Genomic DNA, 54,928 nt, shown 5'->3' with positions numbered 1-54,928 from the left:
GTGTAAAACACTAATCTCCACTCTGGTCTCCAATGTCATCATTGGCAGTGCCTTAAAACTGCCATTTTTACCCTAGGTGGGTCAGATTTACATCGGCAGGTGGGCCAGTTTTACATCGGTAGCGACAGAGTACACCCTATTGCTACAGGTAAGCCTGTTCAAAAAACAGGCTTACCGTACAATAATTCTCTATATCCAAACTGACCCCTGGAGCAACTGGCAGCGTCCGGTATACGCGTGCACTGCCTCGCACTGGGCGGCGTGGACCTCACCAGTGCGGCAGGAAAGATGACCATGCAGGTTATTTCGGCGGTGGCTGAGTTTGAGAAGGACCTGCTTATTGAGCGCACACATTCAGGCCTGGCAAGGGCACGGGCGGCAGGAAAACGTTTTGGCCGTCCTCCGGCGCTGAGTCAGGAGCAGCGACAGACCGCACTTGAACACCTGAAAGCAGGTAACAGCGTCAGCGCGGTGGCAAGGGAATTCAATACGTCCCGGCAGACCATTATGCGGCTGCGTGATCACGCAGTGAGGCCAGGAACGAAAAAATAGCAGGGAAGAGGGGCCGGTTTCTCCCGCAGCTGTCCCCTGAGGGAGTGGCAGGTCCGTTCACCCTCAGTACTGGCGGCTCTCTGCCTGTGGTATCATTCGACGGTTATTTTTCAGAGCCAGGGCTGATGAAGAAGAAAAGCACCACACCCACACCTCACGATGCCACGTTCCGGCAGTTTCTGACGCAACCGGATATTGCCCGGGACTTCATGGAAATCCACCTGCCCGCAGAGCTGCGCGCACTCTGCGACCTCAGTACGCTGAAGCTGGAATCCGGCTCCTTCGTCGAGGATGACCTCCGCCAGTATTTCAGCGACGTGCTTTACAGCCTGAAAACCACCGCCGGCGAGGGATATATTCATGTTCTGGTCGAGCACCAGTCAACGCCGGACAAACATATGGCTTTCCGCCTGGTGCGCTATGCCGTGGCCGCCATGCAGCGGCACCTGGAAGCGGGGTATAAAAAGTTGCCACTGGTGATACCGGTGCTGTTCTATACGGGCAAACGCAGCCCGTATCCGTACTCCACCCGGTGGCTGGATGAGTTTGACGACCCGGAGCTGGCAGGCAGGCTCTACAGCCAGGCTTTCCCGCTGGTTGACGTTACCGTCATTCCGGATGATGAAATCGCCGGCCATCGCAGCATGGCCGCACTAACTTTGCTGCAAAAGCATATTCACCAGCGTGACCTGGCAGAACTGGTTGACCGGCTGGCGCCCATCTTGCTGGCCGGATATCTGTCTTCATCGCAGGTCATATCGCTGGTACACTATATAGTGCAGGCAGGCGAAACATCCGACGCCGAAGCCTTTGTACGCGAACTGGCACAGCGTGTGCCGCAACACGGAGACGCACTTATGACCATCGCACAACAGCTCGAACAGAAGGGTATTGAGAAGGGTATTGAGAAGGGCATCCAACTGGGTGAACAGCGTGGTATTGAAAAAGGCAAACTTGAAGTTGCCCGTACCATGCTGCAGAACGGCATTGACCGCAATACCGTCATGAAAATGACCGGTCTGATGGAAGACGACCTAGCGCGGATCCGCCACTAATCATTCTTTCCTGACACTCCCTGTCAGGCTCTGCTTGCCATATCTTACTTAAGCGGCTGGGGAGAAATTTACCAGTCCAGATTTTTATGACGTCGTTCCCGCCTTTTAGGGAAGGGGAAGAAAATTTATGTATATCGCCCCGAAGTCATCGTTATTGAACTGGAGAATAATAATTCAATTTTTTTAAAGTGTTCTTTGTTATGCTAATAATAAAATCAAGGGGGCCTTTTTGAAAGATAACTTCATCATTCTGGAAATACAATGTCCCACTACTGAGTGAGGTAAGACTGTTTAACTTATCTTTATCATTTGTAATGATAGCATTATTATGTATACATGCATTCCTTAACTTGGCAAGTTGGTTTAATAATTTCATATTTTCGGAATGAACCATTCTGAAGATTTTTTTAGAATAATGTTGCACCTTTCAATTCCAGTATCGTTTATATCTTTATAGCTCAATGGAAATTTCATCGCATCCATTTTGGTGATGACTCCAATTAGTAGAACATGTATTTTTCGATAAAAGCTCCGATTACTTTCTCATGTAATTCTACGGAACGTGAGAAGCAGATGGTTTTACGGGCCAGCCTTTTGATTCGGGGCCTCAGCGTCAGGTTGTTTCGCTCAATGCGCTGAGTAAAAATCTTGCCGGTCAGATGTTTGTCTTTCGGCACTTTTCTGGCATAACTGCCCCACTCGTCGTTGGTAATCATGCCGATGCTAAAGGGCTTGAGAAGGGCCAGTAATTCACGGCAGGTTTCATCGGTACGTGGCCCAAAGGTGTAGGCCAGTACGCCCCCGTTTCGTGTTGTACGCGTACCAGGGCCAGTGCTGACGGGCCTTGTTGCCGACAAAGCTCCATTGTTCATCGAGTTCACAGATAAGCGCTACATCAGAACGAGCCACCGGAGATGACGTTATTCGTCGTGGTGAGAGTTTTTTAAAGTCCGGATGACGGTGTTGATACCAGCTTTCAGTGTCCTGGCTGTATCGCGAACCCCGGCCCCACTGAAAGCCACTTCGGTGATCTGTTCTTTAACTCCCGGCTTACGCGCCTCGTATGAGTAATGTTGAAACAACCATAAAGAGCAGTTTCACCAATCATCTAAAAGTTCTATTTATTTTAAATAATTCCTATTTAGATATAATACATCCAAATGCCTTTCTCGAGATTTTTAATTTTATTTCTGAATTCTTCATCATGATTTGAACCTAAGTATTTTACTTTTTCCAGAGTCACATCTTCGTGGTAGATATGTGCTTCATCTAAAAATACAGCGCCATTTGTTTCATATCCCCAGTCAATATCATCTCCTTTTTTAGAAGAAACCTCCAAAAACCTTTTCACTCCCTCCTTATTTATTTTAATATTTTCATTAATAGAAACCCCCCTGATGTCATCAGAGGTTATTTCGTATATATGATAAAGTTCACCTTGGCGACTTATATATCTAAGCGCCCCTTCAAGACTCTCAGAAACAATAAGAGCATGACCATCATCTCGCATTTTATTAATTGCACCAAAATCTTCTGAACTTCGAAAACCCCCATTATCGTTCAATTCGTTCGGACTTGTTCTATCAGCACGATAAAGTTTGCCAGGGAAACCCTTTTGTCCCAGTAACCCCAGAGAATTTACGCTATCACTTATGATGCAGGGAGAGCGTTTAATCCTATGAAGATTAATTTCACAGACTGAATTTTCATATGAATAAGTTTTTTTATATCTATTTATTTCTTTTTTAACTAATTTATAAGGGATTAGTCTATTTTTATTTTTAGACAAAATATAACTTTTTCCGAACACCCTTCCTGAATCAGGCTCAACGCGCTTGTAAATATCCCACCCGTTTTTTTTATGCGTAAGAGTTACAGGGCATAAGCCTTTATTGCCAGAAAGAATAGCTAAAGTCGATATGCCTCTTACTCTGAACCATTTGTTATCTGTCGGTGAGTAAGATACTTCTCTATGTCTGCCATTGTAATTCGCCATTATTTTATCATTCTTATATGTAACCTCTCGATTAATCCCATTTATTATAACGGAAAGTTTTTTATTTTTAAAACTTACACCCTCCGGAATTTTCAGTTGCTCTGTAATGAATTTTCCTTTCTTATCTCTTGGGGATGTTTTTACAATCATTCTACCCAAAGCAAGAATTTGTTCATTTACTTCAGATAACTCACCCATATTTATCTGTTTTTTATCAATGCTGTCAGCTATCATTATTAATAATGGACCACTCAACCCTTGTAAAATTATTAATGGCTGACTACCAGGAAGCAATCCGCTAATCTCAGATATTGTTTTATCTACAAAAGAAGTTAGGGATACAAGTTTATTTACTTCTTCCGGAGTTGGGCATCTATTATAATTATTAACATAATGAATCACTTGTGATTCTTTTGCCAGTTCACTTATCGGATTTTTGAAGGTTTTACCAATCTGTCTGAATATGTCTGTTATAGATAAATTACTTCGTTCCTCAATGCACGAAAAATCCATTTTTTCTATTTTAACATCATCACGAACAGGGGGAAGTGTAGTGGTTTCCTTTTGCTTTTGAAATACAGGATGTCTTGGAAAACGGCCGACACCTGTGTATTTCCTGTCCTGTCCTCCTCTCATTGGTGCTGCATCTGCCACTGGAAATTTCAGCGGGTCATGCCGGGATATAAATTTCCCGGTTTCATACATTGCATTTACTATCGGGATCATAAGGGAGCTGAGGCCAGTGTTATTGTTATCTGGATAAACTGTCTTTCCGTCAACCGAAGGTGATAAATCTCTGACAGACACGAATGCAGGGATGTCAGATATTGCTGAAGCCGGATTATGAGAAAGTCTGACCTGACTCAGCATTATTAACAGTGGGGCGACCATACCCCGCAGCGGAACTGTGTTCTGATACGATGTTTTTTCCAGTTTTATTTGAGAATTGACTACCCGATTAATAGCACTTCCGAAGCGACGCATTTCATAGGGGGTGACTGAACTGTTTTGGCTTATGTCCTGCGTCTGTGAGTAATTTTCCCTAATATTGTCGTAACGCTTATTCTGGTATAGGCCGCTGGAAAATCTGTGTTGTAAAGCTGATACTGGCATTATCAGATATCCTTTTAATATAAGAGGATATTATTGAATAATTTTCTCCCACCTGGCTACCAAAAAATGATTATTCTGGTTTTACGGTTGTCTTATGCAGGTACTGGCGGCCAGCTGATGTCACTCTGAAAATTTCGGCCTTTGAATGGCTTTGTTGAATAAATCAGCTTCAGGACGAGTGACTCTGTAGCTGACCGGGTTTTCAGGCAATACGCACGCTTTCTGGCATACCAGCCTTCGTTATTTTATTCAGCGCACGCACCATGCCCAAAGCCTCTGCTACCTGACCATCGTAATCACGCAGCGTCAGTGAACCTCCGAACAGTTGCTTTACCCTGTACATGGCCGTCTCCGCTATCGAGCGACGGTTGTAATCTGTTGTCCATTTCCACCGGGCATTACTCCCGGTCAGCCGCTGATTCGCTACTGCACGGTTACGGTCTGCGTACTCTACGGGCCAGTAACCCGCTCCTTTTCGGGGCGGGATGAGGGCACTGATTTTCTTGCGCCGCAGTTCATCGTGACAGAGTCGGGTGTCGTAAGCGCCGTCTGCTGCGGCTGCCCTGATTTTTCTGTGTGTCTGCCGGATAAGACCCGGGAAAGCTTCTGAGTCCGTGACGTTGTTCAGAGACAGGTCCGCGCAGATGACTTCATGTGTTCTGCTGTCAACGGCCAGATGCAGCTTCCGCCAGGTACGACGGCGCTCTTTGCCGTGATTTTTGACTTTCCATTCGCCTTCACCAAAAACCTTCAGCCCGGTGGAATCAATCACCAGGTGTGCGATTTCACCCCGGGTGGGTGTTTTGAAACAGACATTAACCGACTTTGCCCGCTTGCTGACACTGCTGTAATCCGGGCAGCGCAACGGAACGTTCATCAGGGCAAAAATGGAATCAATAAAACCCTGCGCAGCCCGCAGGGTCAGCCGGAACAGGCGTTTAATCATCAGGACGGTGGTGATGGCAAGGTCAGAATAGCGCTGAGGTCTTCCCCGTGATGAAGGCGTTGCCGACTCATACCAGGCATGAGTCGCTTCATCGTCCAGCCAGAAAGTGAGGGAGCCACGGTTGATGAGGGCTTTGTTGTAGGTGGGCCAGTTGGTGATTTTGAACTTTTGCTTTGCCACGGAACGGTCTGTGTTGTCGGGAGGATGCGTGATCTGATCCTTCAACTCAGCAAAAGTTCGATTTATTCAACAAAGCCGGTAGAAAAAGTAGTGGCGGTGGAAGACCAAAAGGAAGCGTTATTTTTTCTTCTTTTGAGTCATTAAAACCGTGGGTTGATGTTGGGGTTAGTCGTTCGACATGGTACAGAAGAATAAAACAGCGAAATATTTAATTATTAGCGCTGTTTTATTTTGAATTTAGAATCTATCTATTCTAAATGCTTTGGGATCAATGATAGGCTTCTCCCCTAGTATTAGGGATGATGCAATTGACGCGGATACAGGACTTTCAGTCATTCCCCAACTTGTTGCTGTATTCACGACCAGTCCTGGGAATTTATCTATTAGTGATATTATTGGTGACTCATCTGGAGCTACAGCCATTGCACCACTCCATCTGTCTATGATGCTAGAATTTTTGAATGCAGGAAATTCCTCTTTTAGTTTAACAAGCGAAGACTCCAAATCGACTACATCAGCAACGGCGACCATATCTCTATTACTTTCAAATGGTGAAGGCTCATCTAGTTTCCAGTGTGTGTTTTGTGTGAAGGAGTTAAGTAATTGCTCATTAATCGAAATATGAATTGCTGCATCAGGAGATGATAACAAAGGGAGATATTGATAACCATATATAAAGGAATCTTTAACTATAGGAATTACTTCAATTCTTGGTGATGTTGCATAAGAACCATCAGCTTGCTCTCTAAAGAAAATGTTCCCAGGTAACGCAACGTTAGCTCCTGGAAGTCCTTGTCCGCCAGTTATTAATTGTTGAGATTGATATGCAGGTAAAGTTTTCAAATCAACATTCAGATTTTGCATGAATAGTCTAGACCACGCGCCACCACAAAGTATAGCTCTTGATGTTTTTATTGAACCTCTTTCAAAAACAACATCGGATACAACACCTCCATGGGTTTCTATCCCTCTTGCTGCACACTGGGTATATATTTTTATGCCTATTTTTTTTGCATATTCTGCCATTCTAAACGTTGCTATTTCAGGGTCTAGGCTCCCAGAATCCTCCTCGAACCCTGCGATCTTCCAGTCTGATTTTGCACCCTTTAGTCTGGATTTAAGCTCTTCGCCATGGATTATTCTTGTGTTTAAAGGAGTTTCTATTTCAACTTCATTTTTCTTTGTGTTGATCCATTTTTTTACATTTTCTAAATCTTCATCATCAAACGGTACTTCGACCCTTCCTTGAGTTCTGTAGCTAGTATCCATTCCTATCTTTTCATTCATTCCTCTCCAGTGTTTTTTTCCTAAATGGTGGAGCATAAATGTCTCTCCTTCCATCTTATATGTTATTAACTGGCCATAGAAGCGAGATGACTGCTCACCTGCTATATTACCTTTTTCTAAAATAACGACAGACAATCCTTTTTCTGCAAGATTTATTGCTGTCATTATTCCAAGAATACCCGCACCAACAACTACAGCATCTGCGCTTTTGGGGATATCACCCTCTGTACCTTTGACAAAGCCATACCGGGGTTTCCCAGGTACGAGACTACCTTCCCTCTTAAACATTGGAGTTAATACTCCAGCACCTACAGCTATAATACCCAAAGAAACCCCACCTGTTATGAACTTTCTTCTGCTTATACTCATAAATGCATTCCCTTGTATGTTAATGTGAATTTAAAAATAGATTAATGATGTGTTTTTAAATTGTAACTAACGGCGCGTGGTTTTTCTATGCATTCTGGCTAGTTTTAGCGTGAGACAGAAAACAAGCCTATATCAGATAACAGCCCTGCATTAGCGGGGGGTTGGGTTTTGCAGCCAGCACTGAATACCCTACACTGTACATTATCTTAAGCCAGTACACACAGCGTCCCCTCTATAGAGGTGCCTCCGTGACTGGTTCAGGGGGCTAGCCGCCCCCCGAAACCCCTGGCATCCACTGCGAAAAATTCTCACGGTGGTGCTAATTTTTTCTCAGCGGAGCCTATGGAAAAGCGAACGAAAGAGATCAAAATCCGGCTCACTGAAACCGAGCATCAGCGACTGCTTGATCGCTGTGACCGGACTCACCTTGCCGAGTGGCTGCGTCAGCTCGGTCTGGGTGAACACACCTCACGTAAGCGCCGTGTGCCTGACGTGGCGCCCGAACTGCTTCGACAGGTCAGCGGGATTGGCAACAACCTGAACCAGATTGCCCGCCGCCTGAACCAGACTGATTCCCTGACGCCTTCTGAACGTGCCTCGCTGCTCGTCGTACTGACCAGCCTTGACCGTCAGCTTGGCGACCTGCTGGAGCAGAACCGTGATCGTTAAAATTCACTCACGCGGTGCAGGGTCCGGCAGTGGTCCTGTGGATTACCTGCTTGGAAAAGACCGGCAGCGCGAACAGGCCAGCGTACTGCGTGGTAATCCTGAGCACGTCCGCGAGCTGATAGACGGTTGCGACTTTGCCCGCGCCTATACCTCCGGCGTGCTGTCATTTCAGGAGCCGGACATTGCAGATGCCGAGAAATCACGCCTGATGGACGAATGGGAGCACACGCTGCTGACCGGCCTCGACCGTGACCAGTACGTCTGCCTGTGGGTGGAGCACCGCGACAAGGGACGGCTTGAGCTGAATTTTGTCATCCCGAACATCGAATTACAGAGCGGCAAGCGCCTGCAACCCTACTTTGACCGCGCCGACCGCCCCCGCGTCAATGCCTGGCAGACTTTGACCAACGACCGGCTGGGGCTGCGCGATCCGAACGATCCGATTTACCGCCGCCCGCTGACGCAGGCCAGCGATCTGCCCCGCGACAAACAGCAGGCGGCAGAGAAAATCACCGCCGGCCTGATGAACCTGATGCAGCAGGGCGTGATCCGCAGCCGGCAGGACGTAGTGACGCAGCTGGAAAGCTACGGCCTGACCGTGGCGCGGGAAACGAAAAGCAGCATCAGTATTGCCGATCTGTCAACGCCACGATCTTTGACCGTTTTTCACCATTTTTAATGTCCGCTATTCATCAACCAGGTTGACCGCTTTTCTCCAGCGATACCTCGTTGCTTTCTGGCGCCAGATTCTTGCTCAGTACGCCTGCCTTCCGTTTCTCTCTTAGCCGGTAGCTCTCCCCCTTGATATTCAGCGTCGTTGAGTGATGCAGCAACCTGTCCAGGATCGCCGTTGCCAGCACGTTGTCGCCGAACATTTCTCCCCAGTCCGCGAACCCCTTGTTCGACGTCAGGATGATGCTGGCCTTCTCGTAACGCCGATTCAGCAGCCTGAAGAACAGGCTTGCCTCCTCACGGTTCATCGGCAGGTAGCCGATTTCATCGAGGATCAGCACGCGCGCATAACTCAGCTGCTGCAGCTGGCGCTCCAGACGGTTTTCCTGGCGCGCCTTCATCAGCGTCGCTATCAGCCTGTCCAGCGGCATGAACAGCACCCGATGCCCTGCATCCGCCGCTTTCACGCCCAGCGCCACCGCCAGATGCGTTTTGCCCACGCCCGGTGGACCCAGCAGGATCACGTTTTCACTTCGTTCTACGAACGCCAGGCCGGCAAGCTCTCTCACCACCTTACGGTCGATGCCCGGCTGGAAGCTGAAGTCGAACTGCTCCAGCGTTTTCACCCAGGGGAGCCGGGCTTGCCTCAGCCGAGACTCCATGCCGCGTTGATGGCGCCCGCTCCATTCCTGTTGCAGCGCTCGGCATAGGAACTCGCGGTAGTTGAGTTCTTCCTTCGCCGCCTGCTCCAGCAGGTTTTCCACCTGGTACCCCAGATGCTCCATTTTTAGGCGGCCCAGCAGCGTCACCAGTTCATGCATCACAGCAGCTCCTCATAAGCACTCAGCGGACGGTGTTCTACCATGCTCACCTGTTGCCACAGTGATGCATGGTGCTCCGGAACGGTCTGCCACCCGGTACCACGGTTGTTCAGGCGATGAGTGGCCACAAGCTGCTCATTGCCGTAGATCCTCAACTCATCATCCAGCGTGATCCGGATTGAGACCGGGCGGCCACACCAGGCCTCCGGCACGGAGTAACGATTACCCCGCACCTCGATATAGCCGTCCCAGGCCACATGACGGATGTCGAAGTAGCTGGTATCGAAGTCCGTTGCCGGCAACGCCTGCAGGTGCCCTTTTTCTTCCTCGAAGCGGGTCGCCGGCGTTTGCCGGAACTGGCGAAGCTCACGCTGATCCGCGACCTCGGCAAGCCATTGCTCCAGCAACTGGTTAAGGGTGACCGCAAGGATTCGTTAATTTTTGGCAATAAGCCTAAAGGTTATATTAAAAATAGTGGTTATAACGCTTTAATGACCATTCCGTTTGCTCCGCCCGTAGAGCGAGGGCAAAAATGATTAACTCAATGCTTCAAATATCGTATCCATCGTATATCCCTTGTACTGAAGATGCCTGATTTGTTTATTTTTTTCCTTCGGTTCGGTAGGTAAAGCGTCACCAAACTTTCTGACCCGGGCTTCTTTTGCCAGCTCATACCAGTCAACGTCGCTCTGCTCTATTTCCTGTTCTATCAGCGCAGGCGGAAACCCTTTTTGCCGGAGCTCTTGTTTTATTCGTGTGGGACCGTGAAATTTTTTGATCTGTTTATCAATAAGATAGTTAATTGACTGGATATCATTGAGGTAATGGTTCTCTGTCAGACGACGTAAAACGTGCTCTACATCATCCATTTTTTCTGTGACTCTGGCCAACTGCCGGTGCATATCACCAGATGAATAATTCTTTTTTGCCAACATAGATATCGCATAATCATACAATTCCTGTTCAGTCATGCCTGACTCCTTTCGTAGCGGATCCCGTCTTTTCCCACGGATAATCCCTGAATTTTCTCTGCCATCACCGACCAGAGTGCGGTTTTACGCTTGTGTTTTTCGTAAAGGGTTCTGAAGTAAGTTTCTGTTCCCGGGAGCTGCGGACTCTCTTCCAGATCTTCGCTGTAATCGATGGCTTTTTTCATGTCTGATGCGGCATAGCTGTAATATTTGCTTTTTGCCTGGTGAATCGCATCTTCCACCAGAATACGACGTAACCGCGTGGCTGTAATGGCATAGCCGTGTTTATACAATGTGCTGGATAATGTTCGGATAAATGAGTTTGTCAGATAGGCAAGAGAACTGATGAGTTCTTCTTTAGGAGTGGCTGTAATACAATTGTCGATTAAATCAAATCGTGCTATATCTGAGGCGAAACATATATAGGGGTCTAACCCTTTTTCTTTTGCAATGTTCAGGAATGACTGAACGTTATCGTTTCCTTTCCCACAGGCTTTTGTATACAACCGATAGAAACGGGTATCACATCGAAAAGAAAAGGCTGCCATAGATTTCTCCATTGCCTCATCACTTTTTCCGTCTTCAATAAGAGCAGTAATAAATAACTCATCCCATGTGGTCTTGTCTGAGTATTTTTTATCACCTTGCTTATCCATATATAATAACAGCTCAATGGCTTCTCCGGGACGAATTTCATCCATGAGCAGCCTTGCATAATCAAAATAATGCTCAGGTCGACAGAACTCTCCTTTTTTTAAGGATTCTGACAAGGAATCGATATCCCTTATTAGTATGCTGATATCTAATGCTTCCCGGTGGCGTTTTTTTTGATAATACATATCCCGGACTGCGCGTAATACATCCGAACCAAGTAAAGCGCGATACGTTCTGAAAATTCCAGATCCAAAATAAATTTCGTTGGCAACAAAATCAAATATCTTTTTTGCAATGAATACGGGGTCACTGTTTTTTTGTGCGGCCAGTGATTTCATCCATGCATCCAGCACAACGGAGTAGTAGTCCATCCAGCTTCCACTGGGCCATGTTCGAGACTACTTCACAGGCGCTGACGCACAGCGACCGGGTGTGTCAGCACTTGAGCAGTCAGGTAGAGAGCTTGCGCGCGCAGGTCGAGAGCTTGAGCAGGAACGTCAGCCGCTTGATGCGTTGATCAGGCAGCACGACCGCGCCCGTGCGGAGAAGCTGCGTGAGCAGCAGCCGGAGCCGCAGAAAAAGCCGACCCGCTACTATGGCCCCTCGATGTGACCGCTTTTCCGAAATCAGAATTAAGTGTACTATGTACTCCATTGAAAACAGGAGACAGCCGTGAGTCACGCGATTGAGTTTATCGAGACCCCGATGTTTACCCGTCAGATAAAACAGATCGCCACGGATGAAGAGCTCAGGGAACTGCAAAAGACGCTGATTGAGTCGCCGGACAAAGGCGATCTCATCCAGAAAACCGGCGGGCTGCGAAAAGTCAGGATGGCGACGGGCAACCAGGGAAAAAGCGGCAGTGCGAGGGTGATTTATTTTCTGGCCACCGCCGAGGTGATTTATCTGGTGATGGCCTACCCGAAAAGCACCAAAGACAGCCTGACGGACGCGGAGAAAGCAGCGCTGAAGACGCTGACCCAACAACTGAAAGACGAGGTGTGACATGAGTTTTTTTGACGAGCTGAAAGCATCGCTGGAAGAAGCCGTTGAAATCAAAAACGGCGTCAGAGAGCCTGCCCGCGTCACCCGTTACGAGCTGGCAGACGTGAAGGCCATCAGGGCACAGCTGAACGTTTCACAGAGCGAGATGGCGAAAGTGCTGGGAACCAGCCTCGACACCATCAAGAGCTGGGAAACCGGACGCCGTAACCCGACCGGACTGGCGGCGAAGGTGCTGGCAACCATCCAGGCGAACCCGAAATTCTTCCAGGAGCTGGCGGCGCACTAAGCCGTTGTGACAGAAGGATTCGACAGGCGAGGCCGTTCGCGTGTAATTTAACGGCAACAGAAAAAACAAAGCCCCGGTAATCATGTCATATCTTGGCGGATCGCATGATAACCAGGGCTAGGTCGAAACCTTGAAAGGATATTAGCACATGCACCGTGCCAGACAACAGCCCGCCATAAGCGCAGGGCGCATTGCATAACGCCGCACTCGCACTCTTCAACGAACGCTTACCGCACAAGCCGTACTTTTCGGACGATCTGCACTTTGGTGTACGCATTGCCGGTAAGGAACGCGCCATTCTGGCGAAATACATTCAGTTCAATCAGCCTCACGCCATGTTCTGGCTGGGATTCGACGTCGATCGCGCCGGTGCCGCCATCGACTGGAGCGACCGCAACGCCCCCGCACCCACGCTGACCATTACCAACCCCGACAACGGACACGCGCATCTGCTGTACGCCCTCAAAACCTCTATTCGCACCGCACCGGACGGAAAAATGAAGCCGCTTCGCTACGCCGCTGCCGTGGAGAACGCGCTACGTAAAAAATTAGAGGCTGACGCGGGGTATTCGGGGCTAATCTGCAAAAACCCGAACCACGGCCACTGGAAAGTTGCCGTATGGCAGCCGGAACTCTACACGCTGGACTGGTTGGCTGATTTTCTTGATTTGAACGCCGCGAACGACAAAGAAATCGTCGCCGATTACGGCTTAGGCCGTAACTGCACCCTGTTCGACAAAACCCGCAAATGGGCATACCGAGCCATCCGACAGGGCTGGCCTGAGTATGAGCAGTGGCTACAAGCCTGCTACGAACGAGCCAGTGCCTACAACCTGCAATTAGCAGCTCCTCTTGATGAAAATGAGGTGAGTGGGATAGCAAAAAGCATTGCGAAATGGACTTTTAGTAAATTCACTAGCGATAGCTTTAATGAATATGTTGAAAAAACGCACTCGAAAGATATTCAGTCTATTCGAGGAGGCATTGGTGGTAGAAAAGGCTTTGTTGAATAAATCAGCTTCAGGACGAGTGACTCTGTAGCTGACCGGGTTTTCAGGCAATACGCACGCTTTCTGGCATACCAGCCTTCGTTATTTTATTCAGCGCACGCACCATGCCCAAAGCCTCTGCTACCTGACCATCGTAATCACGCAGCGTCAGTGAACCTCCGAACAGTTGCTTTACCCTGTACATGGCCGTCTCCGCTATCGAGCGACGGTTGTAATCTGTTGTCCATTTCCACCGGGCATTACTCCCGGTCAGCCGCTGATTCGCTACTGCACGGTTACGGTCTGCGTACTCTACGGGCCAGTAACCCGCTCCTTTTCGGGGCGGGATGAGGGCACTGATTTTCTTGCGCCGCAGTTCATCGTGACAGAGTCGGGTGTCGTAAGCGCCGTCTGCTGCGGCTGCCCTGATTTTTCTGTGTGTCTGCCGGATAAGACCCGGGAAAGCTTCTGAGTCCGTGACGTTGTTCAGAGACAGGTCCGCGCAGATGACTTCATGTGTTCTGCTGTCAACGGCCAGATGCAGCTTCCGCCAGGTACGACGGCGCTCTTTGCCGTGATTTTTGACTTTCCATTCGCCTTCACCAAAAACCTTCAGCCCGGTGGAATCAATCACCAGGTGTGCGATTTCACCCCGGGTGGGTGTTTTGAAACAGACATTAACCGACTTTGCCCGCTTGCTGACACTGCTGTAATCCGGGCAGCGCAACGGAACGTTCATCAGGGCAAAAATGGAATCAATAAAACCCTGCGCAGCCCGCAGGGTCAGCCGGAACAGGCGTTTAATCATCAGGACGGTGGTGATGGCAAGGTCAGAATAGCGCTGAGGTCTTCCCCGTGATGAAGGCGTTGCCGACTCATACCAGGCATGAGTCGCTTCATCGTCCAGCCAGAAAGTGAGGGAGCCACGGTTGATGAGGGCTTTGTTGTAGGTGGGCCAGTTGGTGATTTTGAACTTTTGCTTTGCCACGGAACGGTCTGTGTTGTCGGGAGGATGCGTGATCTGATCCTTCAACTCAGCAAAAGTTCGATTTATTCAACAAAGCCCCTCTGAGTGAAAAAATCCAGGGGGCTGGAGAGACGACAATGAACATCTATTCACCTTGTAGTGGTCAACTAATACTGGCCACCATATAATTTGTCGATAAGCGAGGTTGTCCGGCAGGAAGGTATTCCAGCCGGTTCTGTTTTTGCCCCGGATGATTTGTCTACAAAAATGGCGGCGGTGTCACAGCCAGCCTGTTGCAGGGCATCCAGCTGCAGGCTGAGATCCTGCTCTCCCGTACTGACCCGTGCATAGCGAGCCACAGTTCAATATGTCGTGGAAACAGTCAGTTACTATAGCTCAGGTGATTAAGTGACATGACCTTAGTTTTAGACTATACAACTGGATGCAGTTTACATATGAATAATATTGGAATTACTAGAAGTTATTCAGTCGGGCGAGTGTTATCTGACCGGGAAGTACCAAACTCTCTGCAGTTACCTGTGGCAAGAGTAAGCAACAGCTGTTTAACGTTGGAGTCCGTTGGTAAATCACATAGCGAAATCACATCCTCAATTCAAGAGCGATATGATGGTTTATATGCAGTTAAAAAAGATTCTATTTCTTTGTCAGAGGATATAAAGGGGATAACCAAAAGAGATGTTATATCCTTACTTGAATCTGTAAGAGATATCCCATCTTTAAAAGAACAGTCTCGTTCACTGTCGCGAAGAAGTGATCTTTTTGATAAGTTAATACTAGCCAAAGGTCCAGGTGGGCAAGAGGGAACAAACTGGGTCTTAAGATTACATTTGTTTCCAGTGCAACACAAAGGTGAGCATGTTTTAAGTAATCTGGGTCAGAAGGTGGAAGATGGTGATGCAAATATTCATTTTCATCGATGGGATCTTTCATCTCGTTTTTTACAGGGAGGGTTTGTCAATAGGCAGTATGCTGTTGCTAGTTCTGGCCAAGAGAAAGACAAACTATCAGAATTTGGGTTAGTGGCAACCAGAGACAATACATCACATAATACTAGAGCAGCGGAATACAAAGGGTATAAATATGTAACTCAGACAGCTAGTGAGTTATATAGAAAAGGTGACCTTATTCACTATCCAATAGAAACAGCGCATAGTGTTGACGTTTCAGGAGCTCCATTCTTAGGAATTACAATGACACTAGCTCACACTGGCGAAGATTTAAAAGATACATCAAGTTTCTTTAAAAAAAGACTGACAGATACAGTGGCACAAATAGAATATTCTGATGAAGAGCATACGATAGCGATAAATAAGGCTATAACTCTACTTAAACTCATCGAGCTTACTGATGAATTATCAAAGCTTGGCCCTGGATTTGAAAGGTACTCACATCCAAACTCTTTAGAGTCCGAGGTTATTCCAACAATTGCAATGAAGATATTGCAAGAGGAGCAGGGGGGGGCATTTTCTGAAGGGCGTATGGATGACGTCGCCAAAAAAACATCTGAGGTTATAGATAGTTGGATACAAAGTGGCAGTATAGATAAAAACTCTTTAGCATCATTAATAAAAAGCTCTCAAAATAATTTATTTAATAAGGACTTTGTGGTTTCAATAGATGAGTTGACCGATGTATCTAGAGAGGAAATAGATAGAAGAAATTATACAAAGCCAAGAGATGTTTTGTCTGAATTGTAGATCGAAAACAGCCGGACTCGCATTTATCGCCGCTGGCTCGCAATCAAAATTTCTGGACTCACGCTAAGTGAAAATGAAATTTGGGTCGAGTCCATGGTTAGGAAACTGAATCATTGTTTTAAAAATTTCCGAGCCATGAACATCGGTGTCAGAAACGCAGTGATGGCGTGCGTTCTGGGGCTCTGTCGCATTAAGGCAGAGTCGAGTAACTTGCTGTTTTTTTTATGATATTTTGTGAACTTCTTGAACGCGGCGGCTGGAGCGCCAGGCAGACCACCGCTGGAACCTGTAGGCGGATCAAAAAAGGAGTAATAAATGATGCTGCATATTTTACTGACACCCGTGCCGAACCTGAGCGGCGCAGGGGGTATCCGCCTGTTGCCGTTGCCGGCGTGGAGCCTGTTATGAAAATTGGCTGGCTGTTTCCCGTGGCTATTTTTGGGGTCTGAAGCCCAACCGTACGAAAATGTACACTAAGTGCAGTTTGTAATCAGCCATAACTAGGCTGTGTCCCTTAATCACCTGAGCTATAGTAACTGTCTGTTTCCACGACATATTGAACTATGGCTCGCTATGACCTTCCCGATGAAGCATGGGCTCTCATCCAGCCCTTATTACCTGCTGAACCAGCAATACCACGGGCCGGATGCTCATGGGCAGAACATCGTATGATAATCAACGGTATGTTCTGGGTACTGTGTTCAGGTGCACCATGGCGCGATTTACCTGAGCGATATGGTCCCTGGAAAACCGTTTACAACCGCTTTAACCGGTGGGCAAAATCGGGTGTGATTAACATTATTTTCAACAAGTTACTTTCATCTCTTGATGCCCATGGCCTCGTGGACTGGTCGGCGACTGCACTGGATGGCAGCAATATCCTGGCGCTCAGATGTGCCGCAGAAGCCCAAAAAAACATCCTGATATCACCGGAGATAATAGCCTGGGTCGCTCTCGCGGTGGTTTTGGCACCAAAATCCATCTGGCAACAGACGGGAGCGGTCTCCCGTTAAATATCGTGCTGAGTCCCGGGCAAGCCCACGAAAGTCAGTTCGCGCAACGACTTCTGGACGGCATTGGTGTCCAGCGCCAGAACGGCAGCATGAAACGTCGTGGTCATTCCGTACTGGCTGATAAAGCTTACTCCGGACATATATTACGTAATTCGCTGAAAAGAAAAGGTATAAAAGCTGTCATTCCTCGTAAATCAAATGAAAAAATGGCGTCGGATGGTCGCTCCCCACTCGATCGTGATGCATACCGCAATCGCAACGTTGTTGAACGTTGCTTTGGTCGCCTGAAAGAATATCGTCACATCGCCACGCGCTATGACAAAACGGCGAGAAATTATCTGGCGATGGTAACACTGGGTTGCATCCGGCTGTTTTACAGAAGGTTATGTAATTAAGGGACACAGCCTAGTCTCAATAATAAGAAGTAAAGCGGTGTTTTTTGCCTGGTGAACCGCCCCGGAGCAGGCGCTGTGGGCAAGACGCCCCACGGGCACCATCCATCACTCAGATAAGGGGGCGCAGTATATGTCGCTGGCGTACACGCAGCGGCTTGAGGATGCGGAGCTGCTGGCGTCAACGGGCAGCACAGGAGACTCATACGACAATGCGATGGCAGAAAGTGTCAACGGTCCTTACAAAGCGGAGGTGATACACCGTAAGAGCTGGAAAAGCCGCGCGGAAGTGGAACTGGCCACGCTGGCGTGGGTGGACTGGTATAACAACCGCCGGCTGCTGGAAAGGCTGGGTCATATCCCGCCGGCAGAAGCGGAACAGGCATATTATGCTTCCATCGGGAATAAGGAGCTGGCAGCCAGGGTGAGAGCACGTATGCTTATTTTTCAACCAGCGTGCTAAAACTGTAGTGGTCAACTAATACTGGCCACCGCATTAGACTGTAAGTAGTACAGTCGCTCCGATTCATCTGGCGTTAAGCCGCCGTTGTACCAGTGGGGCCGCATGGTGCTGTAATAACCCGTGATATAACGAATTATCGCGCTCTGAGCTTCGCTGAAGCTGTTGTAGCCCTTCGTTGGCACCCATTCTGTCTTCAGGCTCCGGAAGAAGCGTTCCATTGGCGCATTATCCCAGCAGTTTCCCCGCCGACTCATGCTCTGCTTTATCCGGCAACGCCACAGGGCCTGCCGGTACTGGCGGCTGGTATAGTGACTGCCCTGGTCGCTGTGGAACATCACGCCCGCCGGACAACCGCGTAGCTCCCGGGCCATCTGCAACGCTTTGACTGTCAGCGCAGAGTCCGGCGACGTCGACATGGCCCAGCCAACCGGCTTACGGGCGAACAGATCCAGCACGACCGCCAGATACGCCCAGCATGTGCCCGTCCAGATATAGGTCACATCGCCGCACCAGACCTGGTCAGGTTCTGTGACAGCGAACTGCCGGGCCAGAAGGTTCGGGATTTCAACATGCTCACTGCCTCCGCGTTTGTATTTATGCGTCAGTACCTGACAACTGCTGATACTGAGTTCCTTCATCAGGCGACCGGCCAGCCATCGCCCGAGTTTTACGCCCTTAGCGCTCACCATCGTGGCGATACTTCGGGCGCCGGCAGAACCACCGCTGGCGTTCCAGACCTCACTGACAAGACTGCGTTTAATTGCACGGTCAGCATCGGGCTCACTGCTGTTTTTACGTGTGTAGCGGTAACTGCTCCGGTGAGCACCGAACAGCCGGCACAGTGGCGCTACCGGATACTGCGCCCTCAGACTGTCGATTATCGTGAACTGTTGAGGGAGTCCGACATCAAGAGCGCGGTAGCCTTTTTTAGGATTTCATTCTCCATTTCAAGGCGCTGTATCCGTTTTCGCATTTCCCTGAGTTCAGTCTGCTCCGGAGTCAGAGGTAACCCCGGAGGCGTTTTCCCCTGACGCTCCATACGTAATGATTTAACCCAGCGGTTGATGGCCGACAGGCTGATATTCATTGCCTTCGCGGCTTCCGAATAGGTGTAATTCTGGTTGGGGACCAGTTTTGCCGCTTCGAGTTTAAACTCAGCGGTAAATGCCTTACTCATTGGTTCACCTTTAGAATTTTGAGGTGAGCATAACACCTCAACTCAGGTGGCCAAATTCAGTGTGCCACTACAGTTGCAGTTGGTTACCGCCCATCGTCAGGGTGAACTTAAAGGCTATCTGAACCGCATCATTCACAAGCCACGACTGCTGGTAATCGACGAGATTGGCTACCTGCCGTTCGGTAAGGAGGAAGCCAACCTGTTCTTCCAGGTTGTTGCCAGACGCTACGAGTCAGGCAGTCTGATATTGACCAGTAATCTGCCATTTACACAGTGGTCAGGAACCTTTGGGGATGACGAGACGCTCACAGCAGCGATGTTGGATCGTTTGCTACATCACGCCCACATTGTTCAGATTAGCGGGCAAAGTTACAGGCTGAAGGATAAGTTAAAAAGTGGTCAGTTGAAGAAGTCTGCAACCGCCGACATTTCTGGCTAACCGCTAACAGGGGTGGGTCTGTTTTACTTTGGCAGGGTGGGTCACTATTCGATCGGTATTGACAGCTATGGCCTTCGCGATCATATGCTCGCTCTGCCGATCGGATGAGCCTTGTATCAGGTTTCTGTTCGTCAGGTCATGGCTTTGCTCCACGCTTCCTTCAGACCCCACCTCACGATGACGCCCATGCGCTTCACTAGTCCTTCGCCACCATCAGGCTGGACAGGGGACTTTCACCCCCGAGCTGTCGGGCATGCCCGACACACATAAAAAAGCCCGCAAATTTTGCGGGCCAGGCGATCAGGCATGCTGAGGATAATTTTCGGGCGTAAATAATCGTGTCAGTTTGCTCAAATCAACTTCTTCTTTCGCATGAGCAAGGCTGTGCGCCTCCTGAAGTCTTAGCCACATTTCAGGTGTACTCCCTATCACGTTAGCTAAACGTACCGCCATTCCCGGCGTTACCGCTGCGTTTCCTTCGACTACACGGCCAATCGTTGATGGTGAAACATCCAGCGCTCGAGCAAGCGCTCTGAGACTGATATTTAAATGCTCCATCTCATCAGAGATGTAGCGCCCCGGATGGGGCGGCATACGTTTAGTCATCAGTGATAATCCTCATAATTCAGTATGTAAACATCGCCATCGTTAAACTCAAAAGTTAACCGCCAGTTCCCGGACACGCTTATGGCCCAGATCCCCTTACGATCTCCTGTCAGAGGGTGAAGCTGAAAACTCGGTAAACTTAAATCGTTCAGGTTGTTTGCCAGATCCAGAGCGTTTAACAGTAAATCCAGCCTGTTAGCGTGATAAACGATGATCCCCGCGGTATTTCCCTTTTCAAAATACTTCCGCAACCCTTTGTGTTTCCAACTCTTTATCATTGCCTGCTTCCTGTTGCGCGACAGTAGACATTATAACAGATGTCGAGTACTGCGCAACATTTTTGTGCTTTTAGGGGTTGTACGCCGGAATCCCAGAAAATTCCGTCACCAAAGCTAAAAACTACCAGGTTTGTATGACGTTGAATAAATTACGGGTTATGTGACGACTTCTGGCGCTAAAATAGCTAAATGGAGGAAATACATGCTCGATATACGATTAGGGAATGATAACGATATTCCTTTTATCATGAATCTGGTGCGTGATGGGATAGCATCAGGTGCATTTTTTTGTTTTGGTGGCAAGGGCTTTGAAATAGTAAAATCTGATCTTGAGAGCGTTATTCAAAAATATAGAGATAATATTCCCATAGGGGATTATCTCTTTGTCTTTGACGATCAGTTAAAGCGTGAACCGGTGGGTTTTGCCCTGCTTACCGGGCGTAATGATTTTGCTGGCCGCGCTTCGCATCTTGAGATCCGTATGTTCGCCGTTGCAGCAGATAAGCAGGGTAAAGGTATTGGCAAAAATATGCTTACCTCGATTATTGAAGCTACTCCCGGCCACAGGCTAGAGGCATCCTGTCTACCTCCTTCCATAAAAATGATGAAGTTGCTGACCGGAAGTGGGTTTAAGCTAATAAATAAAACGCAAGGCGGTAAGAAAACGTACCGATTTGCGAATTAGTTCAATCAGCGGATTACGTCATAAAACTAATAGTACTGTTTAAGTATCCCTATACCGAACTGGCAGAATCCGGTACTGTTTATCTACATGACACCAACCCTAACCAGACCAGTATCACCAAAGGACTCTAACAGTACCATGTCCATGTTTGTTCGCGCCTACCTTCGGGCTTCCACCAGTGAGCAGGATGCTCAACGTGCCCGCGATATGCTTGACCGCTTTGCTCATGAGCATAATGTCATCATCTGTAACTATTATGCTGAGAATGAATCAGGCGCACGCCTGGAGCGTCCCGAACTTTTTCGTTTGCTCAATGACAGTCGCCCTGGTGATGTATTACTCATTGAGGACGTCGATCGGCTTTCTCGTTTAAAAGGAGATGAGTGGGAGAAACTTAAAGCGATCATCCGTCAGCGTGGCGTGTGGGTTGTGGCCGTCAATGTTCCCACCACCTGGCAGCACCTTTCTCCCAGAGCCAATGAATTTGACAGCCGAATGTTTGCGGCCATCAATGATATGTTGCTCGATATGCTGGCCGCTATTGCACGGCGCGATTACGAACAGCGGCGGGAACGTCAGCAGCAGGGCATAACCAAAGCGAAAGCAGCGGGTAAATACCGTGGGCGGCAGGTCAATAAGCCGCGTTACGATGCTATCAACCGGCTATTGTTGAGCGGTAGTTCCTGGACTCAGGTTCAGAAAACGATAGGTTGCAGCCGAAGCACTATCAGCAGTGCCATCAAATATGCAGCCAGCCAGATTGAAGCTAAAACTCCAGAAGAAACTCATGTGGCCTCCCCTGCCCCACATTCTATGACCTTGTTTGTGTCGATTGAAAATGGCAGTAAATTTACCCGTGGGAAGAAAAAAACCAGAGAGTTGATTGACTGGTTCATCGAAGCTGAATTCGACGGTCAAATTTTAGGGGGGAATGAATACCGGATACCTCTGACTGCTGAAAACAACGATCAGTTGAAAGAACAGGTAGAGTATTTATTTAGTGAAATTAATATGATAGCAGATGATCGCAACTGTCTGGTCATTGACTGTCTGCTGACCAATGACCAGACCGGCCGGGGGTGGGATGAATATGATGGAAGGTGGCAAACATAGTCACCTATAGGTTTAATAGACCTAAATCGCAATTTAGGTCTGTAGTAATTTTCACATAATATGCAGTTGCAACAATGTTATAATCCAATTAATTTAACCTATATCAATATCATTTTAATATTAAAATGATTTACTGATTGGTTCCACCAACAGTGGTTCCACGGGTAATGAGTTGTTTTACTGCCATCCTGATTAGTGCCGCTCTTGATACCCCCTCTTCTGCTGACATGATATCTAAAAGCTCGATGACATCAGGGTCAAATGTCACTGTAATCTGCTGTCGCTGACCTTTGACGACTCCCTTTTTTTCGGCAGGTGTTTCACTCTTAATGCCATCGGGAGCCTGATTTATGAAGTTACTAATGGTATCTACTGGTTCTGCCTTGACTACAGGCTTTCTTGTAATAGCCATATGAAATCCAAATGAGTTTATTTTAATATTACTTTAATTCTAAAACAGTATTGAAACAAGAGTATCTAACTCTGTTTTTGCTGCCTTCTCATGAGCACGCAATTTAAGCTCGGAAACAGACCTTCCGCTTCCTGCTGCTGCTGCAAAAACTTTCCTTTGCCTGATTGTGTGATCCAGTAATTGTATGTCTTCGTTATAGTCTCTCATCGCATCCAGCATATCGGCATTATCATTGCTGCGAGGATTGGGATCAGCACGGTTGAGTAAAGAGAATGCTGTTAAACCGTCTCGCACACTTCTGGCATCACGCACCAGATTGACAACATCTTCCATAGCCCACACCTCAAAACTACCAGGAACGAAAGGCACTACGAGAATATCAGTCAGCGTTAATGCTGCACGCATTGCTGTAGAGTCCCTACCTCCACATTCAATGATCACCTCATCAAAATTAGATTTCTGTTGTAAAACCTGCGTCCTAAGAATTGGGCCGTCAGGAAAATGTGAACATGCTAAGCCTGGTTCTAAACCCGCCTCACTACGGATCAAAATTGCTGTTTGCGAGGAACCCTGCCGGTCTCCATCAACCAGCCATACACGTTTACCTAATCGGGCACGTTCTACTGCGATGTTTACTGCGAGGGTAGACTTCCCCACACCGCCTTTCGTATTTGCAATTGTAAGTATCATCTTAATTTAATCCATTTTAATATTAAAAACGATGAATTGACGCAGCTATATTAAACCCTCCGCAAGTGATGTCAATAGGTCTTTTGATGTTTTACCAATAGTATTTTAATATTAAATAGATAGTATTATAAATGTTAAATGATATCCTTTTAGGGATAATCACTCATCCCGCATTATCCTCTGGCAGTCGCTCGCTTTGCGGCTTTACATCCGAATAGCTACATATTTCCTACTGGCGAGCAGTGCGCAGCCAGTTATTTAAATGCCGCAAAGCGGCATGGAGGTGCCAGCCAATGCTGAATATAGCTCTATGGGTGAATGGCACCGTGACCCGGCGTAGCCGGTTACAGTTCTGATAGGATCTGCCAATCCATTCCTTCACCCTGTTAGACACAAACCCGTTAAAAGCAACACAGAAGCTTTTGTGCGCTGTCGGAGTGGTCACGACAAGGCGTAGCCGCAGTCGGGGCGTATCTCCGCGTTAGCGGGCCGTGAGGGCCGCTTACGGGCGTGTTAATCCAGACCTTCCAGCGATATTTCTCAAAGCGACTTAGCTCTAGTTACAACATACATCATTAAAAGCGACGCTGTTCCGGCCTCTGGCCGGGACGGGGCCGCTTTTCAGTGGTGGGTGTGGTTATGAGGTTACAGATATGCACATTCCGGGTTTGCGGGAACGGATTCTGAATGCTGTAACTAAATTCAGATGCCTTACGGTGCCTGTCGCGTAGCGACGGGAGGTAACTTAGCTTTTATCGAACCGGCGCGGACGTGAGTCCGCTGCAAGGGCGGGCATTCTCTGAGGCTGTCCACAAGGCAGACGATGAACAGGTTATTTGTTTATATGAAAAACATAAAAGGTATTTAAAAGAAGTACTGAGCAGGTTTTTAAAGGGAACCACGCACTTTGAAATCAGGTCGGCTGGCGCTCTGTGAGCATAACGGTTGTAACCTTATGGAAAAGTCCCTTGCAGTTATGTGTGGATAACTGAATTCATCGGGCAAAGATGGCACCGGCGACAAAATTTCAGCACGGTTTTGCAGGAAAAGAGAGGGAAGCATGGATGGCCGCCATGTCCGTTCGCTCAGATAATAAGCAACGGTGAGTAACAGACGTGCAGAACCCTCCGGGGTCAGCCGGATTAATGAAACGGGAGGGGGTCAGGTGGTGGCCGTTGCCAGCCGCGTATAGTTGTTACCACGGGACATCAGCATACGCTCTTTTACACGCCTTGCCTGTTCCCGACGCACGGCGTCCAGGTTGCCGGTAAAGCGGCCCTCGGCAATTTCACGCGTCAGTTGCTGCTTCACGATAGTTTCAATATCGCGGCGGTTACGGTCAGCGTCACGGCGGGCGCGGGCGCGCTTCAGCCCGTGCGATTTGCGTTCGGACTGGTAACTCCGGAAGCGCTCACGCACGAACCGCCAGGCTTTGGCTATCAGTTCGTCCATATCCAGCCGGGGGAGACGTTGTTTTTCACGCTGCTGGTTTTCCCACTCCACGCGACTGCGCCTCGCGGCCACAACGGCCACGTCAGAAACACCCAGCGCGGAGAACAGGGCTGGCGTGAAGGTGATATCGGTCGGGATGTTGCACCCAATCTGCGGGTCATACTCGGTCTGGTAGGTAATCAGCCCCAGCTCCGCCATAAACTTCAGCGCCCGCGTGGCGCGGGTGATGGACAGATTGCCGCTTTTCGATTCCGTGGCCAGCCCGCACTCGATGGCCAGATTGGTGATGGAGCGCTGGACGCGGTTAGCCAGCGGGTCATAGTGGAAGCACAGCCCCTGTAGCAGCGCATCGATGGCGCGGCGGCGCAACAACGGCGGCATACGGTGACGCACACCCAGCGAACGCGCAAACGCAACGTGCATGGAGAAATCAAAACGGGACGTGAAGCCTTCGGCTTTCGCCATCAGCTTACGGCAGAACGGCAGGGTCTTTTTGCCCTCACGCGGGGTGAATTCCGGATTTGGGTTCTTGACCTGTCGGTAATGTGTGAACAAGGCCTGAGCGTCAGCCACACCTTCCTGCGCTTATGTTGCACGGAAGGAGCAGGTAGCACAGAAGGTATTGCAGTTTTCTGAGCATGCACATATACTCCCTGCATAGAGCAACAGCTTCTATGCAGTTTTTAGTAGGCCCCGATTAATCTCTCACTCGCCAAAGTTAAGGAGATTATCGGGGTTTCGTTTTTTCTGGTTCCGGATAAACATCTCATCAGAACCAGTTCCCTGCCACCTTACGGCGTGGCTCGCCAAAATTTCTTTACTCTGGACAGCAATTTAGCACCGATTCATTCTGCACTCAAGAATGTTCACCCATAACGTTGTTCACTTCTGTGGGACACCGGCATCGGCAATAAGCCGACTGATCATTTCTGCCTGAGAAACACCTTCAGCCTCACACAGGTTTTGTAACCGCTCTTTCAGAACTGTTGGAACGTAAACTTTGATTTCTTTATGGGTTTCTTTTCGGCGCTCCATTAGTGCTTGTTGCCTTTCAGACACAGATAATGGATTACCTTTTCTGTAAGCACGTTTCGGTGAGGAAGTTGCTGCATTTACGGCTTGCGACATCTCCGCCTCCCCAAGGATCAAAAAAGGATCGTCCCGTGGAGAATACTACAGAATCGGTAAATCAGCGACTTAACTTTTATCGAAAAGGTGATCTGTGTTGGCGCACGGATCACCCCTTCCAGTGAAAGGTCATCTGTACGCCGTTATCAGTAGGTCGATTGCCAGTCTGTCCCCATTTCCCAGCGGGACTGCCAGTGAGACAGATACTGGCTGGCGATGGCGGGCATAAAGCGCATCACCACCACGTTCTCCGAATTTTTACTCGCTCCCGCTCTGCTGAAGTTATAGCTTCCTGACTCAACTGTATGATTATCAACAATTAAAATCTTATCATGCTGGATAGGGAAGCGGCTGTTTGTCCTCAACGGAATACCGGCATTCACAATCAGATTCATTGCCGCCATGCTGGCTCTGTTGCGGTTGCCTTTCTCGTCGATAACGATTTTTATATCCACGCCCCGTTGATGCGCGGCAATAAGCGCTTTCATCACGTCCGGATCGGTGAAGGAATAGGCCATCATCCGGATACTCTGCTGTGCGGAACCGATGGTGTTCAGCACCAGAAGACGGCCAGTCCCTTCAGGAGAAAAACCCACCTGAATATCCGGAGCCGTCGATATCCCCGCGTCGGCGGGGAAGGGCAGAGAAGACAGCAGGGGAAGACAAAGAAAGCTGGCCCTGACCAGTCTTCCGCATGAAAATAGCATCATCATGATTCCTTTGGATTTTTAACAGAAACGCCGGGGGCGGGTAAAACTTGCTTTTACCCGTTCCCGGGGTTGACCAACTGAGCGCAGCGAAGGCGGTAGCCCTGCTCCCGACCGGGGATGCAATATGCTATCCTTCCGCGCGACGAAAAAAATGGAGTGGTACTGGTTGACTGTCTTTTATCAGAAACGCCCGACCGAAGAACTGATGCATCTGGCATGGTGCCTGCTGGTAGCGATAAAGCTGTCGCAGAAACAGGGCAAAATTCGCACAGATTTACAGATACACATGTTCATCATGCAGTGGCTGGCTGCCGCGCAAAAACGTAAGCTGTTCCCCCGCTCGGTCGCACAGGACATTCTCTGGCTTCTTGACCAGGGGAAACGCTACGGTTTTGGTGCCAGGCTGCACCGCAAGGTGGAGTACATCTGGCGTTCCAGCACGGGCGAACTGGCGAAACAAAGCGTGTTATTCCGCTTCACGTATTTTATTGAAACGCTGAAAACAATGGGCTGGCTGGACTTTCTGCTGTCACAGCAGGAATGGCGTAGTTATCAAAGGGAATCAGCAACGGCCAGCGCGGTGTATACCCCGAAAGCAGAACTCCATCCTGCATTCAGTGACAGTGGCGAACTGATTAAACCGCTGGAGATCCGCTTCACCGGTGATATTTCAGGCGTATTTCCGTTACTTGAGCAATGCCATTTAAAAAGCGAACAGCGGCCTGATGAGGAAGGCTTTTCCGTTATCCAGCTGCTGCCGGAAAAGGCATAGCAACCGGCGTCAGTCCTCGAAAGATTTTTCTTTCACGATGTCCCGCTCGATCTGCTTCAGATGAAGCGACTGATCGGGCTGACTCTCTGCTTCCGGCTCTTTCTCCGGCGATTTCTCGCCCAGCGCCGCCGCAATATCCCGCCCGGTAAGCGGATATTCGTAAGCGTCTCATCCAGACCGTCTTTTATTTTTGCCCGCGTTTCCTACCATGGACACTACCGTGGACAAAAATACGCCTTACACCAGAAGACCATGGATCTTCACAGCGCTGAGCCTGCGCTTTAATGAGGCTCTGACTTACCGTGAAATAGCAGAACAACTGAACCTTAGCTCATCTGCCATACATAAAATGTTCACGCGTTTTCGACGAACCGGAATTAACTGGCCATTGTCGGAAGAATACACGCCTGAACGCCTGGAGGAAGAGCTCTATGCCTTCAATCTTGAGACAAATCTTCCTGTAAAAAAACGCCGGCCGGACTGGCCTCTGGAATTCAAAATTCGCATGGCGGAGCTGACCCTGCAGCCGGACGCCTGTGTGGCTCAAATTGCCCGTGAGCATGGCATTAACGATAATCTGCTGTTCAACTGGCGCAATCTGCATCGTCAGGGGCTACTGGATCCGGCCAACAGAGCGACTCTGATTCCGGTTACTATGGAGCCTGTTGTCCCTCCGCCCAGGCAAAACGGCGTCGTATCAGCAGACCTGCCACCGGTCATCAGCTGCAGGCTGACGTTGCCAGGTGGAAGCCTCAACCTGACTGGCCCGCTGACGCCTGAACTTCTGCGCGCACTGGTCAGCGAACTCAGGGAGGGTGAGTCATGATTAGCTTTCCGGCAGGTTCGCGGATCTGGCTGGTTGCTGGCGTGACAGATATGCGCTGTAGCTTCAACGGGCTGGCAGCGAAAGTGCAGAACACGCTTCGCACCGATCCGTTCAGCGGTCATCTGTTTATCTTTCGCGGTCGTCGCGGCGACATGATAAAGGTGCTGTGGGCCGACCGGGACGGCCTGTGCCTGTTCACCAAACGACTGGAGCGGGGGCGCTTCGTCTGGCCGGTGACCCGTGACGGAAAAGTGCATCTGACGCCTGCGCAGCTCTCCATGCTGCTGGAAGGCATTAACTGGAAGCACCCACAGCGGACTGAACGGCCTGGCCTGCGGATATAACCTGCTGTAAAATGGGGTTATGGACGCATCCCTTCCCGATGAAAACGCCCGGCTCAGGGCGCTGCTGCTGGAGCAGCAGACCACCATCCGCAAAATGGCGGAGTATAACCGCCTGCTCTCACAGCGGGTGGCGGCGTACGCCAGCGAAATCAACCGGCTGAAGGCGCTGATCACTAAGCTTCAGCGCATGCAGTTCGGCAAAAGCTCCGAAAAGCTGCGTGAGAAAACGCAGCGCCAGGTGCGCGAGGCTGAAGAGCGCATCGGCGCCCTGCAGGAGGAGATGGCTGAGGCGCTGGGTGAGCAGCATGACCCGGTGGTTCCGCAACCGCTGCGCCAGTCTTCTGCCCGTAAACCATTACCGGCCACACTCCCCCGCGAAACCCGCACGCTGTCGCCGGCAGAAACCGCCTGCCCGTCGTGCGGCGGAGAGCTCAGCGCGCTGGGCTGCGACGTATCGGAGCAGCTGGAGCTCATCAGCAGCGCCTTTAAGGTTATCGAAACGCAGCGGCCAAAACTGGCCTGCTGTGGATGTGACCACATCGTTCAGGCGACCATGCCGGCAAAACCCATAGAGCGCAGCTACGCGGGTCCCGGGCTGCTGGCGCGCATCGTCACGGCAAAGTTCGCAGAGCACACGCCTCACTATCGTCAGTCAGAGATATACCGGCGTCAGTGCGTGGAGCTGAGTCGTGCCACACTGGGGCGCTGGTCCGGTGCGGTCAGCGAACTGCTGGAGCCGCTGTATGACCTGCTGCGCCAGTACGTGCTGATTCCGGGCAAGGTGCATACCGACGATATCCCTGTGCCGGTTCAGGAGCCGGGCAGCGGTAAAACCCGCACGGCCCGGCTGTGGGTCTACGTGCGGGACGACCGTAACGCGGGCTCACCGCTTCCCCCGGCGGTGTGGTTCGCGTACTCGCCGGACCGTAAGGGGATACATCCGCAGCAACACCTTGCCGGATACAGCGGTATCCTGCAGGCCGATGCTTACGGCGGCTACAACGCACTGTACGAAGACGGCCGTATCGCCCAAGCGGCCTGCATGGCGCACGCCCGGCGAAAAATCCATGACGTTCACGTCCGCACACCGACCGACGTCACAACCGAAGCGCTGAAGCGCATCGGTAAACTGTATGCCATCGAGGCGGAGATACGCGGCAGCCCGGCAGAGGAGCGGCTGGCGGTCCGGAAAGAGCAGACGGTCCCGCTGATGCAGTCGCTGTACGACTGGGTACAGGCACAGATGAAGGTGCTGTCGCGCCACTCGGATACGGCGAAGGCGTTCTCGTACCTGCTGAAGCAGTGGGATGCGCTGAACCTGTACTGCAGCAACGGCTGGGCCGAGATAGACAATAACATCGCAGAGAACGCGCTGCGTGGCGTTGCCCTGGGGCGGAAAAACTGGCTGTTCGCGGGTTCAGACGCGGGCGGGGAACGTGCTGCGGTACTGTACTCGCTGATCGGCACCTGCCGGCTTAACGGCGTGGAACCGGAGGCGTGGCTGCGTTACGTCATCGGTCATATCCAGGACTGGCCGGTGAACCGGGTCCGTGATCTGCTGCCCTGGAAGGTCGATCTCACTTTTGTCTGAGCGTCAATACGGTCTGGATGAGACGCTTACGGCGTTGTCGTCTCTCAGTGATAAAAAAGCGCAGTTTGCCTACAGCGAAGTGCTGACCGCCGTTGTGTCACTTCTGCCAGCGGAAAAGGATATGGTGCAGCGGGCCAGAACGGGTATCGATACCGCCATTGAACAGGGCCGTCTTATTGCCCTCGATAAGGATAAGGGTATTTTCACGTCTGATATCCATGTGCTTGATGAACTGACGGTTCGCCAGTTTGCGCGGGAGCATATGGATTCCGGTCGCGCGATTGTCTCCGGTGATGCCCTGCTGAACGGGACGCTTGCCGCCGCTGCCGGGGTGTATGCTGAACTGGCTGAAACCCGCGATCCACTTGCGATTGTCTATGGCCGTGGGGGCGCAGCGGTACAGCGCGAACGAACAGAACGGCTTGCCGGACTGGCGGTATCACAGGGACGACAGGTTATGGTGCTGGCCGCCGACCGGAAAAGTGAAGCCTTTCTGGGAGAGAGTGAAACCCTGTCCGGGCTGATTGCCGGGCGTGGCGCACTGAAAGCAGACCTGCCGCTGACCGCCCATACCACCATCATTGTTGCAGAGGCCGAAACGCTGGGGCTGAAGGACAGCGTATTCCTGATGGAAAAAGCGCGGGAAAGCGGTGCGCAGATCCTGCTGATGGACAGCGGTAAACGGCAGGGGACAGGCAGCGTCCTTTCGGTTCTTCAGGAGGAAGGTGCCGCCCACTATCGTTTCAATGACGCGCCGGTGCCTGTGGCACAGCTTACGTCTGAAGCGGATAAAAAAGTCCGCTACAGCCATCTTGCCGCAGAGTATGCCCGCGATATTACAGCCGGGCATAGCGTCGTTGCGCAGGTTGCCGGTGAGCGTGAGCAACAGGTACTGACGGGGTACATTCGTGATGCACTACGTGAGCAGGGGCGTATCACCGGCGATGATATCCGGATTGAAACATTGTCTCCGGTCTGGCTCGACAGTAAGAACCGCAAAAGCCGTGATACCTACCGCGAAGGCATGGTAATGGAGCGCTGGAATGCCGATGAAAAGAACATGGAGCGCTGGCGTATTGATCGTGTTGGCGCTGAAACCAGTGTTCTTCGTCTTGTGAATGAGGCCGGGGAGCAGCAGCACCAAAAAATCAGCCAGATTGACGCCTCCTGGAGCCTTTTCAAACCCCGGACGCTGGAGGTGGCCCCCGGCGATCGGCTGCGGGTTACGGGACGGGAAGCGAAAGGCAGGCTGAAGGCGCAGGATGTGGTCAGCGTTGTCAGCGCCGGTGGTGGCGTTGTTGCGCTGGAGAAAAACGGAAAGATTATCCGGGCAGATATCTCCCGGCCCCTGAAGGTTGAACATAACTATGTTGAATCCCTGGGTAAATCGATAGCGCCTGAAGGAAAAGTGCTGGCCGCGCTCAGCGGGCGTGAGATGCGCGATGATGTGCTTAATACCCTGACCCGCAGCGGCAGTGATATCCGGATATTTACCGCAATGGATGTTGAACGGGGCGAGGCAAAACTTGCCCGCAGCCCTGCTGTGCGGGTGATAAGCGCCCAGGTGGAAGCGGCCACCGGCGCAAAAGGGGTTGATACCGCCCTCGATGCCGCAAGAGAACTGCCACGAACCCCGGCGGCTCAGGCCGTGTATCTGGCCCTCAGTCAGGTGCAGCATGAGAAAACAGCGTTCCTGGCCCCGGAACTGCTCAGTGCCGCGCTCAGTATTAATTCAGCGGTCAGCATTCCGGCTATCCAGTCTGAGATTAACCGGCAGGTAAAGGACGGTGAGCTTATCCGGCTGGAAGCCGGGCTGATGCTGCCAAAGTCCACCTTTGAAACGGAAAAGGCCATTCTGCGCCATATCGCGGAAGGGAAAGGCAGCGTCACGCCGCTGATGGCGTCGGTGCCTGAACAGTATCTTACGGGGCTGACGGCAGGGCAGCAGGCCGCCACGCGCATGGTGCTGGAAAGCGCTGACCGCTTTACGGCGGTGCAGGGCTACGCCGGTGTGGGTAAAACCACGCAGTTTAAAGCCATGCTGGCGGCAATGGCGACGTTGCCGGACGACCAGCGACCGGAGGTGGTGGGGCTGGCTCCGACTCACCGGGCCGTTGAGGAAATGAAAAGCGTGGGCGTCCGGGCGCAGACGCTGGAATCCTTTATCTGGGAAGACGGACAGGCCCGGATGAACGGTGAGAAACCGGATTACAGCAATACCCTGTTCCTGATTGATGAGGCGTCAATGATTGGCAACCGGGCGATGAGTGAGGCTTATCAGGCCATCGCCACCGGCAGCGGTCGGGCCATTACCAGCGGGGATGATGCTCAGTTGCGGGCCATCGAGCCGGGACAGCCGTTCCGGCTGATGCAGCAGCGCAGCGCCGTTGATACCGCCATTATGAAGGAGATTGTGCGCCAGACGCCGGAACTTCGGGAAGTGGTGTATGCCATGATTGAAGGGCAACATGCGCTTGCGCTGGAAAAGGCCGAAAATGTCACACCGGATGTGGTGCCGCGGGAAGCCGGTGCATTCGTTCCTGCATCATCCGTTGAGCAGGTCAGTCCGGATAAAGAACAGATCCAGGCGTTACGTGATGCAGGAGCGCCCGCCAGCGTGACGGAGGCAATAGCGGCTGACTTTGCGGGACGAACAGCCGAAGCCCGCGACAATACACTGACGGTGGCGCATCTCAATACGGACAGGCAGGAAATAAACCGCCTGATACATGACAATCTGTACAGGGCTGGCATTACGATAAACGAACAGGAGATAACCGTCCTTGACCCGGTTCGCGTCCGGCACAATGAGCTTCGGAGCCTGACGGGATGGGCCGCTCTGACGGGAAAAGTTGCCCTGATTAACCGGGAATACTGGACGGTCGGCAGCACTGACCGGCAGAGCGGGCTGGTGACGCTTATCAGCCATGACGGACGGGAAAAAATCCTGTCACCGTTCGAGAACAGCACCGAGGATGCACAGATTTATCAGCCGAGGATTATCAGCGTCAGTGAGGGCGACAGAATGCGTTTTACCCGTTCTGATGCCGAGCGCGGTTATACCGGAAACAGCTTCTGGAACGTGGAACAGATCGACGGACAAAGCATGACCCTTCGCAGCCAGGATGGTCAGCTTACCCGTCGTCTTGACCTGAATGACCCGGCAGACAGGCATACCGACCTGGGGTATGCCGTCACGGCATACGGTGCTCAGGGGGCCAGTTCCCGGTTTGTCATTACGCTTGAAGGGACTGAAGGAGGGCGAAAGCGAATGGCAACAAAGGAAAGTGGTTACGTTACGTTGTCCCGAACAAAAGAGCATGTGCAGGTTTACACCGATGACAGAGCCGGATGGCTGGCTGAACTCAGTAAAAACAAGGGTGATCGTACCGCCCATGATTATCTGATGGCGGGTGAGGATCGGGCGGGCAGGACGGCAGAGGGGATTCTGTCCTGGGCCTCCCCTCTTGCCGATGTTGCCGCTGGCCGGGCGTTGCTGAAAACCTACGGGCTGGCTGAAGGCGAATCACAGGGCCTGTTTGTGCCGGGCGTCAGGCGGCATCCGGAGCCGGGGCTGGCGTTCGCGCTGTGGGACAGTAACGGCAACCGCTCAGGCGTGGTGATTCTGACGATAAATGCCGATGAGCGTAACGGCGTGTCCTTACCCGGTGATTTTCGGGTCATTGGCAGCAATGATGCAAGGTTTGCGGGGATACAGCAGAGCCGGAACGGGGAAAACCGCATCGCGGAGAGCCTGCCTGAAGGGTTGCAGCTTGCGCAACAGTATCCCGACAGCGGCGTGATCGTCAGGATGGAGGGCGAGGGTTTACCGCTCAATATCAGCCGTATCACCGGCGCTGATCAGGTAGTCGATGACAGCCTGACCGCGCAACTGGCCCGCAACGTGGCCGGGAAAACGGAAGACCCCCTTCCCTTCATTCCTGAGCCGAAGGAGAACGCTGAACAGGAGGCGGAACGACTTGCCCGTGAAGCCCTGGAAAAACAGGGTAAAGGTGAGAAGGATATTCGTCCGGAAGATGTACTCGCCGCCATCAGCGAGCCGGAGGATGATATCCATACCGGGCTGCTGGCCGGTAAGCTGAAAGAGGAGGAATATCCGCTTACCGGGCGGGATATTGCGGCGGCGCTGGGCGAGAAATCGCCGGAGAAAGCGCCGGAAGCAGAGAGTCAGCCCGATCAGTCGCTTCATCTGAAGCAGATCGAGCGGGACATCGTGAAAGAAAAATCTTTCGAGGACTGACGCCTGTTGCTATGCCTTTTCCGGCAGCAGCCGGATAACGGAAAAGTCTTCCTCATCAGGCCGCTGTTCGCTTTTTAAATGGCATTGCTCAAGTAACGGAAATACGCCTGAAATATCACCGGTGAAGCGGATCTCCAGTGGTTTAATCAGTTCGCCACTATCACTGAATGCAGGATGGAGTTCTGCTTTCGGGGTATACACCGCGCTGGCCGTTGCTGATTCCCTGTGATAATTACGCCATTCCTGCTGTGACAGCAGAAAGTCCAGCCAGCCCATTGTTTTCAGCGTTTCAATAAAATACGTGAAGCGGAATAACATGCTTTGTTTCGCCAGTTCGCCCGTGCTGGAACGCCAGATGTACTCCACCTTGCGGTGCAGCCTGGCACCAGAACCGTAGCGTTTCCCCTGGTCAAGAAGCCAGAGAATGTCCTGTGCGACCGAGCGGGGGAACAGCTTGCGTTTCTGGGCTGTTGTCAGCCACTGCATGATGAGCATGTGTATCTGCAAATCTGTGCGAATTTTGCCCTGCTTCTGCGACAGCTTTACTGCAACCAGCAGGCACCATGCCAGATGCGCCAGTTCTTCGGTCGGGCGTTTCTGATAAAAGACAGTCAACCAGTACCACTCCATTTTTTTCGTCGCGCGGAAGAATAGCATATTGCCCCCCCCCCCATCAGGGAGCAGGGCTACCGCCTTCGCTACGCTCCGTTGGTCAACCCCGGAAACGGGTAAAAGCAAGTTTTACCCGTTTTCGAGGTTCCTGTTAAAAATCCAAAGGAATCAAGATGATGTTATTTTCTTACGGAAAACTGGTCAGGGCCAGCTTTCTTTGTCTTCCCCTGCTCTCTTCTCTGTCTTTCCCCGCCGACGCGGAGATATCGACGGCTCCGGATATTCAGGTGGGTTTTTCTCCTGAAGGAACTGGTCGCCTTCTGGTGCTGAACACCATCGGTTCCGCACAGCAGAGTATCCGGATGATGGCCTATTCCTTCACCGATCCGGACGTGATGAAAGCGCTTATTGCCGCGCATCAGCGGGGCGTGGATATAAAAATCGTTATCGACGAGAAAGGCAACCGCAACAGGGCCAGCATGGCGGCAATGAATCTGATTGTGAATGCCGGTATTCCGCTGAGGACAAACGACCGTTTCCCTATCCAGCATGATAAGATTTTAATTGTTGATAATCATACAGTTGAGTCGGGAAGCTATAACTTCAGCAGAGCGGGAGCGAGTAAAAATTCGGAGAACGTGGTGGTGATGCGCTTTATGCCCGCCATCGCCAGCCAGTATCTGTCTCACTGGCAGTCCCGCTGGGAAATGGGGACAGACTGGCAATCGACCTACTGATAACGGCGTACAAGTAGCCTCTCACTGACAGGGGTGATCCGTGCGCCAACGCAGATCACCTTTTCGATAAAAGTTAAGTCGCTGATTTACCGCTTCTGTAGTATTCTCTGCGAGATGATCCTTTTTAGATCCTTGAGGAGGCAGATATGTCGCAAGTAGCAAATGCAGCAACTTCCTCATCGAAACGCCCTTACAGAAAGGGGAATCCACTTAGTGATGCTGATAAACAGCGTGCTTCGGTGGCGAGAAAGAGAGCTACTCACAAAGAAGTTAAAGTTTTTCTGGAACCCCAGCTTAAAGAATTGCTAATGACTATGTGCCAGGAAGACGGTTTAACCCAGGCTGAAATTTTGGCCCGTTTAATTGAGCGTGAAGCTCAGGCCAGAAACATAATCTGATGGGCTTACTTTCTTGATCCTTTATTCTGTGAGTGCTAGATTGCTGTGCGAGTAAAGAATTTTTGGTGGGCCACGCCATAAGGTGGCAGGGAATGGTTCGGATATGAATGCTCCGGAACCACAAAAAACAAAACCCCGATAATCTCCTCAACTTTGGCGAGCGGAGAGATTAATCGGGGCCAACTAAAACCGTACAGAACTGCTGCTCTGTACGGGGAGTATATGCACATGCTTAGAAAACCGCAATACCTTCTATGCGCTTTACTCCTTCTGTGCAACATAAGCGCAGGAAGGTGTGACTGACGCTCAGGCCCTGTTCTCTCATTATCGGCAGGTCAAGAACCCAAATCCGGAATTCACCCCGCGTGAGGGCAAAAAGACCCTGCCGTTCTGCCGTAAGCTGATGGCGAAAGCGGAAGGCTTCACGTCCCGTTTTGATTTCTCCATGCACGTTGCGTTTGCGCGTTCGCTGGGTGTGCGTCACCGTATGCCGCCGTTGTTGCGCCGCCGCGCCATCGATGCGCTGCTACAGGGGCTGTGCTTCCACTATGACCCGCTGGCTAACCGCGTCCAGCGCTCCATCACCAATCTGGCCATCGAGTGCGGGCTGGCCACGGAATCGAAAAGCGGCAATCTGTCCATCACCCGCGCCACGCGGGCGCTGAAGTTTATGGCGGAGCTGGGGCTGATTACCTACCAGACCGAGTATGACCCGCAGATTGGGTGCAACATCCCGACCGATATCACCTTCACGCCAGCCCTGTTCTCCGCGCTGGGTGTTTCTGACGTGGCCGTTGTGGCCGCGAGGCGCAGTCGCGTGGAGTGGGAAAACCAGCAGCGTGAAAAACAACGTCTCCCCCGGCTGGATATGGACGAACTGATAGCCAAAGCCTGGCGGTTCGTGCGTGAGCGCTTCCGGAGTTACCAGTCCGAACGCAAATCGCACGGGCTGAAGCGCGCCCGCGCCCGCCGTGACGCTGACCGTAACCGCCGCGATATTGAAACTATCGTGAAGCAGCAACTGACGCGTGAAATTGCCGAGGGCCGCTTTACCGGCAACCTGGACGCCGTGCGTCGGGAACAGGCAAGGCGTGTAAAAGAGCGTATGCTGATGTCCCGTGGTAACAACTATACGCGGCTGGCAACGGCCACCACCTGACCCCCTCCCGTTTCATTAATCCGGCTGACCCCGGAGGGTTCTGCACGTCTGTTACTCACCGTTGCTTATTATCTGAGCGAACGGACATGGCGGCCATCCATGCTTCCCTCTCTTTTCCTGCAAAACCGTGCTGAAATTTTGTCGCCGGTGCCATCTTTGCCCGATGAATTCAGTTATCCACACATAACTGCAAGGGACTTTTCCATAAGGTTACAGCCGTTATGGTTACAGAGCGCCAGCCGTACTGATTTCAAAGTGCGTGGTTCCCTTTAAAAACCTGCTCAATACTTCTTTTAAATATCTTTTAAAAAAACATATAAACAAAACGACCTATTCATCGCCTGCCCTGTGGACAGACTCAGATAATGCCCGCCCTTGCAGCGGACTCACGTCCGCGCCGGTTCGATAAAAGCAAAGTTACCTCCCGTCGCTACGCGACAGGCACTGTAAGGCAACTGAATTTAGTTACAACATTCAGGATACGCTTCCGCAAAACCAGAATGTGCACATCTGTGACCTCATCACCGCGCCCACCACTGAAAAGCGGCCCCGCCCCGACCAAAGGCCGGAACAGCATCGCTTTTAATGATGGATGTTGTAACTAGAGCTAAGTCGCTTTGAGAAGTATCGCTGGAAGGTCTGGATTAACACGCCCGTAAGCGGCCCTCACGGCCCGCTAACGCGGAGATATGCCCCGACTGCGGCTACGCCTTGTCGTGACCACACCGACAGCGCACAAAAGCTTCTGTATCGCTTTCAGCGGGTTTATGTCTGGCAGGGTGAAGGGATGGATTGGCAGAAACTATCAGAACTGTAACCGGCTGCGCCGGGTCACGGTGCCATTCACCAGTAAAACTATATTCAGCATCGGCTGGCACCTCTATGCCGCTTTGCGGCATTCAAATAACTGACTGCGCACTGCTCGCCAGTTTTCATTAGGGACTCCTGCGTGCAGCCCTTTCGTTGACACTAGGAGTAAGTATTCTTATCATTGTGTTGATAGTTAACACAGGGGGCGTTATGGCCAGAACAACAAGCGTTACGATTGGCGAACAACTCGATTCGTTTATTAGTCGATTAATAGACAGTGGCCGTTACGGCTCTGCGAGTGAAGTTATGCGCTCTGCGCTGCGATTGCTGGAGCAACAGGAAACAAACGATGAAGTTATTCGCCAGGCTGTTATTGCTGGGCTGGAAAGCGGTGAAAGCTCACTATCACTGCGGGATATTGCAGCACAAAGAAAACTGAGACATCGTGTATAAACTCACCGAACGGGCGGCAGAAGACTTCGCAGGGATTTATGATTATACGCTCTTGAAATTTGGTGAAACTCAGGCAGACCATTATACAGATGTACTTGAGGCATTTTTCGAGACACTGGCCGGAATGCCAGATATGGGACGTGACTACCATGCCGTTCCTGGTGTGATGCGCATTGAATTTCAGCGACATGCCATTTTTTATACGGTTCGTGATACAGATATTCTGATTGCGCGTATTTTGCACCAACAGATGAACCATAAACGCCATTTACTGGAAATCTAAACACGCTGCCGCGCTTTGCTTGGCCTACACCGATCTGCCACATAAAAAATTTATGCACCAGATCGGTGTTCTCGGGAAGGATGGGTGTGTATTTGAGTTAATGTGTTTTTACTCATTTGAGTTTTTAGCTGTCATTTTCTTTCAGCCAATTATCGACCAAGTCCTTTATCACATCAGTAATAGATGTGCCTTTTTTTGCACACGCAGCTTTGAAGCGGATATGTATTTCTTCATCAAAGTTAACGTTGACTCTCTTTTGCTTTCCCGTGGGTGTGCTATTGACGACTTTTTCAAGATCCCGATGCTCACCGAAACTCATTGTTTTTGATGTATGTTGTTTAGTTAGTGCCATACATAACCTCTTAATATGCTGAAATGAGTATATGAGTTTTTACTCAAATGATTCAAGTATTTCTCGCGTCAGAATGGCTATCTCGCCCTTTGCTGCTCCATCGTTGGTATCGAAAACGCTCTCACCCTCCATGACGGATTTAACGTAACTTTGGCGTTGTGTGATCGCAGTTTTAAACGGCTTAATACCCGTCTGAGCAATGCTATCTTTCAGGACATTAAGCATGGTGGCTTGTTCGATTTTCCGTGTTATGAGGAATCGAGCTTCTACCGGACGATTATAAGCCTGGGCTTCCAGCACGGTGACTACGGAACCGGCAGCGGAAAAATCCAGAGGGCTGGGTGTTACCGGGATGATAATCAGGTCGCTGACCATCACCGCTGCGGAAGTAATAACTGACAGAGAACCGGCTCCATCAATAATCACAAAGTCATATTCAGCCAGATCTTTTCTTACCTGGTAAACGTCTTTCTCTGATGCTGCGGTGTAAACATCAAATGCTGCTTTCTCTGCTTTATTCCAGTTAGTCAGGCTCATCTGTGGGTCTGTATCTACAACTGCAATTTTTTTTCCTGAACTGGCAAGGCAGCTACTGACGTTGATCGCCGCAGTCGTTTTACCAGACCCCCCTTTGGGGTTGAGGAACGCGATAATTTTCATGTTCAAACCTCATTTGTGTGTTTACTCATTTGAGTTTAATTATACGCAAAAGAACAAATGAGTAAATGTGTTTATTGTGTGTAAATGAGTATTTGAGTGTTTTCTTTGAATGTTAGAACTGCTGGGAATTTTGGTTTAAGCTTTTCTCTCAGAAAATTATTGCCAACCTCCATCGTATTCATTCCAGCTCTGATTCGTCGCATCATTGGTTAGCGTCATATCATCGACCACGCAGTTACGTATCTCAGCGGTGCGGTATATCTCGTCGAAAAGTTCGTCAATCTGCTCTTTCAAATCGGCATCATCGCTATACGTAAAAATCAGGCTGTACTCATTGTTGTCCAACACCTTTCCTTCATAGTCGCACTCAACCAGCCAGGCAATATCTTCTCTGATCTTTTTCTTCCCTCGGGTAAATTTGCTGCCGTTCTGCACCGGCACCCACAGTGTGGTTGTCACGGAGAGTGTCGCTACCGATGTAAAACTGGCCCACCTGCCGATGTAAATCTGACCCACCTAGGGTAAAAATGGCAGTTTTAAGGCACTGCCAATGATGACATTGGAGACCAGAGTGGAGATTAGTGTTTTACACCGTCAGGGCATGTCGATACGCGCCATCGCGCGCCAGCTTTCATGCTCTCGTGAGACCGTTCGCAGATATATTCGTAGCCCGCTGCCCGTAGCGGATATGCGCTACAAGCCTCGCGCACCCAGACCCTGCAAGCTTGACCCGTTCAAGACCTATATCCTTGAGCGCGTGGCCGCTGCCAGGCCCCTCTGGATACCCGCCAGTGTGCTGCTGCGCGAGATCCGTCAGCGTGGTTACGAGGGTGGTTACAGCATGCTGACCGCTTTCCTGCACCCCATTAAGCAGCCCGTCACTGAAGAGGTAACACGCTTCGAGACCGAGCCTGGCTTTCAGATGCAAGTTGATTTCACCATCATCAGACTCGGTCATAACCCATTGCTGGCCTTTGTCGCCACGCTGGGCTGGAGCCGCGCGACTTTCGTCAAGTTTTACAGCAACCAGGACTCCGCTGCCTGGTGTGACGGCATTGAGTCTGCGCTCAGGTTCTTCGGCGGGACGCCGCATCAGCTGCTGTTCGACAACGCCAAGGCCATCATCATTGAGCGCGATGTCTACGGCCCCGGTAAGCATCGCTGGAACCCGCAGTTGATGCACGTCGCCGAGAAGTATGCCTTTACTCCCAAGGTCTGCCGACCCTATCGCGCCAAGACCAAGGGTAAGGTTGAGCGGTTTAACCATTACCTCAAGAACAGCTTTATCGTGCCTCTTACCGCGACCTTCCGGCAGGCCGGGCTGGTACTGGATGTACCTGCTGCCAACACACGCATCGGCGAGTGGCTGGTCACCGTCGCGAACACACGAGTGCATGGCACCACAGGCGTACCGCCTGAGCAGCGCATGCCGCGCGAGCGTGCTGCGCTATTGCCGTTACCGAAGGTCACGTTGGCATTGCCTGCACCTGTCCCAGCGCTCAGCCAGCGTCCGGTGCCGACCGAGAGCCTGCAACATCCTCTGGCAACGTACCAGGCCTTGCTCGAGGTGCCAGCATGAACCTTCAACATGATCGTATTGCCGCGCTCTGCGAGCAACTCAAGCTCGACCGCCTGCCGGCAGAGTGGCCGGGTGTGGCACAGGCGACCATCGACAACAGCGGCACGCATGCCGACTTCCTGGAAGCCGTTTTGCAGCTCCAGCATGATGGCCAGAACGAACGGCGTCGCCAGACCATTTTGCGGTTATCAGGCCTGCCGGTGATAAAAACACTGGAGCAGTTCGATTACGCCTATGCCAGTGGCGTTCCACGAAGTCAGATCCAGGAGTTGGCGGGTCTGACATTTATCGAACGTCAGGAGAACGTTGTCCTGCTCGGGCCTTCTGGCGTCGGCAAAACGCACCTGGCGACCGCCATTGGCTATAAGGCCGCGATGGCGGGTTTAAGCATTCGGTTCATTACCGCCGCCGACATGATGCTGCAACTGATGGCGTCACATCGTCAGGGTGACCTGAAGGGCTACCTGAACCGCGTCGTAGGTAAACCTAAGCTGTTGATCATCGACGAAGTGGGATATCTGCCGTTCGGTAAAATGGAGGCGAACCTGTTCTTCCAGGTAGTCGCTAAACGGTATGAGTCAGGCAGCGTGATCCTGACCAGCAACCTGCCGTTTACGCAGTGGTCCGGAACGTTTGGTGATGACGAGACACTGACGGCAGCGATGCTGGATCGGCTGCTTCACCATGCGCATATCGCCCAAATCAGCGGCCAAAGCTATCGACTGAAAGATAAGCTGAAAAGCGGTCAACTCCAGAAGAAAACGAAAGCAACAACGCTCGAATGATTCAAAGGGGGTGGGTCAGTTTTACTTTGGCAGGGTGGGTCAGAATTCGATCGGTATTGACAGTACTCCCGCGCTATACAGCATTTTCAGGGGTTTTGACCTTAATCCGATAACCTAAATGCGAGACCTCAAGGGCGACAACTTAAAAGCGATAACCGCTGAAACAAAATCAATCCGTTACGCAGCGGTATTGGTTAAATAATGCGCTTAACGTACAAAAATTTCCGATCTCCAAACTGCCCCCTCTTATACCGATGCCGGAGTAGCTGTCACTTCAGAAGTGAGATAGCAGCGCTAATTCTTCGGAAAAAATACTTAAATTTGCTTAATCCACTGAAACTGTGCGTGATAATTTGTAAAATCGTTGTATTGCGGTAATCAGCCGCGGTTTTAGGGGATAGGGAATGCTGGAACTTTTTGACGTGAGCTACGAAGAGCTAAGGACAACGCAGGCGTCAGAGCTTTACATGCTGCGAAAGCAGACCTTCAGTGACCGCCTCGGCTGGGACGTGGCCTGCAGTCAGGGAATGGAATCGGATGAATTTGACGGGCCGGGCACGCAGTATATTCTTGGACTTTATGAAGGGCAGCTAATCTGCAGCGTCCGGTTCGCCGCGCTCAGTCAGCCAAATATGATAACTCACACCTTCCGCGACTGCTTCAGTACGGTAGAGCTGCCTGAAGAGGGGACCGAATCCAGTCGTTTCTTCGTGGACAAGGCCCGCGCGCGCAGCCTGCTGGGAGAGAGCTATCCGGTCAGTCAGGTGCTGTTTCTGGCCATGGTTAACTGGGCGCAGCAACGGGGACATGCCCGCATCCACACCATCGTGAGCCGGGCTATGCTGACCATCCTGCGCCGCTCCGGGTGGCAGATCTCCGTGCTGAAGGAGGCTCATCTGACCGAAAAAGAGCGTATTTACCTGCTGACGCTGCCGACGGGCCCGGAGGATCAGCTGCAGCTCTCAGGTTCTGTTATCTCCCGTACGGGCTGTCCGCCTCAGGCGGTGGTCACCTGGCCGCTGAGGCTGCCGGTCTGATGAGATCCAGCTCAGCGCCCAGGCGGATGGCCTGCCGGGCGTTAGTGACGCCCAGTTTGGAAACCACGTTCTTGATATGAAACTTCACCGTGCTCACGGAGATACCGGTGATCGCCGCGATTTCCGCATACGTTTTCCCCATGCTGGCCCAGTAAAGCACTTCATTTTCCCGCACCGTAAAAATCGCGCCGTCAGTATTTTCAAAGCGCCCTCTGGCCTTATCAGTCATCGATCCCGTGAGTTTATACATCTGCGCGTTGAAGTCGATCAGCAGCATCTGGAGGGCACCCTGTTCTGCTGAAATGCGGGCTTCGAGCCCTTCCTGACCGATGCCGTTGATGATAAGCGACAGCAGCGCAAGGTTATTCATGTGATCGTGAAGCACAAACGTAAACCCGTTGACGATGTTATACTGACGCGAGAGCGTGAAAATTTTGGTAAACCGCAGGTCGGACATCAGCGTGATATTTTCGTCCCACGAAAAAGGCGAGGTTCGCTTAAAAGCAGAAAGAATAACGGGATCGGTCAGCTGAAAGTTGTTGGCCCGGTAGAGGCGAATCCACTCGTCCGGATAACTGGAGATTATAAGAACTTCTGAAGGTTTTTTTTTGTTTACGACGACGTAGGCATACTCAGGTGAGCCGTATGGTTGCAGCTTTCGCTGAATATAAGCCTGCAGCGTCTCTGTAACCGTGTTGTTTCCAGTAAAAAAAGCAAACATCACTGCTCCGGGTGGTTTCGTATTGCCGGTTTAATACCATACCTGCACTAAAGCACAGTAACATTAATACTTAAGCATAACTTACAATCGGAAGGCAAGCAGCTACAATAGCTGCAAGTTGTTGAAGCAGAAAAAAAACCTGACCTTACGGTCAGGTCGCTAAAACAGCCAACACCAGGGAAATCCGGTCAGACGGTACGCAAACAATAAAGTCACCGCTGGCCGGATCCACATTTTGCCACTTCCTCATGCCTCCAGGCAAATCATAGTGTTTCAGCTGGTTCTGTCGCATTAGCGTAGGCAAGTCAGAAAAAGTTGTGCTGCCGATATTTTAGGCAGCCAACAAATAAAATTGTTCCGCTGGTGACAATCTGTCGCCGGCGGGATGCTGAAGTTGTCCTTTGCGTATCATCTGTACCAACTCAATGCCTGCTAACAGCGTCTGCGACCGACGAAATGATGTAAATCCCAGCATCGGCCGTATTCGCCGTTTGATATTCCGATGGTCCTGCTCAATCAGGTTGTTCAGGTATTTGCTCTGCCTGACAGTGATGATGTCTTCTTCTGGTTTGTCAGCGTAGAGCGTGGACAGCGCCGCCGTATTGGCGCCACTTTTATCGATAGTGACCACCCCGGGTTTGCCGTGATAACGAATGGCCTTGCGAAAGAAACGCAACGCAGCGGCGGCGTCCCGTTTGGCGGTCAGCAGGAAGTCGACGGTTTGACCTGCCGTATCTACCGCGCGGTACAGATATTTCCACTGGCCTTTGATTTTGATGTAGGTTTCGTCCATGCGCCACCGCCGACCCACGGTGCGCTTATGCCGACGAAACGCCTTATCCAGCAGCGGCACCAGACGGATAACCCAGCGGTGAAGCGTCGAATGGTCAACAATAATGCCGCGCTCGGCCATAATTCTTCGAGATTGCGCAGGCTAAGGGCATAAACCAGATACCAGCGAACGCATTGAGCAATAACATCGAGGGGATAAGTGCAGGCGTTTGAAAGCTTTACGTATCAGAGGCATGAGCAGGCAATATCATAACAAAAAACAGCATGTTACCTGATGCCGTCTTAATGCGACAGAACCGTCTCAGGAAAGGGTTAGTGGCGGATCTGCGCCAGGTCGTCTTCAGACAGACCTGTCATTTTCATGACGGTATTGCGGTCGATGCCGTTTTCCAGCATGGTACGGGCAACTTCGAGTTTGCCTTCCTGTTTGCCTTCATTGCGGCCTTTTTCAATACCGCGTTGTTCACCGAGCTGCAGGCCTTCAGCCCTGCCCTTCTCGATACCCTTCTGTTCAAGTTGTTGAGCGATGGTCATAAGTGCGTCTCCGTGTTGCGGCACACGCTGTGCCAGTTCGCGTACAAAAGCTTCGGCGTCGGATGTTTCGCCTGCCTGCACTATATAGTGTACCAGCGATATGACCTGCGATGAAGACAGATATCCCGCCAGCAAAATGGGCGCCAGCCGGTCAACCAGTTCTGCCAGGTCCCGCTGATGAATATGTTTCTGCAGTAAGGTCAGGGCGGCCATGCTGCGATGGCCAGCAATTTCATCATCCGGAATGACCGTAACGTCTACCAGCGGGAAAGCGCTGTTGTAGAGTTCACCGGCCAGCGCCGGATCGTCAAACTCATCCAGCCAACGGGTGGAGTACGGATACGGGCTGCGCTTACCCGTATAGAACAGCACCGGTATCACCAGTGGCAGTTTTTTATGCCCTGCCTCCAGGTGGCGCTGCATGGCGTCCACTGCATAGCGTATCAGGCGGAAAGCCATATGTTTGTCCGGCGTTGACTGGTACTCGATGAGCACGTGGACATAACCATCACCTGCAGTGGTTTTCAGGCTGTAGAGGACGTCGCTGAAATACTGGCGGAGATCATCCTCAACGAACGAGCCGGATTCGAGTTTCAGCGTGCTGAGATCGCAGACTGCACGCAGCTCTGCGGGCAGGTGGATTTCCAGGAAATCCCGTGCAATATCCGGTTGCGTCAGGAACTGCCTGAACGTGGCATCGTGGGGGGTGGATGTGCTGCTTTTCTTTTTCATCAACCCTGGCTCTGAAAAATGACCCTAAGATGTTATCACAGCCAGGAAAAAGCTAATATTGGCGGTGAATGGAATTGCCATTCCTTCAGGGAACTGTGCCGGGGTGGTTCGGTCCCCTCCCCTTTATTCTGGTAACTCCGGGCTGACTGCATCGTCTCGCAGGCGCATGATGGTTTGTCTTGAGGTACCAAACTCGCGGGCAACGGCGCTGATACTGGCACCCGCTTTCAGGTGTTCAAGCGCTGCCTGCCGCTGGTCCGGGTTCAGCGCCGGTGGCCGGCCAAACCGTTTGCCCGCTGCTCTGGCCCTTGCAAGGCCTGAATGCGTGCGCTCAATCAGCAGGTCTTTCTCAAATTCTGCCACCGCCGAAATGACCTGCATGGTCATCTTACCTGCCGCGCTGGTAAGGTCCACGCCACCCAGCGCGAGGCAGTGTACGCGAATACCGGATGCTGCCAGCTGCTCAACGGTCTTTCGCACGTCCATTGCGTCACGGCCCAGGCGATCAAGTTTGGTCACTATCAGCACATCACCATTTTCCATACGATCAAGTAACCTGGCAAAACCGGTCCGTTCGCTGGCGGCTACCGAACCGCTGATTTGTTCCTCAATCAGGCGCTGGGGTTTAACGGTAAAACCGGCTGCTTCAATTTCCCTGCGCTGATTTTCCGTTGTCTGTTCAAGCGTGGAGACCCGACAGTAAGCAAAAACTCGGGACATGGCATAATTTTCTGTACGAAATGGATGTACGAATTATAACGCATGTACGAAAATAATTTCACTAAGTTTTGGACAGGTGTTGTAAGTAGTGTACGAAACCGGTCGGTTCCGGACACTATCAGGCGGCCAGCGCCAGCCGCTGATCCATGTTCAGCTCGATACGACCATACGGATTAACATGGTGGTATATCGATGGCGTCAGACCACGCCAGTCTTCTTCTGTCATTCGCTGCTGCCAGAGCGGCTCTGCCAGCACATTCTGGATCAACAATGTATTGATATAGACCAGACTGATTTGCAACAGGTGCAGAGAGAGCATCGACAGCTCCTGATCCGCAGGCCGGTTGCTGGTGAATTCTCCGTGTTCGCCATAAAAAATAAATTTATTGGCACTGTTCCAGTTTTCAACGACGTTGAGACCCGCATTAATTTCGCAACGCAGTGACTCATCGTGCAAATAACGGCAGAGGAAGATAGTCTTAATCGCTTTGCCCAGCTCTGCGAGTGCCTTATAGGTAGGGTGCTGAATGTTATTGCGGGTGAATCGTCGTAATATGGCCTCGGGTTCTGCTGTTCCGGTTCTCAGTGCCGCAGTATATTTGATTATCTCGTCATACTGTTGTGCAATAAGCTCCCAGTCGATCCCCCGGGTTAAAACCGGCGTCAAATGCGGGTACAACGAGGCATCTTCCTTTTCACACACATACAGTTTCTGTCGGGCGATCGCTTTCAGGCGCGGCAACAGATCGAACCCCAGCACATCACTGAACGCAAAAGCCACCTCACTTTGCCCGTGGCTGTCCACATACTGGTGGTTGATTTCCATGTCGGTACAGTGCTGCAGAACACCTTCCATCATCGCGGCCAACTCCGATGAGGAACAGCGGCGCAATTGTGAATAAATACACGTGGAGTGCGTATCCACATGCCAGTAAATCATCACGCCACGCCCGCCATAACGGGCATGCCATTCTGTCATCAGATTCTGATCATACGCACCAAACTTTCGGGAGTCGGCAGCACAGGATGTCGTCGCATTTCCCCAGATAGCGGGCTGACGAATACGGAAAATACCGTTCACAATATGTGAAATCGTTGAGCGTAAAGCATCTTTCTGAATAAACCGTCGTTTAACGTAGCGCAATTCATCATAGTTAACGCGGGGTTGCTGGCTGGCGATACGCTTCAGGCCTACATTGGTACCGAGGCCAAACAGACATAACAACAGGCGGCGTTGTAATACCCCGGGCTCAAGTACTTCCCGACTGGCAGATGTGCGAAATAACGACGAGAAATGTTCCCGTAAATCCACCTCCTTGAGTATGTCTATCAACTCCAGGTCGGCCCAGCGCTGGCCTATTTCCTGCTTCAGCGCTGCTGTGTTGGGTGGCTCCGCTTGTTTATCCAGCGGCGTCAGGTGGATACGATTTTTCCCCTGTTCCCTGATACGAAGTTTGGGATTATCCGGCAGTCCATTATTCAGCGTACCGAGCCAATAATGCATCCTGTCCTGGATTTGGTTAATAAAGGTTGTCGCATCAGTGGGTGCCTGCAACAGGGAATAATAATATGCGCGATTGGTGGCAAAATCGGCAGGGAGATCTTCTGCCGGATCACGATAACGATCAGCGCCGGTGACCCAGATTTCTTTGTTGCGCAGACTCTTGCGTAAGGCCCGTAACACACAGATTTCATAGTTGATACGATTAATACGCTCTTCACCGGACGGGCTCTGTACGATGACAACATCCCGCCATTTTTTCTGAATAATACCGTCAACAGGCACATCACCCACCGCATAGAAATGCTGATTGCTGGTCCTGTTTTCCTTAATAATCTGGATGGCATCAATCACAGGGCGATACAGAGCGTTGCCGGACTGAAACTCAAGCCGGTCCAGTACCGGCATCAACATCCGACGATAATGGCTACCGTAAGAAGAACGCATGGATTCATGTACTTCCTGTTCGGTATTTACCCCAAGTGTTTTGAATTCATCGACCAGATTTTGCAGCATTTTCTGTGAGACAACGGGATAGACAACGTCCTTTATGACGCCGTCCGGCTGATCAACAGTGGCCTCGGCCATGCGGAACAGCAGACGCGCCTTGCCCCTTACTTTTTTAAACGCCGCAAACTGCTTTTTATCGACCTTTTTTTCAGCCCGGGTGCCGAGGTTATGGATTAGCACCATCAACATCTCAATCAACGCATCGGTCAATTGCTGGCGGCGACGCCAGCAAAACATAGCGACCATGCTGTAACGGATCGCTGAAGGGTGGCGACGAAGATCCCTGATCGATTCACTGGCACACCGTTGTTGAAACTGCACGATGAATTTAGGGGATATTCCCTGAAAAATATTCGGCTGTAGCGCAACACTATCGAGACATTTTAGCTGGGCGATGACGGAAAGGACATTCTCCAGACTGGGCCTTCCCGGGTCAGCTTTGAGACCACTGAAGGTAACTTCGTTTATTCTGGCAGTGCCCGGTTCTTCGGCGGACAGTAAGTGATTGATGGCAACCTTACTGTCGAGTGAAAGTCGGGTAAATATGGTGTTTTGTTGTTTTATTTCAAACTGGTGTACGACTGAACGTATAATCCGATCCAGATGCTCGGCGGCGGGCCGTTCAATCTGCTGCTCCTGACACCAGTCAGTAACAAGTTCGCTGCCGTGTACAGCCTGCGGGTTTAACGGGAGGATAAATTCGGTTAACCAGGCGCTGAGCCTTGCTATATCAGCTTTATCTGGGAGCCTGACACCCAGATAGCGACGAATATTCTGGCGGTGCCGCTGAGCCTGCCGCCCCTGAAGCGGGTAGTTTTCAAGAGATACCGAAGTGCATCCGATCTGCCCGGCAATAGCATGCACAACACCTGAAGGGAAATCGTTTAATGATTCAGGGTAATGGCCCTGTACCTGTCGGAATTTTAGTTGAATGGCAAATCCCAGGCGCCCTGTATCGGTCATTCCTGGTAACAGGGAAAGTTCATCAGCAAGCAAACACCACTCGTCCCTGTTATCAAAAGTCTGCTCCGGTGACGACATCACAACTCCCTGGATCATCAGTGGTTAACCGCTATGGCAACCATTTCACAGGTGAGTAATTTTTACTCAGATCCAGTTCAAAAAAGTCAGATGTCGCATTTTGCAGCTTCGCTCCCACTAGGCCCTGTTCGTGGGTAAGATCACACAACCGCATTTGCCACTTTCCGAAAGCATTTTTCATCGCTACAGTAAACTCATCCGACCACTTACCTGCGGGCTGTTATGAGCGCTTCTCTTTTTTCTCCTCTGGATCTGGGCTTCACCCGGCTGAAAAATCGCGTGCTGATGGGATCAATGCACACCGGGCTGGAAGAGCATCCTGACGGGCCGCGTCGTCTGGCGGCGTTTTACGCTGAGCGCGCCGCCGCGGGCGTGGCGCTGATTGTCACCGGCGGGATTTCTCCCTCACCGGAAGGCGTGGTAATGGCGGGCGCTTCGGTGTTGAATCATCCCGGCCAGCTGGCTCACCATCGCGAAGTTACGCAAGCGGTGCATCAGGCCGGAGGCAAAATCGCCCTGCAGATCCTGCACGCAGGTCGTTACAGCTACCAGCCTTCGCTGGTTGCGCCTTCGCCATTGCAGGCTCCGATTAACCCATTTAAGCCTAACATTCTGAATAACGAAGATATTCTGGCGTTAATCGGTGACTTTGCCCGCTGCGCCGCGCTGGCGAAAGAGGCAGGCTATGACGGTGTCGAAATTATGGGCTCGGAAGGCTATCTGATTAACCAGTTTCTGGCGGCCAGGACCAACCATCGCGATGACGAATGGGGGGGTGATGAGACGCGTCGCATGCGCTTTGCTGTGGAGATTATCCGCGCTGTACGCGAAGTGGTCGGGCGGGAATTTATTATTATTTATCGCCTGTCGATGCTCGATCTGGTGGAACAGGGCAACACGCTGCCGCAGACCGTGCGCCTGGCAAAAGCCATTGAATATGCCGGTGCCACGCTGATTAACACCGGCATTGGCTGGCACGAGGCGAGAGTGCCGACCATTGCCACTTCGGTGCCGCGCGGGGCATTTGGCTGGGTGACGAAACAGCTCCGGCAGCATTTGAGCGTACCGATGATTACCACTAACCGCATCAACCATCCGGATGTGGCCCAGGCGCTGCTGGATGAAGGCTGTGCCGATATGGTTTCCATGGCGCGGCCCTTTCTCGCGGATGCACAGTTCGTGCAGAAAGCGCAGGCGGGCCGCAGTGATGAAATCAACACCTGTATCGGCTGTAATCAGGCCTGCCTCGACCAGATTTTTGCCGGAAAGCTGACCTCCTGCCTGGTGAATCCGCGAGCCTGCCATGAAACCGAGATGCCGCTGGCCCTTGCTCACCGGCCGAAAAGGCTCGCTGTGGTTGGCGCTGGCCCGGCCGGGCTGGCTTTTGCAGTGAATGCCGCAGGACGCGGTCATCAGGTAGTGCTGTTTAACCAGGCTCCGGACATTGGCGGCCAGTTCAACATTGCGCGGCAGATCCCCGGTAAGGAAGAGTTCAGTGAGACGCTGCGCTATTATCAAAGGCAGCTGGAGATCAACGGCGTGCTGCTGCGTCTGAATCAACAGGTGGCGGCCGCCGATCTGCTGGGCTTTGATGAAGTGGTACTGGCAACCGGCGTTTCTCCCCGTTCGCCGGAAATTACAGGTATTACCCACCCGAGTGTGCTGAGCTATCTTGATGTGCTGCGCGATAAAAAACCGGTCGGCAAACGCGTGGCAATTATTGGCGCAGGCGGTATTGGCTTCGATACTGCCGAATATCTGAGCCAGCACGGCGAGTCCGCCAGCCTGGATGTTGCCGCCTTCTGTGCTGAATGGGGCATCGACCAGACGCTGGAACAGCCAGGTGGTCTGACGACGCCGGTTTACCCGCAAACTGAACGACAAATCTGGTTACTACAGCGTAAACCGGGGAAACCGGGAGCCGCTCTCGGTAAAACTACCGGCTGGATACACCGTGCCAGCCTGCAGATGCGTAGCGTCATAATGTGGGGCAGCGTCGAGTATCAGAAGATCGATGACCAGGGACTGCATATCCTGCATGAGGGGCAGCCGAAAGTCCTGGAGGTGGATAACGTGGTGATTTGCGCCGGGCAGGAACCGAACCGGCAACTGGCTGGCCTTCTGGAACAGCAGGGAAAAACCGTGCATATCATCGGCGGTGCCGATGTGGCACTGGAGCTGGATGCCCGCCGGGCGATAGCTCAGGGCACGCGATTAGCGCTGGCCATCTGACCAGGCAGATACACAAAATTCTAAAGCGGCTGATTGCTATATGCCCTCCGGCAGACCGTAACAGCGGGTCTGCGGGAGGGCGTTCGTTTACCCCGTGGCAGCTTTCGCCTTACTTCCCATTCCAGGCTTTAAGATTGGCTTCACGGGTTTGCAGCTTCCGCTCCGGCGTCAGCTGGTTATAACCCTCACCCAGTCCGCTCTCCCAGTCGCCATAAAGCGGGTTAGGCAGAATAATAAACTGGGTGCCGAACAGTCGGCTATTCTGATTTACAAATGCCCGACGCTGGGCATTACCCTGATGGTAAGTGGCCGCGCCGTAATCGTTAAGGTTATCCCCGATATACAGCACCACGTTGTAGCCTTCTGACCTGATGGCATCAAAACGGGCCTGCTTGTTGGAGCTGTCGGTTTTCAGGCGCAGCGTTTTCTCATTCACACCGGTAAAGCCGAGACGCTTCAGGTTATCCGCCGTGGCCGTAGCATCTTTACCGTCACGGTTGGAGACGTAAAACATCGTGCCACCGTGGCTGTTAACGTAATTAGCAAAATTCACCGCACCCGGCACGGCAATTGCCTGACGCGCCTGGGTCCATCTTGACCTGCTCTTGTCAGCAAACGGCTGGTTGGCCTTGACCTGCCATGCGCTGTAGGCGCTGTTATCGATCATCGTTTCATCCAGATCGACAATCACCGCTTTCGGCTTGCCGGTCAGCGACGGCGCTTTATCAAAAGCCAGCGTGGCGAAGTTAAAGGCCTGATAAGCCAGCGCCTGATACTCGCCAGACTGCTGGAACCAGTTCAGCGCCATCACCGACTGTTGATTGAGCTGGTCAGGAGCATTCGGTTTTTGCGAGGTGCAGCCGGACAGAACCCGCGCCACCAGCAGGCTGGTGCTAAACAACGACGTTTTCTTCATCTTCAAGGTGGGGCTCCTTTCTGAAATTTACCGGAAACACTTTTGAATTAACGCCTTAAAAATGTCGCATCTCAGGCATAATGTAAAGCTATTGTTAGTATGAACATTGCCGAAACCGGGACATTGTGATGTCGAAGGCACTGTTGCAAATTTCTTGATACTGTAGCCTTTGGAATTACAGAAAGGCCTTAAATTTCAAAAACTCTGCTTACCAGACGCATCTCACCCAGGGGATGGCCGAAGTAAAAGTTTTCCGCCTGTCCTTTACGCAATGCCCGCATGACTTCAATCCCCTTGATAGTGGCATATGCCGTCTTCATGGATTTAAATCCCAGCGTGGCACCGATTATCCGTTTCAGTTTGCCATGATCGCATTCAATCACGTTATTCCGGTACTTAATTTGCCGGTGTTCAACATCAGGCGGACACCGGCCTTCCCGTTTCAATAACGCCAGCGCGCGACCATAGGTAGGGGCTTTATCGGTGTTGATGAGGCGGGGGATCTCCCAGCCTTTCACGTTGTTCAGAATCTTTCCCAGAAACCGGTATGCCGCTTTGCTGTTACGGCGCGGGGAAAGATAAAAATCGATGGTGCGGCCTTTGCTATCAACAGCACGGTACAGATAAGTCCACCGGCCGTTAACTCTGATATAAGTTTCGTCGAGATGCCAGGAACAGAACCCTGAAGGGTTACGCCAGTACCAGCGCAGCCGCTTTTCCATCTCAGGTGCATAACGCTGAACCCAGCGATAAATGGTGGTGTGATCGACATTTACTCCACGCTCGGCCAGCATCTCCTGCAGTTCACGATAGCTGATGCCATATTTGCAGTACCAGCGGACTGCCCACAGGATAATATGACGCTCAAAATGTCGGCCTTTGAAAGGATTCATGTGCTGCTCCTTCAGCTAAACAGTGGCATCAGTTTACCATCGCCAAATCTTTGCAACAGTGCCTTCTCCTTGGGGGGAACTATTCTTTCGAAGATCAAGTAGCGATCACGAATCTGGATAGTCTTCTGGAGGGGGTAGATCCACTAAGCGATGAAGATGACACGGAGTACGAATAAAACAATTAACAGCATGATAAATAATAGTTTTTATGTGAAAGGTGGAACTTTTGGAGGAAATGGGCGCGGAACCCCGGTATGGGCACTGCTGCGCAGACAATCAGAAACTGACGACATGGCGGTGATCAATGCCAAACGCGTATACCGCATCATGCGTCAGAATGCGCTGCTGCTTGAGCGAAAACCGTCAATACCGCCCTCGAAGCGGGCGCATACAGGGAAAGTGGCGGTTGGAGAAAGTAACCAGCGGTGGTGCTCTGACGGCTTCGAGTTCAGCTGTGATAATGGCGAAAAACTGCGTGTCACGTTCGCGCTGGACTGCTGCGATCGTGAAGCCCTGCACTGGGCGGCCAGTACCGGTGGATATGACAGCGAAACGGTTCAGGACGTGATGCTGGGTGCGGTGGAGCGCCGCTTCGGCAGCAGTCTGCCGGTATCACCTGTTGAGTGGCTGACGGATAACGGTTCAGCCTATCGGTCTCATCAGACACGTCAGTTCGCCAGAATGGTAGGACTTGAGCCTAAACATACGGCAGTACGCAGCCCGGAAAGCAACGGGATGGCAGATGTCAACAACGGGTAAAAAGTGATCCACTAACCGTCACCACCAACGGTTTAATATTGATCCACCTTGTTTACTCAGGATTAGCTTCCGCTATAACCCCGGCCTTTCGCTTCTGCTTCAGTCGATAG

Annotated in this window: 52 protein-coding genes and 9 pseudogenes; 31 read left to right on the top strand and 30 right to left on the bottom strand. The window is 51.3% G+C overall.

Features of this window, described 5'->3' with window-relative positions:
• Positions 1–207: 207 nt before the first annotated feature.
• Both H2P46_RS21045 and H2P46_RS21040 read left to right on the top strand, forming a co-directional pair.
• Positions 208–552: pseudogene (locus H2P46_RS21045) on the top strand (recombinase family protein); the annotation flags it as partial.
• 125 nt (positions 553–677) lie between these two features.
• Complete coding sequence (locus H2P46_RS21040; RefSeq protein ID WP_193406740.1) at positions 678–1,607, top strand: Rpn family recombination-promoting nuclease/putative transposase; 930 nt, start codon at positions 678–680, stop codon at positions 1,605–1,607.
• A gap of 500 nt (positions 1,608–2,107) precedes the next feature.
• Here the strand turns inward: H2P46_RS21040 and H2P46_RS21035 are convergent.
• The 4 genes and pseudogenes from H2P46_RS21035 to H2P46_RS21020 all read right to left on the bottom strand — a co-directional run.
• Positions 2,108–2,677 (bottom strand): annotated as a pseudogene (locus tag H2P46_RS21035) (IS1 family transposase); the annotation flags it as partial.
• Between the two features lie 71 nt (positions 2,678–2,748).
• A complete protein-coding gene (locus H2P46_RS21030; RefSeq protein ID WP_193406739.1) occupies positions 2,749–4,716 on the bottom strand; it encodes a hypothetical protein in 1,968 nt (655 codons plus the stop codon).
• Positions 4,717–4,918: 202 nt separating this feature from the next.
• Positions 4,919–5,887, bottom strand: coding sequence for an IS5 family transposase (locus H2P46_RS21025; RefSeq protein ID WP_193403199.1), 969 nt, complete (start codon positions 5,885–5,887; stop codon positions 4,919–4,921).
• Between the two features lie 192 nt (positions 5,888–6,079).
• Entirely contained in the window at positions 6,080–7,498 is a 1,419-nt protein-coding gene (locus H2P46_RS21020) for an NAD(P)/FAD-dependent oxidoreductase (RefSeq protein WP_193406738.1), read from the bottom strand.
• A 342-nt stretch (positions 7,499–7,840) separates the two neighbouring features.
• Between H2P46_RS21020 and H2P46_RS21015 the strand changes: the two genes are divergently transcribed.
• Entirely contained in the window at positions 7,841–8,167 is a 327-nt protein-coding gene (locus H2P46_RS21015; protein WP_000415578.1) for a MobC family plasmid mobilization relaxosome protein, read from the top strand.
• Positions 8,157–8,825 (top strand): annotated as a pseudogene (locus tag H2P46_RS21010) (relaxase/mobilization nuclease domain-containing protein); the annotation flags it as partial. The gene H2P46_RS21015 and the pseudogene H2P46_RS21010, both read left to right, overlap by 11 nt.
• A 34-nt stretch (positions 8,826–8,859) precedes the next feature.
• On the opposite strand, the gene istB (H2P46_RS21005) reads toward H2P46_RS21010, so the two are convergent.
• From istB (H2P46_RS21005) to H2P46_RS20990, 4 genes and pseudogenes are all read right to left on the bottom strand, one after another.
• Positions 8,860–9,660 (bottom strand): IS21-like element helper ATPase IstB, encoded by an 801-nt coding sequence (gene istB / locus H2P46_RS21005; protein ID WP_193406746.1) that lies wholly within the window; start codon positions 9,658–9,660, stop codon positions 8,860–8,862.
• Positions 9,660–10,076, bottom strand: a pseudogene (locus tag H2P46_RS21000) (Mu transposase domain-containing protein); the annotation flags it as partial. The gene istB (H2P46_RS21005) and the pseudogene H2P46_RS21000, both read right to left, overlap by 1 nt.
• A 120-nt stretch (positions 10,077–10,196) precedes the next feature.
• Positions 10,197–10,631, bottom strand: a complete 435-nt coding sequence (locus H2P46_RS20995; protein ID WP_193406737.1) for a regulatory protein RecX — start codon at positions 10,629–10,631, stop codon at positions 10,197–10,199.
• A complete protein-coding gene (locus H2P46_RS20990) occupies positions 10,628–11,656 on the bottom strand; it encodes a DUF6880 family protein (RefSeq protein WP_193406736.1) in 1,029 nt (342 codons plus the stop codon). The genes H2P46_RS20995 and H2P46_RS20990 overlap by 4 nt, the downstream gene beginning before the upstream one ends.
• On the opposite strand from H2P46_RS20990, the gene H2P46_RS20985 reads away from it, so the two are divergent.
• From H2P46_RS20985 to H2P46_RS20970, 5 genes are all read left to right on the top strand, one after another.
• Positions 11,626–11,802 (top strand): MbeD/MobD family mobilization/exclusion family protein, encoded by a 177-nt coding sequence (locus H2P46_RS20985; RefSeq protein ID WP_338103669.1) that lies wholly within the window; start codon positions 11,626–11,628, stop codon positions 11,800–11,802. The genes H2P46_RS20990 and H2P46_RS20985 overlap by 31 nt on opposite strands.
• Entirely contained in the window at positions 11,718–11,897 is a 180-nt protein-coding gene (locus H2P46_RS23355; RefSeq protein WP_338103671.1) for a hypothetical protein, read from the top strand. The genes H2P46_RS20985 and H2P46_RS23355 overlap by 85 nt, the downstream gene beginning before the upstream one ends.
• 60 nt (positions 11,898–11,957) lie before the next feature.
• Positions 11,958–12,290, top strand: a complete 333-nt coding sequence (locus H2P46_RS20980; protein WP_029498755.1) for a type II toxin-antitoxin system RelE/ParE family toxin — start codon at positions 11,958–11,960, stop codon at positions 12,288–12,290.
• A gap of 1 nt (position 12,291) precedes the next feature.
• On the top strand, positions 12,292–12,576 hold the full coding sequence (nadS, locus tag H2P46_RS20975) for a NadS family protein (protein ID WP_001697687.1): 285 nt from the start codon (positions 12,292–12,294) through the stop codon (positions 12,574–12,576).
• Between the two features lie 191 nt (positions 12,577–12,767).
• The gene (locus tag H2P46_RS20970) at positions 12,768–13,589 is read left to right on the top strand and encodes a replication initiation protein (protein WP_193406735.1); all 822 of its coding nucleotides are present in this window, start codon (positions 12,768–12,770) and stop codon (positions 13,587–13,589) included.
• A gap of 40 nt (positions 13,590–13,629) precedes the next feature.
• Here the strand turns inward: H2P46_RS20970 and H2P46_RS20965 are convergent, their stop codons facing one another.
• Positions 13,630–14,598, bottom strand: a complete 969-nt coding sequence (locus H2P46_RS20965) for an IS5 family transposase (RefSeq protein ID WP_193403199.1) — start codon at positions 14,596–14,598, stop codon at positions 13,630–13,632.
• Between the two features lie 101 nt (positions 14,599–14,699).
• A complete protein-coding gene (locus H2P46_RS20960) occupies positions 14,700–14,891 on the bottom strand; it encodes a recombinase family protein (RefSeq protein WP_193405559.1) in 192 nt (63 codons plus the stop codon).
• Positions 14,892–14,987: 96 nt separating this feature from the next.
• Between H2P46_RS20960 and H2P46_RS20955 the strand changes: the two genes are divergently transcribed.
• The 3 genes and pseudogenes from H2P46_RS20955 to H2P46_RS20945 form a co-directional block, all read left to right on the top strand.
• Entirely contained in the window at positions 14,988–16,250 is a 1,263-nt protein-coding gene (locus H2P46_RS20955) for a hypothetical protein (RefSeq protein ID WP_193406734.1), read from the top strand.
• 563 nt (positions 16,251–16,813) lie between these two features.
• Positions 16,814–17,658 (top strand): IS5 family transposase gene (locus H2P46_RS20950; RefSeq protein ID WP_193406733.1). Its coding sequence is split into 2 segments (ribosomal slippage): positions 16,814–17,159 and positions 17,159–17,658, totalling 846 coding nucleotides; the frame shifts between segments, so codons are not numbered across the junction.
• Positions 17,659–17,716: 58 nt separating this feature from the next.
• Positions 17,717–18,118, top strand: a pseudogene (locus H2P46_RS20945) (integrase core domain-containing protein); the annotation flags it as partial.
• Between the two features lie 11 nt (positions 18,119–18,129).
• Here H2P46_RS20945 and H2P46_RS20940 read toward each other — a convergent pair.
• A protein-coding gene (locus tag H2P46_RS20940; RefSeq protein WP_193406732.1) for an IS3 family transposase occupies positions 18,130–19,295 on the bottom strand; the annotation gives its coding sequence in 2 pieces (ribosomal slippage) (positions 18,130–19,040 and positions 19,040–19,295; 1,167 coding nt in all).
• 67 nt (positions 19,296–19,362) lie between these two features.
• Here H2P46_RS20940 and H2P46_RS20935 point away from each other — a divergent pair.
• Positions 19,363–19,734 (top strand): annotated as a pseudogene (locus H2P46_RS20935) (ATP-binding protein); the annotation flags it as partial.
• A gap of 300 nt (positions 19,735–20,034) precedes the next feature.
• On the opposite strand, the gene H2P46_RS20930 reads toward H2P46_RS20935, so the two are convergent.
• Both H2P46_RS20930 and H2P46_RS20925 read right to left on the bottom strand, forming a co-directional pair.
• Positions 20,035–20,340: a HigA family addiction module antitoxin gene (locus H2P46_RS20930; protein WP_193406731.1), complete on the bottom strand. Its 306-nt coding sequence runs from the start codon at positions 20,338–20,340 to the stop codon at positions 20,035–20,037.
• Positions 20,340–20,618: a type II toxin-antitoxin system RelE/ParE family toxin gene (locus H2P46_RS20925; protein ID WP_193406730.1), complete on the bottom strand. Its 279-nt coding sequence runs from the start codon at positions 20,616–20,618 to the stop codon at positions 20,340–20,342. The genes H2P46_RS20930 and H2P46_RS20925 overlap by 1 nt, the downstream gene beginning before the upstream one ends.
• 202 nt (positions 20,619–20,820) lie before the next feature.
• On the opposite strand from H2P46_RS20925, the gene H2P46_RS20920 reads away from it, so the two are divergent.
• Both H2P46_RS20920 and H2P46_RS23350 read left to right on the top strand, forming a co-directional pair.
• Positions 20,821–21,303, top strand: a complete 483-nt coding sequence (locus H2P46_RS20920; RefSeq protein WP_193406729.1) for a GNAT family N-acetyltransferase — start codon at positions 20,821–20,823, stop codon at positions 21,301–21,303.
• Positions 21,304–21,441: 138 nt separating this feature from the next.
• Positions 21,442–22,062 (top strand): annotated as a pseudogene (locus H2P46_RS23350) (recombinase family protein); the annotation flags it as partial.
• A gap of 484 nt (positions 22,063–22,546) precedes the next feature.
• Here the strand turns inward: H2P46_RS23350 and H2P46_RS20910 are convergent.
• From H2P46_RS20910 to H2P46_RS20885, 6 genes are all read right to left on the bottom strand, one after another.
• A complete protein-coding gene (locus H2P46_RS20910) occupies positions 22,547–22,828 on the bottom strand; it encodes a ribbon-helix-helix domain-containing protein (protein ID WP_193406727.1) in 282 nt (93 codons plus the stop codon).
• Between the two features lie 39 nt (positions 22,829–22,867).
• Positions 22,868–23,518 (bottom strand): AAA family ATPase, encoded by a 651-nt coding sequence (locus tag H2P46_RS20905; protein ID WP_161617813.1) that lies wholly within the window; start codon positions 23,516–23,518, stop codon positions 22,868–22,870.
• Positions 23,519–24,679: 1,161 nt separating this feature from the next.
• Positions 24,680–25,543 (bottom strand): incFII family plasmid replication initiator RepA, encoded by an 864-nt coding sequence (gene repA / locus H2P46_RS20900; protein ID WP_193406726.1) that lies wholly within the window; start codon positions 25,541–25,543, stop codon positions 24,680–24,682.
• Positions 25,536–25,610, bottom strand: coding sequence for a RepA leader peptide Tap (gene tap, locus H2P46_RS20895; protein WP_100208657.1), 75 nt, complete (start codon positions 25,608–25,610; stop codon positions 25,536–25,538). The genes repA (H2P46_RS20900) and tap (H2P46_RS20895) overlap by 8 nt, the downstream gene beginning before the upstream one ends.
• Before the next feature lie 242 nt (positions 25,611–25,852).
• A complete protein-coding gene (repA, locus tag H2P46_RS20890; RefSeq protein WP_193406725.1) occupies positions 25,853–26,098 on the bottom strand; it encodes a replication regulatory protein RepA in 246 nt (81 codons plus the stop codon).
• A gap of 146 nt (positions 26,099–26,244) precedes the next feature.
• Positions 26,245–26,808 carry a phospholipase D family nuclease gene (locus H2P46_RS20885; RefSeq protein WP_420846554.1) on the bottom strand — a complete coding sequence of 188 codons (564 nt, stop codon included), beginning with the start codon at positions 26,806–26,808 and terminating at the stop codon, positions 26,245–26,247.
• 124 nt (positions 26,809–26,932) lie between these two features.
• On the opposite strand from H2P46_RS20885, the gene H2P46_RS20880 reads away from it, so the two are divergent.
• From H2P46_RS20880 to H2P46_RS20860, 5 genes are all read left to right on the top strand, one after another.
• Positions 26,933–27,580, top strand: a complete 648-nt coding sequence (locus tag H2P46_RS20880; protein ID WP_238939058.1) for a DUF2913 family protein — start codon at positions 26,933–26,935, stop codon at positions 27,578–27,580.
• 208 nt (positions 27,581–27,788) lie between these two features.
• The gene (tnpA, locus tag H2P46_RS20875; protein ID WP_193405102.1) at positions 27,789–28,406 is read left to right on the top strand and encodes an IS66-like element accessory protein TnpA; all 618 of its coding nucleotides are present in this window, start codon (positions 27,789–27,791) and stop codon (positions 28,404–28,406) included.
• Positions 28,403–28,750, top strand: coding sequence for an IS66 family insertion sequence element accessory protein TnpB (gene tnpB / locus H2P46_RS20870; protein ID WP_193403484.1), 348 nt, complete (start codon positions 28,403–28,405; stop codon positions 28,748–28,750). Before tnpA ends, tnpB begins: the two co-directional genes overlap by 4 nt.
• A 19-nt stretch (positions 28,751–28,769) precedes the next feature.
• Positions 28,770–30,341 (top strand): IS66 family transposase, encoded by a 1,572-nt coding sequence (tnpC, locus tag H2P46_RS20865; protein ID WP_193406724.1) that lies wholly within the window; start codon positions 28,770–28,772, stop codon positions 30,339–30,341.
• Entirely contained in the window at positions 30,334–34,602 is a 4,269-nt protein-coding gene (locus tag H2P46_RS20860; RefSeq protein WP_193406723.1) for an AAA family ATPase, read from the top strand. Before tnpC ends, H2P46_RS20860 begins: the two co-directional genes overlap by 8 nt.
• Positions 34,603–34,611: 9 nt before the next feature.
• On the opposite strand, the gene H2P46_RS20855 is transcribed toward H2P46_RS20860, so the two are convergent.
• Positions 34,612–35,259: a DUF2913 family protein gene (locus tag H2P46_RS20855; protein ID WP_238939057.1), complete on the bottom strand. Its 648-nt coding sequence runs from the start codon at positions 35,257–35,259 to the stop codon at positions 34,612–34,614.
• Between the two features lie 128 nt (positions 35,260–35,387).
• Here H2P46_RS20855 and H2P46_RS20850 point away from each other — a divergent pair, with 128 nt between their 5' ends.
• From H2P46_RS20850 to H2P46_RS20825, 6 genes are all read left to right on the top strand, one after another.
• The gene (locus H2P46_RS20850) at positions 35,388–35,951 is read left to right on the top strand and encodes a phospholipase D family nuclease (RefSeq protein ID WP_193406722.1); all 564 of its coding nucleotides are present in this window, start codon (positions 35,388–35,390) and stop codon (positions 35,949–35,951) included.
• Between the two features lie 146 nt (positions 35,952–36,097).
• Positions 36,098–36,349, top strand: a complete 252-nt coding sequence (locus tag H2P46_RS20845; RefSeq protein ID WP_202987546.1) for a replication regulatory protein RepA — start codon at positions 36,098–36,100, stop codon at positions 36,347–36,349.
• A gap of 222 nt (positions 36,350–36,571) precedes the next feature.
• Positions 36,572–36,652 (top strand): RepA leader peptide Tap, encoded by an 81-nt coding sequence (gene tap, locus H2P46_RS20840; RefSeq protein ID WP_338103670.1) that lies wholly within the window; start codon positions 36,572–36,574, stop codon positions 36,650–36,652.
• Positions 36,645–37,508: an incFII family plasmid replication initiator RepA gene (gene repA / locus H2P46_RS20835; RefSeq protein ID WP_193406721.1), complete on the top strand. Its 864-nt coding sequence runs from the start codon at positions 36,645–36,647 to the stop codon at positions 37,506–37,508. The genes tap (H2P46_RS20840) and repA (H2P46_RS20835) overlap by 8 nt, the downstream gene beginning before the upstream one ends.
• A 1,020-nt stretch (positions 37,509–38,528) precedes the next feature.
• Positions 38,529–38,771, top strand: coding sequence for a type II toxin-antitoxin system ParD family antitoxin (locus H2P46_RS20830; protein WP_000124732.1), 243 nt, complete (start codon positions 38,529–38,531; stop codon positions 38,769–38,771).
• The gene (locus H2P46_RS20825) at positions 38,764–39,054 is read left to right on the top strand and encodes a type II toxin-antitoxin system RelE/ParE family toxin (protein WP_193406720.1); all 291 of its coding nucleotides are present in this window, start codon (positions 38,764–38,766) and stop codon (positions 39,052–39,054) included. The genes H2P46_RS20830 and H2P46_RS20825 overlap by 8 nt, the downstream gene beginning before the upstream one ends.
• Before the next feature lie 124 nt (positions 39,055–39,178).
• Here the strand turns inward: H2P46_RS20825 and H2P46_RS20820 are convergent, their stop codons facing one another.
• The 3 genes from H2P46_RS20820 to H2P46_RS20810 form a co-directional block, all read right to left on the bottom strand.
• Positions 39,179–39,406 carry a plasmid partition protein ParG gene (locus tag H2P46_RS20820; RefSeq protein ID WP_191919640.1) on the bottom strand — a complete coding sequence of 76 codons (228 nt, stop codon included), beginning with the start codon at positions 39,404–39,406 and terminating at the stop codon, positions 39,179–39,181.
• Between the two features lie 39 nt (positions 39,407–39,445).
• Complete coding sequence (parA, locus tag H2P46_RS20815) at positions 39,446–40,066, bottom strand: ParA family partition ATPase (protein ID WP_008815938.1); 621 nt, start codon at positions 40,064–40,066, stop codon at positions 39,446–39,448.
• A gap of 156 nt (positions 40,067–40,222) precedes the next feature.
• Complete coding sequence (locus H2P46_RS20810) at positions 40,223–40,582, bottom strand: hypothetical protein (protein ID WP_193406719.1); 360 nt, start codon at positions 40,580–40,582, stop codon at positions 40,223–40,225.
• 34 nt (positions 40,583–40,616) lie between these two features.
• Between H2P46_RS20810 and istA the strand changes: the two genes are divergently transcribed.
• From istA to H2P46_RS20795, 3 genes are all read left to right on the top strand, one after another.
• The gene (gene istA / locus H2P46_RS20805) at positions 40,617–41,645 is read left to right on the top strand and encodes an IS21 family transposase (RefSeq protein WP_193403243.1); all 1,029 of its coding nucleotides are present in this window, start codon (positions 40,617–40,619) and stop codon (positions 41,643–41,645) included.
• Positions 41,642–42,430: an IS21-like element helper ATPase IstB gene (gene istB, locus H2P46_RS20800; RefSeq protein WP_193403211.1), complete on the top strand. Its 789-nt coding sequence runs from the start codon at positions 41,642–41,644 to the stop codon at positions 42,428–42,430. Before istA ends, istB (H2P46_RS20800) begins: the two co-directional genes overlap by 4 nt.
• A 404-nt stretch (positions 42,431–42,834) precedes the next feature.
• Positions 42,835–43,467 (top strand): acyl-homoserine-lactone synthase, encoded by a 633-nt coding sequence (locus H2P46_RS20795; RefSeq protein ID WP_137270283.1) that lies wholly within the window; start codon positions 42,835–42,837, stop codon positions 43,465–43,467.
• On the opposite strand, the gene H2P46_RS20790 is transcribed toward H2P46_RS20795, so the two are convergent.
• From H2P46_RS20790 to H2P46_RS20765, 5 genes and pseudogenes are all read right to left on the bottom strand, one after another.
• Positions 43,439–44,188, bottom strand: coding sequence for a LuxR family transcriptional regulator (locus H2P46_RS20790; protein WP_193406718.1), 750 nt, complete (start codon positions 44,186–44,188; stop codon positions 43,439–43,441). The two genes, H2P46_RS20795 and H2P46_RS20790, sit on opposite strands and share 29 nt — an antisense overlap.
• Before the next feature lie 331 nt (positions 44,189–44,519).
• Positions 44,520–45,215, bottom strand: a pseudogene (locus H2P46_RS20780) (IS6 family transposase).
• Positions 45,216–45,292: 77 nt separating this feature from the next.
• Positions 45,293–46,246, bottom strand: coding sequence for an Rpn family recombination-promoting nuclease/putative transposase (locus H2P46_RS20775; protein ID WP_193406716.1), 954 nt, complete (start codon positions 46,244–46,246; stop codon positions 45,293–45,295).
• 123 nt (positions 46,247–46,369) lie between these two features.
• Positions 46,370–46,966: a recombinase family protein gene (locus H2P46_RS20770; protein ID WP_193406715.1), complete on the bottom strand. Its 597-nt coding sequence runs from the start codon at positions 46,964–46,966 to the stop codon at positions 46,370–46,372.
• A 118-nt stretch (positions 46,967–47,084) separates the two neighbouring features.
• Entirely contained in the window at positions 47,085–50,036 is a 2,952-nt protein-coding gene (locus H2P46_RS20765) for a Tn3 family transposase (RefSeq protein ID WP_193406714.1), read from the bottom strand.
• 204 nt (positions 50,037–50,240) lie between these two features.
• Between H2P46_RS20765 and H2P46_RS20760 the strand changes: the two genes are divergently transcribed.
• Positions 50,241–52,250 carry an NADPH-dependent 2,4-dienoyl-CoA reductase gene (locus tag H2P46_RS20760; RefSeq protein WP_193406713.1) on the top strand — a complete coding sequence of 670 codons (2,010 nt, stop codon included), beginning with the start codon at positions 50,241–50,243 and terminating at the stop codon, positions 52,248–52,250.
• A gap of 109 nt (positions 52,251–52,359) precedes the next feature.
• Here the strand turns inward: H2P46_RS20760 and H2P46_RS20755 are convergent, their stop codons facing one another.
• Complete coding sequence (locus H2P46_RS20755; protein ID WP_193406741.1) at positions 52,360–53,166, bottom strand: 5'-nucleotidase, lipoprotein e(P4) family; 807 nt, start codon at positions 53,164–53,166, stop codon at positions 52,360–52,362.
• A gap of 188 nt (positions 53,167–53,354) precedes the next feature.
• Positions 53,355–54,059: an IS6 family transposase gene (locus tag H2P46_RS20750; protein ID WP_193406712.1), complete on the bottom strand. Its 705-nt coding sequence runs from the start codon at positions 54,057–54,059 to the stop codon at positions 53,355–53,357.
• A gap of 252 nt (positions 54,060–54,311) precedes the next feature.
• Here H2P46_RS20750 and H2P46_RS20745 point away from each other — a divergent pair.
• A pseudogene (locus H2P46_RS20745) lies at positions 54,312–54,803 on the top strand (DDE-type integrase/transposase/recombinase); the annotation flags it as partial.
• Between the last annotated feature and the right edge of the window lie 125 nt (positions 54,804–54,928).

It is taken from the genome of Mixta mediterraneensis, from assembly GCF_014946725.1.
Taxonomy (GTDB): Bacteria; Pseudomonadota; Gammaproteobacteria; order Enterobacterales; family Enterobacteriaceae; genus Pantoea; species Pantoea mediterraneensis.
Note: the sequence above shows the minus strand (reverse complement) of the source record. Positions and strands in the feature narration are given on the sequence as shown.

Excerpts from the sequence above, each read along its gene's own strand:
- H2P46_RS21030 (WP_193406739.1), bottom strand. The coding sequence starts at position 4,716 with ATGCCAGTATCAGCTTTACAACACAGATTTTCCAGCGGCCTATACCAG.
- H2P46_RS21040 (WP_193406740.1), top strand. The coding sequence starts at position 678 with ATGAAGAAGAAAAGCACCACACCCACACCTCACGATGCCACGTTCCGG.
- H2P46_RS20820 (WP_191919640.1), bottom strand. The coding sequence starts at position 39,406 with ATGGCACTAACTAAACAACATACATCAAAAACAATGAGTTTCGGTGAG.
- H2P46_RS20750 (WP_193406712.1), bottom strand. The coding sequence starts at position 54,059 with ATGAATCCTTTCAAAGGCCGACATTTTGAGCGTCATATTATCCTGTGG.
- H2P46_RS21020 (WP_193406738.1), bottom strand. The coding sequence starts at position 7,498 with ATGAGTATAAGCAGAAGAAAGTTCATAACAGGTGGGGTTTCTTTGGGT.
- H2P46_RS20850 (WP_193406722.1), top strand. The coding sequence starts at position 35,388 with ATGATGTTATTTTCTTACGGAAAACTGGTCAGGGCCAGCTTTCTTTGT.
- H2P46_RS20775 (WP_193406716.1), bottom strand. The coding sequence starts at position 46,246 with ATGAAAAAGAAAAGCAGCACATCCACCCCCCACGATGCCACGTTCAGG.
- H2P46_RS20855 (WP_238939057.1), bottom strand. The coding sequence starts at position 35,259 with ATGCTATTCTTCCGCGCGACGAAAAAAATGGAGTGGTACTGGTTGACT.
- repA (WP_193406725.1), bottom strand. The coding sequence starts at position 26,098 with ATGTCGCAAGCCGTAAATGCAGCAACTTCCTCACCGAAACGTGCTTAC.
- H2P46_RS20910 (WP_193406727.1), bottom strand. The coding sequence starts at position 22,828 with ATGGCTATTACAAGAAAGCCTGTAGTCAAGGCAGAACCAGTAGATACC.
- H2P46_RS20770 (WP_193406715.1), bottom strand. The coding sequence starts at position 46,966 with ATGTCCCGAGTTTTTGCTTACTGTCGGGTCTCCACGCTTGAACAGACA.
- H2P46_RS20930 (WP_193406731.1), bottom strand. The coding sequence starts at position 20,340 with ATGACTAAACGTATGCCGCCCCATCCGGGGCGCTACATCTCTGATGAG.
- H2P46_RS20925 (WP_193406730.1), bottom strand. The coding sequence starts at position 20,618 with ATGATAAAGAGTTGGAAACACAAAGGGTTGCGGAAGTATTTTGAAAAG.
- istB (WP_193403211.1), top strand. The coding sequence starts at position 41,642 with ATGAACCTTCAACATGATCGTATTGCCGCGCTCTGCGAGCAACTCAAG.
- H2P46_RS20790 (WP_193406718.1), bottom strand. The coding sequence starts at position 44,188 with ATGTTTGCTTTTTTTACTGGAAACAACACGGTTACAGAGACGCTGCAG.
- H2P46_RS20920 (WP_193406729.1), top strand. The coding sequence starts at position 20,821 with ATGCTCGATATACGATTAGGGAATGATAACGATATTCCTTTTATCATG.
- tnpA (WP_193405102.1), top strand. The coding sequence starts at position 27,789 with ATGGACACTACCGTGGACAAAAATACGCCTTACACCAGAAGACCATGG.
- H2P46_RS20985 (WP_338103669.1), top strand. The coding sequence starts at position 11,626 with ATGCATCCAGCACAACGGAGTAGTAGTCCATCCAGCTTCCACTGGGCC.
- istB (WP_193406746.1), bottom strand. The coding sequence starts at position 9,660 with ATGCATGAACTGGTGACGCTGCTGGGCCGCCTAAAAATGGAGCATCTG.
- H2P46_RS20905 (WP_161617813.1), bottom strand. The coding sequence starts at position 23,518 with ATGATACTTACAATTGCAAATACGAAAGGCGGTGTGGGGAAGTCTACC.
- H2P46_RS20990 (WP_193406736.1), bottom strand. The coding sequence starts at position 11,656 with ATGGACTACTACTCCGTTGTGCTGGATGCATGGATGAAATCACTGGCC.
- nadS (WP_001697687.1), top strand. The coding sequence starts at position 12,292 with ATGAGTTTTTTTGACGAGCTGAAAGCATCGCTGGAAGAAGCCGTTGAA.
- H2P46_RS20830 (WP_000124732.1), top strand. The coding sequence starts at position 38,529 with ATGGCCAGAACAACAAGCGTTACGATTGGCGAACAACTCGATTCGTTT.
- H2P46_RS20955 (WP_193406734.1), top strand. The coding sequence starts at position 14,988 with ATGAATAATATTGGAATTACTAGAAGTTATTCAGTCGGGCGAGTGTTA.
- H2P46_RS20880 (WP_238939058.1), top strand. The coding sequence starts at position 26,933 with ATGCTATCCTTCCGCGCGACGAAAAAAATGGAGTGGTACTGGTTGACT.
- H2P46_RS20760 (WP_193406713.1), top strand. The coding sequence starts at position 50,241 with ATGAGCGCTTCTCTTTTTTCTCCTCTGGATCTGGGCTTCACCCGGCTG.
- H2P46_RS21015 (WP_000415578.1), top strand. The coding sequence starts at position 7,841 with ATGGAAAAGCGAACGAAAGAGATCAAAATCCGGCTCACTGAAACCGAG.
- parA (WP_008815938.1), bottom strand. The coding sequence starts at position 40,066 with ATGAAAATTATCGCGTTCCTCAACCCCAAAGGGGGGTCTGGTAAAACG.
- istA (WP_193403243.1), top strand. The coding sequence starts at position 40,617 with ATGATGACATTGGAGACCAGAGTGGAGATTAGTGTTTTACACCGTCAG.
- H2P46_RS20755 (WP_193406741.1), bottom strand. The coding sequence starts at position 53,166 with ATGAAGAAAACGTCGTTGTTTAGCACCAGCCTGCTGGTGGCGCGGGTT.
- H2P46_RS20845 (WP_202987546.1), top strand. The coding sequence starts at position 36,098 with ATGTCGCAAGTAGCAAATGCAGCAACTTCCTCATCGAAACGCCCTTAC.
- H2P46_RS20765 (WP_193406714.1), bottom strand. The coding sequence starts at position 50,036 with ATGATCCAGGGAGTTGTGATGTCGTCACCGGAGCAGACTTTTGATAAC.
- H2P46_RS20795 (WP_137270283.1), top strand. The coding sequence starts at position 42,835 with ATGCTGGAACTTTTTGACGTGAGCTACGAAGAGCTAAGGACAACGCAG.
- tnpC (WP_193406724.1), top strand. The coding sequence starts at position 28,770 with ATGGACGCATCCCTTCCCGATGAAAACGCCCGGCTCAGGGCGCTGCTG.
- H2P46_RS20995 (WP_193406737.1), bottom strand. The coding sequence starts at position 10,631 with ATGACTGAACAGGAATTGTATGATTATGCGATATCTATGTTGGCAAAA.
- tnpB (WP_193403484.1), top strand. The coding sequence starts at position 28,403 with ATGATTAGCTTTCCGGCAGGTTCGCGGATCTGGCTGGTTGCTGGCGTG.
- H2P46_RS20885 (WP_420846554.1), bottom strand. The coding sequence starts at position 26,808 with ATGATGCTATTTTCATGCGGAAGACTGGTCAGGGCCAGCTTTCTTTGT.
- tap (WP_338103670.1), top strand. The coding sequence starts at position 36,572 with ATGCACATGCTTAGAAAACCGCAATACCTTCTATGCGCTTTACTCCTT.